Source organism: Photobacterium kagoshimensis (assembly GCF_050337045.1).
GTDB lineage: Bacteria > Pseudomonadota > Gammaproteobacteria > Enterobacterales > Vibrionaceae > Photobacterium > Photobacterium kagoshimensis.
The window spans coordinates 1-57,671 of the sequence record NZ_JAKJSO010000018.1 but is presented as its reverse complement, the minus strand read 5'-3'; the positions used below and the strand labels follow the sequence as shown (position 1 = coordinate 57,671).

General features: G+C 42.6%; 51 protein-coding genes and 1 riboswitch (1 of these 52 running past the window's edge). Of the genes, 15 read left to right on the top strand and 36 right to left on the bottom strand.

Annotated elements, in window-relative coordinates:
- The 17 genes from L4C35_RS17115 to L4C35_RS17035 form a co-directional block, all read right to left on the bottom strand.
- Positions 1-556, bottom strand: the 5' portion of a protein-coding gene (locus L4C35_RS17115) for an FMN-dependent NADH-azoreductase (protein WP_428464028.1). Its footprint begins 35 nt before the window's first position; 556 of the gene's 591 nt are visible here — the first part of the coding sequence; it begins with the start codon at positions 554-556; the stop codon falls past the left edge of the window.
- Positions 553-942, bottom strand: a complete 390-nt coding sequence (locus L4C35_RS17110; RefSeq protein ID WP_428464027.1) for a MarR family winged helix-turn-helix transcriptional regulator — start codon at positions 940-942, stop codon at positions 553-555. Before L4C35_RS17110 ends, L4C35_RS17115 begins: the two co-directional genes overlap by 4 nt.
- 248 nt (positions 943-1,190) lie before the next feature.
- A complete protein-coding gene (locus tag L4C35_RS17105; RefSeq protein WP_428464026.1) occupies positions 1,191-1,796 on the bottom strand; it encodes a CDP-alcohol phosphatidyltransferase family protein in 606 nt (201 codons plus the stop codon).
- Complete coding sequence (locus L4C35_RS17100) at positions 1,789-2,454, bottom strand: ATP-binding cassette domain-containing protein (protein ID WP_428464025.1); 666 nt, start codon at positions 2,452-2,454, stop codon at positions 1,789-1,791. The genes L4C35_RS17105 and L4C35_RS17100 overlap by 8 nt, the downstream gene beginning before the upstream one ends.
- Positions 2,420-4,132 (bottom strand): ABC transporter permease, encoded by a 1,713-nt coding sequence (locus L4C35_RS17095; protein WP_428464104.1) that lies wholly within the window; start codon positions 4,130-4,132, stop codon positions 2,420-2,422. The genes L4C35_RS17100 and L4C35_RS17095 overlap by 35 nt, the downstream gene beginning before the upstream one ends.
- Positions 4,133-4,234: 102 nt before the next feature.
- A complete protein-coding gene (locus L4C35_RS17090; protein ID WP_428464024.1) occupies positions 4,235-5,452 on the bottom strand; it encodes an ABC transporter substrate-binding protein in 1,218 nt (405 codons plus the stop codon).
- The gene (gene lpdA / locus L4C35_RS17085; RefSeq protein ID WP_428464023.1) at positions 5,452-7,677 is read right to left on the bottom strand and encodes a dihydrolipoyl dehydrogenase; all 2,226 of its coding nucleotides are present in this window, start codon (positions 7,675-7,677) and stop codon (positions 5,452-5,454) included. Before lpdA ends, L4C35_RS17090 begins: the two co-directional genes overlap by 1 nt.
- 10 nt (positions 7,678-7,687) lie before the next feature.
- Positions 7,688-8,314, bottom strand: coding sequence for a carboxymuconolactone decarboxylase family protein (locus L4C35_RS17080; RefSeq protein WP_428464022.1), 627 nt, complete (start codon positions 8,312-8,314; stop codon positions 7,688-7,690).
- Between the two features lie 142 nt (positions 8,315-8,456).
- Complete coding sequence (locus L4C35_RS17075; protein WP_428464021.1) at positions 8,457-8,849, bottom strand: hypothetical protein; 393 nt, start codon at positions 8,847-8,849, stop codon at positions 8,457-8,459.
- 322 nt (positions 8,850-9,171) lie between these two features.
- Positions 9,172-9,762 carry a TfoX/Sxy family DNA transformation protein gene (locus L4C35_RS17070; protein ID WP_428464020.1) on the bottom strand — a complete coding sequence of 197 codons (591 nt, stop codon included), beginning with the start codon at positions 9,760-9,762 and terminating at the stop codon, positions 9,172-9,174.
- Between the two features lie 125 nt (positions 9,763-9,887).
- A riboswitch (cyclic di-GMP riboswitch) is annotated at positions 9,888-9,992 on the bottom strand.
- A gap of 278 nt (positions 9,993-10,270) precedes the next feature.
- On the bottom strand, positions 10,271-11,275 hold the full coding sequence (gene purR, locus L4C35_RS17065; RefSeq protein WP_428464019.1) for an HTH-type transcriptional repressor PurR: 1,005 nt from the start codon (positions 11,273-11,275) through the stop codon (positions 10,271-10,273).
- Between the two features lie 326 nt (positions 11,276-11,601).
- Positions 11,602-12,405: a heme ABC transporter ATP-binding protein gene (locus L4C35_RS17060; RefSeq protein ID WP_428464103.1), complete on the bottom strand. Its 804-nt coding sequence runs from the start codon at positions 12,403-12,405 to the stop codon at positions 11,602-11,604.
- Complete coding sequence (locus L4C35_RS17055; protein ID WP_428464018.1) at positions 12,405-13,442, bottom strand: FecCD family ABC transporter permease; 1,038 nt, start codon at positions 13,440-13,442, stop codon at positions 12,405-12,407. Before L4C35_RS17055 ends, L4C35_RS17060 begins: the two co-directional genes overlap by 1 nt.
- A gap of 27 nt (positions 13,443-13,469) precedes the next feature.
- Positions 13,470-14,315, bottom strand: coding sequence for a heme/hemin ABC transporter substrate-binding protein (locus L4C35_RS17050; RefSeq protein WP_428464017.1), 846 nt, complete (start codon positions 14,313-14,315; stop codon positions 13,470-13,472).
- Complete coding sequence (locus L4C35_RS17045; protein ID WP_428464016.1) at positions 14,312-14,734, bottom strand: ExbD/TolR family protein; 423 nt, start codon at positions 14,732-14,734, stop codon at positions 14,312-14,314. Before L4C35_RS17045 ends, L4C35_RS17050 begins: the two co-directional genes overlap by 4 nt.
- Positions 14,731-15,462 carry a MotA/TolQ/ExbB proton channel family protein gene (locus L4C35_RS17040; protein ID WP_428464015.1) on the bottom strand — a complete coding sequence of 244 codons (732 nt, stop codon included), beginning with the start codon at positions 15,460-15,462 and terminating at the stop codon, positions 14,731-14,733. The genes L4C35_RS17045 and L4C35_RS17040 overlap by 4 nt, the downstream gene beginning before the upstream one ends.
- Before the next feature lie 3 nt (positions 15,463-15,465).
- Positions 15,466-16,218 (bottom strand): energy transducer TonB, encoded by a 753-nt coding sequence (locus tag L4C35_RS17035; protein ID WP_428464014.1) that lies wholly within the window; start codon positions 16,216-16,218, stop codon positions 15,466-15,468.
- A gap of 455 nt (positions 16,219-16,673) precedes the next feature.
- Between L4C35_RS17035 and hutW the strand changes: the two genes are divergently transcribed.
- From hutW to hutZ, 3 genes are all read left to right on the top strand, one after another.
- Positions 16,674-18,053: a heme anaerobic degradation radical SAM methyltransferase ChuW/HutW gene (hutW, locus tag L4C35_RS17030; protein ID WP_428464013.1), complete on the top strand. Its 1,380-nt coding sequence runs from the start codon at positions 16,674-16,676 to the stop codon at positions 18,051-18,053.
- 145 nt (positions 18,054-18,198) lie between these two features.
- A complete protein-coding gene (gene hutX, locus L4C35_RS17025; protein ID WP_428464012.1) occupies positions 18,199-18,717 on the top strand; it encodes a heme utilization cystosolic carrier protein HutX in 519 nt (172 codons plus the stop codon).
- A gap of 126 nt (positions 18,718-18,843) precedes the next feature.
- On the top strand, positions 18,844-19,401 hold the full coding sequence (gene hutZ, locus L4C35_RS17020) for a heme utilization protein HutZ (RefSeq protein WP_428464011.1): 558 nt from the start codon (positions 18,844-18,846) through the stop codon (positions 19,399-19,401).
- A gap of 87 nt (positions 19,402-19,488) precedes the next feature.
- Here the strand turns inward: hutZ and L4C35_RS17015 are convergent, their stop codons facing one another.
- Together L4C35_RS17015 and L4C35_RS17010 are read right to left on the bottom strand one after the other, a co-directional pair.
- A complete protein-coding gene (locus L4C35_RS17015) occupies positions 19,489-22,716 on the bottom strand; it encodes an efflux RND transporter permease subunit (RefSeq protein ID WP_428464010.1) in 3,228 nt (1,075 codons plus the stop codon).
- Positions 22,716-23,864 carry an efflux RND transporter periplasmic adaptor subunit gene (locus L4C35_RS17010; RefSeq protein ID WP_428464009.1) on the bottom strand — a complete coding sequence of 383 codons (1,149 nt, stop codon included), beginning with the start codon at positions 23,862-23,864 and terminating at the stop codon, positions 22,716-22,718. Before L4C35_RS17010 ends, L4C35_RS17015 begins: the two co-directional genes overlap by 1 nt.
- A 173-nt stretch (positions 23,865-24,037) precedes the next feature.
- Between L4C35_RS17010 and L4C35_RS17005 the strand changes: the two genes are divergently transcribed.
- Positions 24,038-24,436 carry a hypothetical protein gene (locus tag L4C35_RS17005; RefSeq protein WP_428464008.1) on the top strand — a complete coding sequence of 133 codons (399 nt, stop codon included), beginning with the start codon at positions 24,038-24,040 and terminating at the stop codon, positions 24,434-24,436.
- Between the two features lie 152 nt (positions 24,437-24,588).
- Here L4C35_RS17005 and L4C35_RS17000 read toward each other — a convergent pair whose 3' ends face one another.
- The 4 genes from L4C35_RS17000 to torC all read right to left on the bottom strand — a co-directional run bounded on the left by L4C35_RS17000 (position 24,589) and on the right by torC (position 30,172).
- Positions 24,589-25,134: a hypothetical protein gene (locus tag L4C35_RS17000; RefSeq protein WP_428464007.1), complete on the bottom strand. Its 546-nt coding sequence runs from the start codon at positions 25,132-25,134 to the stop codon at positions 24,589-24,591.
- A gap of 421 nt (positions 25,135-25,555) precedes the next feature.
- On the bottom strand, positions 25,556-26,206 hold the full coding sequence (gene torD, locus L4C35_RS16995) for a molecular chaperone TorD (protein WP_428464006.1): 651 nt from the start codon (positions 26,204-26,206) through the stop codon (positions 25,556-25,558).
- A gap of 199 nt (positions 26,207-26,405) precedes the next feature.
- Positions 26,406-28,934 carry a trimethylamine-N-oxide reductase TorA gene (gene torA / locus L4C35_RS16990; protein WP_428464005.1) on the bottom strand — a complete coding sequence of 843 codons (2,529 nt, stop codon included), beginning with the start codon at positions 28,932-28,934 and terminating at the stop codon, positions 26,406-26,408.
- A 71-nt stretch (positions 28,935-29,005) separates the two neighbouring features.
- On the bottom strand, positions 29,006-30,172 hold the full coding sequence (gene torC, locus L4C35_RS16985; RefSeq protein WP_428464004.1) for a pentaheme c-type cytochrome TorC: 1,167 nt from the start codon (positions 30,170-30,172) through the stop codon (positions 29,006-29,008).
- A gap of 199 nt (positions 30,173-30,371) precedes the next feature.
- On the opposite strand from torC, the gene torR reads away from it, so the two are divergent.
- Positions 30,372-31,085, top strand: coding sequence for a two-component system response regulator TorR (torR, locus tag L4C35_RS16980; protein ID WP_048898526.1), 714 nt, complete (start codon positions 30,372-30,374; stop codon positions 31,083-31,085).
- A 458-nt stretch (positions 31,086-31,543) separates the two neighbouring features.
- Here torR and panP read toward each other — a convergent pair whose 3' ends face one another.
- From panP to L4C35_RS16950, 6 genes are all read right to left on the bottom strand, one after another.
- Entirely contained in the window at positions 31,544-33,196 is a 1,653-nt protein-coding gene (gene panP / locus L4C35_RS16975) for a pyridoxal-dependent aspartate 1-decarboxylase PanP (protein WP_428464003.1), read from the bottom strand.
- 120 nt (positions 33,197-33,316) lie between these two features.
- Positions 33,317-34,297, bottom strand: a complete 981-nt coding sequence (locus tag L4C35_RS16970; protein ID WP_428464002.1) for a DUF2860 domain-containing protein — start codon at positions 34,295-34,297, stop codon at positions 33,317-33,319.
- Positions 34,298-34,418: 121 nt separating this feature from the next.
- Positions 34,419-34,931, bottom strand: a complete 513-nt coding sequence (locus tag L4C35_RS16965; protein ID WP_428464001.1) for a hypothetical protein — start codon at positions 34,929-34,931, stop codon at positions 34,419-34,421.
- 215 nt (positions 34,932-35,146) lie between these two features.
- A complete protein-coding gene (locus L4C35_RS16960) occupies positions 35,147-35,248 on the bottom strand; it encodes a MetS family NSS transporter small subunit (protein WP_141226244.1) in 102 nt (33 codons plus the stop codon).
- 1 nt (position 35,249) lies between these two features.
- Positions 35,250-36,731 carry a sodium-dependent transporter gene (locus L4C35_RS16955; protein WP_428464000.1) on the bottom strand — a complete coding sequence of 494 codons (1,482 nt, stop codon included), beginning with the start codon at positions 36,729-36,731 and terminating at the stop codon, positions 35,250-35,252.
- A gap of 395 nt (positions 36,732-37,126) precedes the next feature.
- Positions 37,127-37,729, bottom strand: a complete 603-nt coding sequence (locus tag L4C35_RS16950) for a hypothetical protein (RefSeq protein ID WP_428463999.1) — start codon at positions 37,727-37,729, stop codon at positions 37,127-37,129.
- 146 nt (positions 37,730-37,875) lie between these two features.
- Here L4C35_RS16950 and cydH point away from each other — a divergent pair, with 146 nt between their 5' ends.
- Positions 37,876-37,965: a cytochrome bd-I oxidase subunit CydH gene (gene cydH / locus L4C35_RS16945; protein WP_428463998.1), complete on the top strand. Its 90-nt coding sequence runs from the start codon at positions 37,876-37,878 to the stop codon at positions 37,963-37,965.
- A 212-nt stretch (positions 37,966-38,177) separates the two neighbouring features.
- Positions 38,178-39,443: a patatin-like phospholipase family protein gene (locus L4C35_RS16940; RefSeq protein WP_428463997.1), complete on the top strand. Its 1,266-nt coding sequence runs from the start codon at positions 38,178-38,180 to the stop codon at positions 39,441-39,443.
- Positions 39,444-39,538: 95 nt separating this feature from the next.
- On the opposite strand, the gene L4C35_RS16935 is transcribed toward L4C35_RS16940, so the two are convergent.
- Positions 39,539-40,444 (bottom strand): manganese-dependent inorganic pyrophosphatase, encoded by a 906-nt coding sequence (locus L4C35_RS16935; protein WP_428463996.1) that lies wholly within the window; start codon positions 40,442-40,444, stop codon positions 39,539-39,541.
- 333 nt (positions 40,445-40,777) lie between these two features.
- On the opposite strand from L4C35_RS16935, the gene L4C35_RS16930 reads away from it, so the two are divergent.
- From L4C35_RS16930 to emrD, 4 genes are all read left to right on the top strand, one after another.
- Complete coding sequence (locus tag L4C35_RS16930) at positions 40,778-42,070, top strand: alpha/beta fold hydrolase (protein WP_428463995.1); 1,293 nt, start codon at positions 40,778-40,780, stop codon at positions 42,068-42,070.
- Between the two features lie 93 nt (positions 42,071-42,163).
- Positions 42,164-42,541, top strand: a complete 378-nt coding sequence (locus tag L4C35_RS16925; protein ID WP_428463994.1) for a hypothetical protein — start codon at positions 42,164-42,166, stop codon at positions 42,539-42,541.
- A 400-nt stretch (positions 42,542-42,941) separates the two neighbouring features.
- Positions 42,942-43,541, top strand: a complete 600-nt coding sequence (locus tag L4C35_RS16920; protein ID WP_428463993.1) for a GTP cyclohydrolase II — start codon at positions 42,942-42,944, stop codon at positions 43,539-43,541.
- Positions 43,542-44,136: 595 nt separating this feature from the next.
- The gene (emrD, locus tag L4C35_RS16915) at positions 44,137-45,321 is read left to right on the top strand and encodes a multidrug efflux MFS transporter EmrD (protein ID WP_428464102.1); all 1,185 of its coding nucleotides are present in this window, start codon (positions 44,137-44,139) and stop codon (positions 45,319-45,321) included.
- A 108-nt stretch (positions 45,322-45,429) separates the two neighbouring features.
- On the opposite strand, the gene L4C35_RS16910 is transcribed toward emrD, so the two are convergent.
- Positions 45,430-45,756 carry an HI1450 family dsDNA-mimic protein gene (locus tag L4C35_RS16910; RefSeq protein ID WP_428463992.1) on the bottom strand — a complete coding sequence of 109 codons (327 nt, stop codon included), beginning with the start codon at positions 45,754-45,756 and terminating at the stop codon, positions 45,430-45,432.
- 88 nt (positions 45,757-45,844) lie between these two features.
- A complete protein-coding gene (locus L4C35_RS16905) occupies positions 45,845-47,377 on the bottom strand; it encodes an EAL domain-containing protein (RefSeq protein ID WP_428463991.1) in 1,533 nt (510 codons plus the stop codon).
- A 296-nt stretch (positions 47,378-47,673) separates the two neighbouring features.
- Between L4C35_RS16905 and L4C35_RS16900 the strand changes: the two genes are divergently transcribed.
- Together L4C35_RS16900 and L4C35_RS16895 are read left to right on the top strand one after the other, a co-directional pair.
- On the top strand, positions 47,674-48,447 hold the full coding sequence (locus L4C35_RS16900) for a nucleotidyltransferase domain-containing protein (RefSeq protein WP_428463990.1): 774 nt from the start codon (positions 47,674-47,676) through the stop codon (positions 48,445-48,447).
- A 73-nt stretch (positions 48,448-48,520) separates the two neighbouring features.
- Entirely contained in the window at positions 48,521-50,905 is a 2,385-nt protein-coding gene (locus L4C35_RS16895; protein ID WP_428463989.1) for a DNA polymerase II, read from the top strand.
- Between the two features lie 91 nt (positions 50,906-50,996).
- On the opposite strand, the gene L4C35_RS16890 is transcribed toward L4C35_RS16895, so the two are convergent.
- The gene (locus L4C35_RS16890) at positions 50,997-51,308 is read right to left on the bottom strand and encodes a hypothetical protein (RefSeq protein WP_428463988.1); all 312 of its coding nucleotides are present in this window, start codon (positions 51,306-51,308) and stop codon (positions 50,997-50,999) included.
- Between the two features lie 207 nt (positions 51,309-51,515).
- Between L4C35_RS16890 and L4C35_RS16885 the strand changes: the two genes are divergently transcribed.
- Entirely contained in the window at positions 51,516-51,767 is a 252-nt protein-coding gene (locus L4C35_RS16885) for a DUF1289 domain-containing protein (protein WP_428463987.1), read from the top strand.
- A gap of 67 nt (positions 51,768-51,834) precedes the next feature.
- On the opposite strand, the gene rplY is transcribed toward L4C35_RS16885, so the two are convergent.
- Positions 51,835-52,113: a 50S ribosomal protein L25 gene (rplY, locus tag L4C35_RS16880; protein ID WP_428463986.1), complete on the bottom strand. Its 279-nt coding sequence runs from the start codon at positions 52,111-52,113 to the stop codon at positions 51,835-51,837.
- Between the two features lie 388 nt (positions 52,114-52,501).
- On the opposite strand from rplY, the gene L4C35_RS16875 reads away from it, so the two are divergent.
- Positions 52,502-54,706 (top strand): TonB-dependent hemoglobin/transferrin/lactoferrin family receptor, encoded by a 2,205-nt coding sequence (locus L4C35_RS16875; protein WP_428463985.1) that lies wholly within the window; start codon positions 52,502-52,504, stop codon positions 54,704-54,706.
- A 423-nt stretch (positions 54,707-55,129) separates the two neighbouring features.
- On the opposite strand, the gene L4C35_RS16870 is transcribed toward L4C35_RS16875, so the two are convergent.
- Both L4C35_RS16870 and L4C35_RS16865 read right to left on the bottom strand, forming a co-directional pair.
- On the bottom strand, positions 55,130-56,086 hold the full coding sequence (locus tag L4C35_RS16870; protein ID WP_428463984.1) for an SEL1-like repeat protein: 957 nt from the start codon (positions 56,084-56,086) through the stop codon (positions 55,130-55,132).
- A gap of 335 nt (positions 56,087-56,421) precedes the next feature.
- Positions 56,422-57,375: a tetratricopeptide repeat protein gene (locus L4C35_RS16865; RefSeq protein WP_428463983.1), complete on the bottom strand. Its 954-nt coding sequence runs from the start codon at positions 57,373-57,375 to the stop codon at positions 56,422-56,424.
- Positions 57,376-57,671 lie beyond the last annotated feature (296 nt).

Here is a 57,671-nt window from a genome sequence, read left to right as displayed (position 1 = left end):
TTTTCATTTCAAGTAGTTCAGATACGCTATGGCGGCGGTAACCGCCTACGCCGTTTACAACGTAAGCTTGGTAGTCATGAATACCGATCATATGGCAAATGCCACGCATGTACTGGTCATCAAAAGCAAAGTTAGCTTGTGGGCCTTGTGAGTAGTCACCGCCTCGTGCGCCAATATAAATCATTTTACCGCCACATAAACCTTCACTACGGCCCTGTTCGTTGTAGCTGAACATGATGTTAGGAATAATAATTGTGTCTAAGTAAGCCTTTAAGGTTGATGGGATCGTTAAGTTCCACATAGGCGCGACAACAATATATTTATCGTATGACTTAAATTTTTGTGCTTCTAGTGCACATTCACCTTGTGGGTTCATGTAGTTACGTAGGCGATCACTATCAAGGTGAGGCCAAGACGTTGCTGCTAAATCTAGTGTATCCACAGCATGGCTAGGGTGTCGTTTTTTATAGTGCTCAATGGCATGCATACCCAAAGATAATGAGATTGATTGCTCGACTGGCTTGGGGTTAGCTGTAATAAATAAAACACGTGTCATGAATTTTCTCCTGTTAAATTTTGCACAAACCTGAGCATTAAGCTGTGCATTTGTTGTTGTTCAGTCTCATCAAACCCTGCAAGTGCTTGACCGAGCACATCAAAAGCGATGTGTTTTGTTTGTTCTGCTAGCTGAATACCAAGCGCGGTGATTTGCACGCCATAGCTGCGACCGTCATTATTTATTGTCACTTTTTGAATGAGCTGTCGCTTTTCAAGTCCCTTGATTAAACTGGTGATAGAACCTCTATTTTTCATCAGTCTATTGGCCAGAACTAAAGGGGTAAGTGGTGATTCGTTCATCAGTGTCATCAAAAAAATCCACTGTTCGCGAGTAAGTTCGCACCCATTACGAGTAAACTGCTTTTCTAATTCATTGGTTAACATACGTGATGCTAAGCCAACCAAGCCTCCGATAGTGTCTGTAGGGTTCATGTAGTAACAATCTAATTTAAATTTAAACTATATTTGGCATGTTAAACCAAAACTTGCGTAGTGATCAAGTTTGTTGTCGTATCTTTTTACAAGCGGTGGCGGGAACAATTGGAGTCGAGGATACTAATTGGTGAAATAATAATGATGATTTGGTAAAGAGGGATGTATGAGTGTTGGCGCACTGAGTACGCCAAACTGTGTTATTTCAATGTTTGGTATCCAGCCCAAATCCGTGTCATTGTTGTTATCCAGCATAGCGTTCCAAAAATCCAAGCGATTAAAGCAAAATGCTGTGGTAGCAGACAAAACAAGATAAAGCAGCCAATGGTTTCAGTCCCTTCAGTTAAACCACCTATGTAATATAAAGATTTCTGTTTATAGACCGGGCTTTCAATATTGCGTTTACTGGCCATGATGGCAAAGGCGAGAAAGCTAGATCCTGTCCCTATAAATGAAAATATCAAGAAGGCGCCAGCTACTGCGTTGGCTTCAGGATTAGCGATAACAAAACCAAATGGCACCATCGAATAGAATAGAAAGTCGAGAGTGATATCGAGAAATCCGCCACAGTCGGTAATACCTTGACGGCGTGCAATTGCGCCATCTAAGCCATCAAACAGTCGATTAATAATAATAAAGCACAATGCCCATGAATATTGCTGCAAAGCTAAGGCTGGCAGTGCACATAAGCCGATAATAAAACCCGTAACTGTGATTTGATTTGCCGTTATTCCCAGCTTATCAGGTAACACTGACAGGGTTTTAAGTGGCCAACGAATAACCTTTATGGCGTATTGATCAAGCATGAGTGACTCCTTTTATCCAAGGCCAGTTTAATACTGCACCATTGGTTGGGATGTCAGCGTTATCATGGCTGACCATGACCGCGGGGATATTACTGTGCTTAATTTGATTGAAGACAAACGTGCGGAAGGTTTCTCGTAAAGCTTTATCCAACTTACTAAAGGGTTCATCAAGAAGCAGGGCGTGAGGCTCCGAGAGTAGCGTGCGCATCAGGCTGATTCGAGCACGTTGCCCACCTGAAATCTCTGAAGGCATTTTTTCAGCCAGTTCAGTTAATTCGATTTCAGCTAAAGTCGCATAGGCTCTCGCTTTGCGTACAGAGTGTTTAATTGCCCTTGGTAGGCCAAAAGCGAGATTTTCCCAAATGTTAAGGTGTGGAAATAATAAATCATCCTGAAAAAGAATGCCGATACGACGTTCGTTTGGTTCTAACGCAAGAATACTGTTGTCGTGTAATGTCACTTCACCAGTTAACGAGAAGGCGGGAGATAAGTGACCTGCAATTGCGCTGAGCAGGGTTGATTTGCCGCAGCCACTTGGCCCCATGATTGTCAGGATCTCGCCATCAGCAACATTGAAATTCAATGCCTTAACTAATACCGATGATTCAGCGGTTGCTGAAGTGTTACTTATAGTTAGGTTTACCACAGATAAACTCATCCGTGCTTGTACTCCGTTGCTTGTTTACGCGTGGTCGAATACCACTATGGTTACTAGCAAAAAGGGCTAGCGAAAAGAAGATGAAAGGTAATAGCCCCTGTAAAATACCGTATATCGCGCTCACACGACGATCTTGTCCACTAGCCAAGGCAACGGCTTCCGTTGTGATGGTTGAGACTCGCCCTGCGCCCAGCATTTGTGTTGGTAGGTACTGAGTAAGGCTAACACTGAGGCCAATAGCCACGGCAATCCAGATACTTGGCTGTAATAATACGCGCTTTACTTTCCACCAAGCTTGCCAGTGCGTTAAGCCCAGGCTACGTGCTGATTGATAAAGGCGAGCATCAAAACTGCGCCATGGGCCATCAAGCGCTAAATAGAGGTAGGGGAAAACAAAAAGTACGTGGCTCCAGCATACCCATAACCAGTAATGTTGCCCTGCAATAAAATGCGTGGCGACTTGTAGGCCAAAAAGCAATGACAATTGGGGGATCACCATCGGGATGGCAATAAGCCAAAAGGGGATACTGCGCTGGTATTTATCTCGATATTCTAAACAGCCTATGGTCAGTACTAGCGCGATCCCCGTGCTGATTAGTGCAAGCACTAAACTGGTAGATGTTAACTCCCACAGCGATGGTAATTCCTGTTGCCAGAAACGCGTGTTCAAGCGACTAGGAAAAATATCAGGAAAGCGCCAACGCTGTGCAAAAGACCAAATGATAAGAATCGGAATAATGCAAAGTGGCAGAATCCCTAACGGAACATAACTTGTTGCGCCCCATAGTTGGCGTGGTTTTGCGCCTTGGGTTTGCCAATTACGCCAGTAGCTGAGTATCAGCCATTCGAATAGTCGTGCTGTTGCTAAGGCCATAAAGGCAATCAATAATAGACACAATGTGCCTGCGGCTGCTCGTGGTAATAAGCTGATATCGGGTTCGTTAAACCATTGCCACACTAATACTGAGAACGTTGGTGGGCGTGTTGGTCCGATAATCAGTGCTACATCTACGACAGATAACCCAAACGCTAATACCGCATAAAAGGGCAGGCGCATTTTAGGTAGCCACTGCGGCAGAATGACTTTTAACCATACATCAGCACGGTTATAACCCAGTCCCGAAGCGGAAGCATAAAGGCGATCCACATGCAGCTGTTTTAAGATAGAAACACTCATTAATACCAAAAATGGCGTTTCTTTGATGGTAAGTGCAGTAATAAGACCAAAACCGTAGGGATCTTGAATCAAAGAGGGCGCATCGTGGCTGGAAAAGCCCAAGCTTTCGATAGCACGATAGATCCAACCCGTCGGTGAAAATAGGAAAGCAAAGCCAATTGCAAAAGCAACGTGCGGCATAGCTAGCATAGGTGACAGCATACGTTCGATTTTTTGCCAGCGAGGTTTATGCCAATTAGCTTGAAGAATCAAGAAAGTCAGTGTTAATGCGATAATACTGCTGGTGACTCCTGTAAAAAGAGATAGCAGTATAGATTGTGAAACGCCAGGCCATAAAAGAGCTTGATGGAAACCATCGAGGTTAACTGTGCTTAACCTTGGTATTTGCTGGGTTGCAACGGATGGAAGCCAAGAGAAGGCGGGGAGTAAAATACCTGCCATACCTGGGATCAGGGGTAAAATGCACAGTAGAATGGCACTTAAAAACAATATGTGGATCAACATCTAGTCTAACTGCCCATTTCTTGTGGTGCTGCGCTTATGGAAAAAGGCCTTAACCATAAGCGCGGTAGTGTGTTGAGTATAAGGAACCGTCGAAAAAGCCTAATGGCCGTAACGTTTTTGCCACTCGTGCTCTAATGCGATTTGCCAACTTGGGTGTGGCTCTGAAATTGGCTGAAATAGCGCGAAACCACGTTCCCCCGTAGGTAAAGCTTCTTCTTTTAGCACCGATGGATCGCCCCAAATACGAGTATCTGCTTTGCGCATTTGTGCTTCAGGGCTGAGTAAGAAGTTAATCGCCACTTTTGCACCTGCTTTCGCCGATGCATTCCATGGAATGGCCAAGAAATGGATATTAGAGAGTGCCCCTTGATCGAATGAGTAAGCCTGCGCAGTGTCAGGAAGTTTACCGTTTTCTATAGCGGCATTAGCGGCATTTGGGTTAAAGGTTATCGCCATCAATAATTGACGATCATCTAACAGCTGAATAGTCTGCGGGCTACCTGATGGGAACTGCTTACCTTGTTTCCAAGCGACAGGGTGAAGCTGATCTAAATATGCCCATAAAGGTGCTGTTGTGTTTTGGAATCGATCCACTTGTTTAACCGCATCTATCGGTGCAGATAAGCGCTCAGGTTGGTCGGTTAACGCAATCAATGCGGCTTTGAGAAAGCTAGAACCATGGAATTCTGGCGGTTGAGGGTAACTAATTTGACCCGGATACGCTTTTGCTAAGCTCAATAACTCAGAAAAATTCTTAGGTGGGTTATTGAGCTGTTTTGTGTCATGAATAAACACGAGCTGTCCAACCCCCCATGGCGCTTCAAGCCCTTCAGTTGGCTCGGTGAAATCTACATCAACAGGCAGACGTTTATCGACGTATTCCCAACTAGGCAGTGAAGAAACAAAAGGGCCATATAGCAGTTCACTCTGTTTCATTGAACGGAAGTTTTCACCATTGATCCACACTAGATCAACGCTACCATTTTGATTTTTGTCAGCTGTTTTTTCTGCCAGTAAACGCTGTGTCGTTTCTGCTATGTCGGCTACCTTTACATGCTTTAGGGTGACGTTGTAACGAGACTGCAATTCACGAGAAGCCCAGCGTAGGTATTGATTGATTTCTTGGCTACCACCCCAGGCATTAAAGTAGACTGTTTCGCCTTTAGCTTGCTCAAGCACTTGTTGCCAATCTTGATTGCTTGAAATTGAATTTGTCTCGGCGTAAGCCGCATTTGCTCCCACCGCCATGGTTAGCGCTGCAAGTAGTGTAGTCGCGCCTGAATACAGGCGCTTGAAAGTAGATGGTGAGCGGTGCATTACATATCCTTATTTTCTTTTAGCGGCTCGGCTGCTTGGTTTACAGCTGCCTGCTCTGCGACAGGTTGCTTTTTACCTTGGCGCATCCATGCATGGTATTTTTCAACCCATGTTAACAGCATTTTAGGGGCATTCGCCTGCTTCCATTGGCCAGCTGCGTATTTTGTGGCTTCGCTCATGGTTGGGTAGGGGTGAACTGTGCCTAAGATCTTGTTTAACCCTAAGTTATGACGCATTGCCAAGGTGAATTCGGCTAACATTTCACCAGCATTACTTCCAACGATAGTTGCCCCTAAGATGGTGTCTTTGCCTTTAGGGGTAATGACTTTGACAAAGCCGTAATCTTCCCCATCGGTAATTGCTCTGTCTAAATCATCAATACCGTAAGTGATGACTTGGTATTGAATACCTTGTGCTTTGGCTTCTTTTTCATTGATGCCAACCCGAGCGACTTCGGGTGAGGTATAGGTTGCTGCGGGAAGCACGGAGTAATCCGCTCTGAATTTTTTGAATTGACCAAATAAACCATTAACGGCGGCATACCACGCCTGATGTGCGGCTGCGTGTGTAAGCTGAAACGGGCCCGCAACATCACCAACGGCAAAAATATTGCGGTATTTGGTTTGCAGGTAGTCGTTTACTTCGACTGTACCGCGTTCACTCGTTGTGATGCCGAGTTCTTCTAAGCCAAAACCTTGCACGTTAGCTACTCGCCCTAGCGCAAGCATGACATAGTCAAAGTCTGTAGTAACAGTTTGTCCTTGATACTCAAGATAAGCACGTTGGATGCGAGAGCCGTCATCTTGCTCAATAGATTCAAAGCGTAAGGCTTTGTGGTTAAGTTTAATGTTTACACCATCACTTTGCAGTTTACTGTGCACTAATGCTGCGGCATCGGCGTCTTCACGGATCAGAAGTTGGTCTACCATTTCCACTAAGGTAACCTGACTGCCTAGGCGTTGGAAGCTCTGAGCAAGTTCACAGCCAATCGGGCCGCCACCGAGCACAAGGAGTTTCTTGGGCTGTTGTTTTAGCTGCCAAATAGTGTCTGAGGTCAGATAGTTCACATCTTGCAAACCTGGAATATTGGGGACAAGCGGACGAGCACCTGTGGCAATCACGATATTACGGGTGGTAATACGTTCGCCATTTACTTCAACTTCCCACGGCGACAAAATACGTGCTTCACCCGATATACAGTTCACACCTAACGACGAATAACGTTCAACTGAATCATGTGGCTCAATTTTGTCAATAACGGTATGTACTCGCGACATGACTTGCTCAAAATCGACGCTTACATCGCCAGTGCTAATACCAAACTCTTTTGCCCGAGTAATTTCAGACATGGCGTGTGCCGAACGGATAACGGCCTTAGAGGGGACACAGCCTGTATTTAAGCAATCCCCCCCCATCTTATGGCGTTCGATTAATGTCACTTTCGCTTTTACTGCAGCTGCAATATAGGCACTGACTAAGCCACCGGCGCCCGCACCAATGACGACCATGTTTTGGTCAAATTTTTCAGGTGGTGTCCAGTCAGCATACACGCGGCGCTGCTCGATAATACCCATAACAAATTTCGCGACCAGAGGGAAAATCCCCAATAGCGCGAGAGAAACAAGTACAGGGGCTGAGATGATGCCGCTGAGTGATTCTATTTCACCAAGTTGCGTACCTGCATTGATATAGACGGCAGTACCTGCCAGCATTCCCACTTGGCTTACCAAGTAAAATAGCTTGGTTGATAGCGGCGTTAAGCCCATTAATAGGTTCACCAAAAAGAAGGGGAACACAGGGATTAATCGCAGTGTGAATAAGTAAAAAGGACCATCTTTTTTGATGCCTGCGTTTATCGGTGCAAGGCGGTGACCAAATTTAGTTTGTACCCAGTCGCGAAGAATATAACGGCTGAATAAAAAGGCGAGTGTCGCGCCAATAGTACTGGCGAATGACACTAAAAGTAGACTCCACCAGAAACCAAATAATGCCGCGCCAAGTAAAGTCATAATTGCCGCGCCAGGTAAAGAAAGCGCCGTTACAACTATATAAATAGCAAAGTACACTACACTCGCAAAGAAGGGGCGTGCAGCTATCGTATCTTGCAGTGCTATTTGTTGTGCTTTAGCTTGATCCAATGTGAAGTACTGTCCTAAATCGAACAGGAACCAACTTCCAATAAGCGCGACAATGACGGCAATGAGCAGTAGTTTCTTTCTATCCATGAGACAACTCCTACGATTTACTCTGTGGTGACTCTTGCTGCTGGCTGGATGAAGCACCTTGTTCATCGACAGTAGCGCTATTGTTAAGCGCGGATGCGGTCGGCACAGAGCAAAAGCCTTGTGCTGGTACATCAAGCGCGGTATTAAATTTGGCTGATAGGTTTTGAAATGCGATCAGGGCGGTAAGCTCGACGAGGGCATCTTCGTCAAACCACTGCTGCAGTTCAGATAGCATGGTCTCAGTTACTTTCTGCCCTGTGATAGTCATGGCTTCAACATAATGCAGCACGGCAATTTCTTCTTTAGTAAATAAAGTGCTGTTTTGTTGCCATTGCGAAAGCGCTTTGATCTTTTCAACAGAATCGCAACGCTCTGCTAGGCGCATTCCATTGGCATCGACGCAAAATTCACAATCATTAAGTTGTGAAACGCGAACACAAATAAGAGAGCGAGTAACAGGTGATAGTGGTGAATGGCGACGGTCAAGGTAGCCAAAAAAAACAGCAACTAACCAGAAGAGTGGAGGTCTGCGTCCCCAGAGTAAAGAAGGGTTGAGTTCTGCGCCAAAATTACGCTTTTGTAGCCAAAGTAATGGGCGAACAAAGATTGAGTATTTATTTTTTTTTGCCAGGCGCACAGCGTCGTTTCCTTATGAACACATGATATAGCACCAATGCTATACCAAGGTAATAAAGGAGACCCAACGAAGGGCGCAAATATTTCAATTAATTAAAGAAAAATTGAAAACAACGCTCGGTTGCTTGTAATTTAAACAGTTTTTAATTTATGGCAACTTCGACAGCGCGACTGCGTTCTTGCTGTACAACGCGGTTGTCGGGTATTTCTGAAAACGCAATATAAGCAGATGCCAGAATAGGTAAACTGGCGAGTAGCAGCGTCTTGCCTATATGGTAATTGCGGTACCAATATTTACGCGCTCGAATTTTAAGTAATACTCCCCAGATGATCAGGATGATATTAAAGCCACCAACCAGAGTAAATATGTCGATGAGCGCATTAAAAGGAGCCAGTTGCTGTGAGACTAGTAGCATTGCGAAAGCGGGAGGGAGTAGGCTGATAATAACAAGGGCACGGAGTAGTGTAGGCCATTTGTTAAATTTATCTTTGAATATGTGGTCTGTTTGCCCAGGAAAAGGCTTTGAACAGAGCATACGAGCCTCTCTTTTTAGCAATCATTAAGACTGCGTATCGTTATGGTATAGGTGAACTGGTGACATATTATTGGCGTCACACTAAGTGCGATAGTGACCATAAGTAGTTAAAAACAAAAAAATGGCGGTGGAAAGCCCACTGACAGTGGTTATTTTACTTATTTAAGGCGGGATTAAAAGTTAACTGATGCTTTTGTGAACAGTATTTGTGAGAAGAGTCAATCTTTGACGTAATCCTGACATTCGGTAGGCTAGGGCTACAAAAAACGAGGCCTGAGCCTCGTTCTTATTGTGGTGACTGTGTTGTGTTTGCCCCGACTCCCTAAGGTAGCAAGCCTAGCAGTTCACCACGTCTCGTTTCACTGATCACAGACCAGTGTGTGCCACTGATTGCGCCTTCTAAAGCCCAAAGCAACTCGATGTTGAGATTATTATCATGTGTATCGAGCAATGCTTTATAAGCATCAATAGCGCCGACTTCAATCAGTTTATCGACAGTATCAATACCCACTTTTTTCAGCATACGTTCATTAGCGAGTCTTAAGTTTGGCAAATCTTTAATGCGAGATGGCCCAACTTTACTTTTTGTTTCTTTGTCGTTCTTCGCACCTTCTAGTGAGCCTTGTGCGTACTCGATAATCATCTCTGGGGTATCCCACCAGAGGTCAGGAATAGCAAAATGTTTAGTCACTACGGGAAATCCGCGTTTCTCATAAACATAAGGTGATAGATTAGCTTCTTTAAACACTTCAATGTTTTTTGCATTCGCGCGAAGGTGTAATTTATTTTTTACTACCAGTGCAAACATTGTTTCGCCTGCGAAAATGCCAAAACCGCCAAACATTGAGCGGGATTTAACACTGCCAAAACTATCGAATAATTTTAGAGTGTCTTTAAGTATTGGTTTATCCATGCGACTTCTCGGTGAAATAAATCTTGGGAGTCACCTAACATATAAGCGAGGAGTTTAGGTTAGCAAAGCACACTTAATGTATGTCAAAAGCATGTCAAACCCTAAAGCAGGTTTGCAGTAAATCCATCGGTAACCCCGCTACCTTGAATGTGTTAATTTTTATTAAATAACACTTTGTTAGGCCGGAAGCTTTGCGTCCTACTTTTTCAAGTAGTTTGCCCTGTTCGTGACGTAATAAGCATATCGTAAATAGCAGAAAAGCGTTTACTCTATGCTGGGGAAAATGTGATGTTGCTTCAATTATTACTGCTTTATGAAGAGAGAATATTCAGGGATTAAATAAATCATTGGGTAAATGAAGCAAACTTATTTCAAATCTAAAAGTAATTTTATTGTTACATATTAAATATTTATGTAAAAAAGGAGGGTTTAGCGTGGCGGGAATGAATAAAAAAAGCCGACGATATGGGGTCGTCGGCTATTCAATGTTTATGCGTAAAGCGAATAGTTAGTTAAGCTTATGAACCGATTTACGTACAACTAATTCAGGTGACATTTCAAAAACACGGTTTTCGTGCTTTTTATCTTTCACGCGTTCCATCAAGATTTCAATCGCTGTTTTACCTAAACGGCGTTTAGGCTGGTGGATTGTCGTTAACGGTGGCGAGAAGAAAGGTGCTAGCTCGATGTTATCGTAACCAATGATAGATATATCTTCAGGAACACGAACGCCATTCTGAACGAAAGTACTGATCATCGCCATGGCCATAATGTCGTTAAAACAGAAAATAGCCGTTGGACGTTCTTTCATCGCAATGAATTGCTCAGCGGCTTTCACGGCCGTTTCACACTCGAAGTCACCTTCGATAATCCAATCTTCATTAACGGTTAGGTTTGCTTCGTCCATCGCTTTTTGGAAGCCTTTTAAGCGCTCACGACAGGTTGATTTTTCATTGTGACCTGATAAACAGCCAATTTTAGTGTGGCCGTTTTCAATAAAGTGCTTGATTGCGATATAGCCACCAATGGCTGCGTTGTCTTGAATTTTATCCGTGTGTGGACTTTCAGGACCCCAATCCATCACAACCATAGGTAGGTCATTTTGACGTTCTAATAGGTCTAATAGACGTTGATCAAGGTCCGAACACATCACCATTAGGCCATCAACGCGTTTTTCGGCGAGCATGCGCAGGTAATCGCGTTGCTTAGATAGGTTACCTTCAGTGTTACACAGGATAAGTGTGTAGCCTTCTTTGTAGCAGTATTCTTCTACGCCATGTACAACCTCAGCAAAAAAGGGGTTGGTTGACTTGGTGACCAACATACCAATTGTGCGGGTAGTGTTACATTTTAGGCTGCGAGCAACAGCGCTTGGTGCATAGTTAAGTTCATCAACGGCTGCTAACACTTTTTTTTGTGTTGCTTCTGCTACGAAGCGTGTTTTATTAATCACGTGCGAGACTGTTGTTGTTGAAACTCCAGCCATACGTGCAACATCTTTAATCGTTGCCATAGTTATTCTTCTAATAATTGCAATAAAGAGGATCTTTTTAAGCTATACATAGCGCCAACTCTTTCATTTCGAGTGCTGTATGTCGCTAGAGACCTTGTATAAACGTTAAAAGCCGCTTCTCAGATGAGCGGCTTTTATGGATTTGGTAGCGTTACATTGTTAATCGCTTGCGTTCACATTTTACTGAGTGTAGCGCACAGTGCAACGTTTCTGTCTATCAAGATGGCAATACTTGATAAACATCAACAATAATAATGTAAATTGCGTAAAATTTGATGCATCAGTATGCATTTATTTGTGCATTGTAAGGATTACATAACGAGCGACTATAGAATAACTGGGTGTTGAAGTGTAGGGTGCTTGGTCATCGTGACAGGCCAGCCATAGATTCGCTCAATATTCTGAGAATCTAATGCATGCCAAGCATCGCCATCAGCCTGTATCTTTCCATTTTTTACAATAACTAAGCGGTCTGCATATTGTGCAGCAAGGTTTAGATCATGCAATACGACGATAACAGCTGCTCCTGCTTTAGCCATATGTTGTGCGAGTTGTAATGTTTTATGTTGATGCGCTAAATCAAGTGCTGATGTTGGTTCATCGAGCATCAAAATAGCATTTTCTTTCGCTTCGCTAAGCTGAGTAAGCACGCGGGCAAAATGAACCCGTTGTTTTTCGCCACCAGACAAAGAAGGGTACAGCCGATTTGAAAGGGCTGTCACTTCGGTTTTTTGCATCATAGTAGCAGCTGTTTTAGTCGCATCAGCACGCGTTAGATCAAGTGGTAATGCACCAAGCTCCGCAACTTCTTGAGCAGTAAACGCAAAGCTTAAACTACTATGCTGGGGCAAAACGGCTAAATACTTGGCAAGATCTTTTGCTGACCATTGATGGTGGGTTTTGCCATGAATCAGAATCTCACCGCCTGCCTCTAACTCGCCGCACAGCACTTTAAGTAGGGTACTTTTCCCTGCACCATTAGGACCAAGTAGTGCAGTGACTTCGCCATGTCGAATTTCTATATCGAACTCATCAAGCAAGATTTTACCGCCTAGCTCTAAATTTAATCCTTTCGCTGTGATTGCGATTTTATCTTGAGATTGAAATTTAGAACATGAAAAGCCTGCCATCATGATAGGCGTCCTTTTTGTTTAATCAGTAATATTATGAAGAAGGGCGCACCCAATAGAGCGGTAATAATTCCCACGGGTAGTTCTGCGGGAGCTGCAATAACACGTGCGATCATGTCGGCGACCAGTAAAATTAAAGCTCCCAATAGTGCTGAAAGTGGCAGCAGTGTTTTATGGTTAGGGCCTGCAAGCATACGGCCTAAGTGTGGAATGATTAGGCCGACAAATCCAATAACACCAGTGAGGGATACGCAGACACCAACGCCAGCCGCGCACAGTAAAATTAAGCTACGTTTGAGGGCTTGTACATTTACACCCATGTGTTTGGCTTCAGCTTCACCCAGCAAAAAAGCATTAAGTGCATTTGCTTGACGGTCAAAGATCCACATTAGAATGCCTAAGGTCGTAAATGCCAACGTAATCCCTGGCCATGTTGCACCCGCTAATGATCCCATGGTCCATAATGATAAGTCACGCAAGGCCTGATCATCGGCAAAATAGTTCATTAGACCTAAAGCCGCGCCTGATAAGGCTCCGATAGCTACACCGGCTAGCAGCATGATGGTCACGGATGTGCCATTTTTGTCTGTGCCAAGTGTATAAACCAGCCAAGTACTTACTGCGCCCCCAAGAAATGCCATGATAGGCACAGTGCCTAATGTTAATAGGATCGGGAAAGATGATGCTAAAGAGCCAAAAAGAACAATAGCCAGTGCAGCACCTAAACTTGCCCCACCTGATACGCCAATAATGCCAGGATCAGCCAGTGGATTTCGAAACAGCCCCTGCATAACGGCGCCACATAAAGCGAGAATGGCACCAATCGCAATACATAATAAGGTACGTGGCAGCCTTATTTGTTGGATCACAATCTGGATATGTGCGGGCAATTCACTTTGCCAAGGCGTAAAGGCTTTTAAGCTTTGACTGAGAGTTATAGCCATAGGGCCAACAATCACGGATGTTGCCACCGCAAGGAAGAGCAAGCTCAACCCAATAGGGAAAACAACTTTTAATGGAAGTCTTTGGATTTGCATAACGGACACGTAACGAATACTCGACGATTAAGGGTAGAAAACACGGTTTAAGCGTTCAGCTTCGCTCAGGCTTTTAAGCCCTAAGCCACCAATTAAAGCGGTGCCATCAATGACAACGACGGCTTTATTGATGCCTGCGGGGGTTGCTGTAAGCAGTGGTAGCTCCTCAAACAAACCATCAGCTTGACCAATTGAGTTATAAGTACGGCTACTTAGCATGATGAGATCGGGTTGCATTTCAAGCATGGATTCAGCCGAAATCGGTTTATAAGACTCCACTTGTTCTGCCGCTGGATTAATGCCGCCAGCAAGGCGAATCACGGTATCCGCGGTGGTATTTCGTCCACCTACGGTTGCAGGGCGGCCTTCATGAATCGATAGGAATAATACTTTTACCGGCTTTTTACTGGCGGTATTTGAACGTTTGTTATTTTTTTCTATATTAGCAACTTGCTGTTTTACCCTTTCTTTTAGCTGATTTGCTTTGGTTTGCTTACCTGTGATTTCACCAATGCTATCTATGCGTTTTAGAAGAGCATTCACTGTTTCGCCTGAATTAAGGATGTTGACCTCTACGCCAGCTTGCTTCATCAGATCTAGGGTGGTTTGGGGTCCCATTTCTTCAGAACCCAGTAACCGTGTTGGGGTTAATGCAATTAAGCTCTCTGCTGAAAGTGCGCGATGGTAGCCAAGGGTTGGCGTGTTTTTACTGACTAAGCTTCGGCTAGTGGCATCGACTGCGACAATGCTTTGCTCTGCACCGATAGCATTTAAAAGCTCAGTAATGGCTGAACCCGCACTGATAATACGCTCATTCGCCAAGCTTGATGTGGCGGTTAAAAGCAAAGTTGTAGCTAAGACTAAGCGTTTCATTGTGCTTCCTCTTCCATTAGTAATTGTGTTGCTTTGATTTCATGTTGTTGCAATAGTGCCAAAAGCTTGAGCATGTGTTCGACTGATGCGCCTTTATCTGCACCAATAACAACGGGTTTTTTAGGGTTAGCTTTTACTTCTTTTAATAAGTTGACGCTAAAGCTTTGCCAGTTATTTGCTTCTTTACCTTGTAGAGCCCAGTAGGGATCTTTTGCCAATAAGTTGATCGTAATGGGATCGGCATGAGTTTCTTGTAACACTTCGGTACTTGTTTGCGGCAATTCCACATCCAGTGATTGCAGTTTCACACTGGCTGTCAGTAATAAAAACACCATCACAATGAAGATGATATCGAGTAAAGGCGTAAGATCAGGTTTGAGTTCGTCACTGTCCCATGAGGTGTTTGATGCTCGGATCATGGTTGCACCTTAGATCCATTCATCACTGCTGCGGTTTGGGTTACAGCAGAGCTTTCGGTGATTGAAGCGCTTTCAGTTGCAGCTGAATCATCTGAGGTATGGAAGTTAATGCCTTCAATCCACAGGTTACAATGATTGAGTGAGTGCTCTAATTTAGAGGTAATGCTGTCAGCCCAAACGCCTAGAAGTTGTGATCCAGTAATAGCGGGTAGGGCAATAATCAAGCCTGCGGCTGTAGTGCGCATGGCAAGGCCGAGCCCGTCGGCAAGATCGTTAGGTGTGACAGAACCTGTAGATGCTGCAATACCCTTAAACATATCAATCAGACCAAGCACTGTGCCTAATAAGCCAAGTAATGGGCTGATAACCCCAATCAGTGCCAGTAAGCGCAGCCCTGAACGCAACTGTTTACGTTTTTGCTGTAGCCAAATACTGGCTGCATCTTCTCGCAATGTTTTGTCGAAATGACGATGGGCAATTAGCATTGCCACACCTTTATAAAGCAGAGGTCTTTTTTGCTTTAAATCGGTTGCGAGTTGATCAAGCTGTGGTTGGTTATGACGGTCTTGTCTAGCCAAGATCGCATTGATTTTAGAATGGCCAACGCCTGTACAGAGTAAGACTTGAATGAAACGCTCCAGCAAAATCATTAAAGTGATAGCTGAGCATAAAAAAAGCGGCCATGCCATTAGGCCAAATTGTTCTTGAAAGCTTGTGATGGTGTTCATGTCTTAATCCAACTTGAAACGAACAGGAATTTGTACACGATGCGCAATAGCTTGCCCATCGACGGTATATGAAGAAAACTGCCAGCGTTTTATGGCTGATAGAGCGGCATCGTCGAGGACATTTGTACCCGATGACTTCACTAATGTTTGTTTAACTTGTTTGCCTGAACTATCAATCCATACTTCAACTAAGACTTGGCCTTGAAGCCCGCGTCTTTTTGCAATTTTCGGGTAGCTAACAGGGCTAGGGCGTGTACTGAAGCTTGGCTTATTTATCAGTTGTGGAGGGCTATTTACCCCTGCAGCCTCTTGTGCTTTTACTTCAGGTTTAGGCTGTGAATCCGCTTTACTAACCATTTCTTCTTTAGGTTTGGTTGTTTTTTCTGCAGGTTTCACCGTGTCCTTTTTTACGACAGATGGTTTTTTCTTGGGTGTTGCCTTTTTAACAATATCTTTTGTCACCGGTTGCTTAACGGCTTGCTCTTCTGTCACTTTGGGCTTTTTGACCAAACGTTTTTGTTCGGTTTTCACTTCTTTTTTCGGTTTGGCTTTTACCGCTTTGGTTGGAGCTGGAACTTCAGCAATTATTTGCGGTTTTGGTGCTTGTTGGGGAACAGACACTAAATTTAATGAAACGCGGGTAGATTCAGTACCCACAGGCATTGCCATAACCATGGTGTTGGGAATCGCTGAGAAGACTAGGCTATGAAAAAGAACAGATGCCGTACCTGCAAGTAAATATCGTTTTGTATTCACGGTTTCATCTACCACGCTGAGAAAGATTGCCCTGCCAAACCAAGTAAATAACAGAATTGTCAAAAGTGGCTTTTAGCAAGATTTGAAATCATTATCCACGAAAGACGAATAATATCAATTATCATTTGCAATATTATTTAACTCTGAATATGATGCTTTCAGAAACACGGCAGACCACAAGGCAATTACTTGCTTATATAAATAAAAACAATGGTATAGCTGCAATTTGATGCTGTTATTAGCAGTAATGAATAAGGCTTATCAATTGGGTGGCTGCACTAAGAAAGTATCGTCAAAACGTGCTCATAAGCATCAATTAAGGTTTTGCTTTTAATCTCGACGAAAGTTAATTCTCGATATTTGATGATGGGCTAGCCGTCGCTAGCATTGTGTTGTTCAGTGATTGCTCTCGCTGATCGTTGCAAAAGAGGCTGGATGTTTGCCAGCAAAAAGCTATGAAACCAATAAAAGAAACTGTCTCCCTAGATGTATCTGAGTTACTGATCCCTGAAGTGACAGGTATCTCAACCCCAGATCCATTACGCTATGCTTTTCAACAAAAAAAATCAGCACATGCGGGAGGTCAATCTACGGTCGTAGATAAAAGTCAGCATCAAAGTGTGTCTCAGCAAGTATTGAGGCAAGTACCTGAACAGCTAGGTAAGCGTTGTTTATATGTTCATATTCCTTTTTGTCGCGTGCGTTGTACTTACTGTAACTTCTTCCAGTATGCGTCTAGTCAGCAACTAATAGATGACTATTTCGCAGCACTGATGGTAGAGCTAAAAGTGAAAGCAGCAATGCCGTGGACGCAGGCGGCACCATTCCATGCTGTTTATATTGGTGGTGGTACGCCAACAGATTTAACCGCCGCACAGATTAAAACCTTGGGTGAGATGATCCGTCGTCATTTTCCATTAACGACAGATTGTGAGCTCACCTTAGAAGGGCGTATCAATCGGTTTAGTGATGAGTTGTTTGATTCTGCATTAGAAGGCGGATTCAACCGATTTTCGTTTGGTGTGCAGAGCTTTAATAGCCAAGTTCGTCGTAAAGCGAAGCGATTAGATGATCGTGAAGATGTGTTAGAACGTATCCAAGCATTAAGTGCATCAGACGCGGCACCTATTGTTATTGACCTGCTATATGGCTTGCCATATCAAGATGTAGACGTATGGCAACAAGACTTGGCTGACTTCTTAGAAAGTGGAGCGCATGGCGTCGATCTTTACCAGCTGATTGAGATGGGGGGAACCCCAATGAAAGGCATGATAGAGCAAGGCAAACTTCCACATCCTGCGGAAACAGCTACGAAAGCCACCATGTTTGAACAAGGCTGTGCGTTTATGGATAAACACCATTTACGTCGCCTCAGTGTTAACCATTGGGCACGGGATAACCGTGAGCGTAGCGTTTATAACAGCTTGGCAAAAACCTCGGCTGAAGTCCTACCGTTAGGGGCGGGTGCTGGTGGTAATGTTGGCGGCTATGGGTTTATGCAGCACCGCACTCTTGACGCGTACATTGGAGCAATTAAAGCTGGTGAAACACCCGTTGCGATGATGACTCAAACACCAGCCAATGCTGTTATCAATTCGATCATCAAGGCTAGCTTTGATCGTGGTGTACTTTCCCGAACGCAGTTACAAAGCGCGGCGCAATACGATGTATTTGAAGCTTGTTTACCCTTATTTACAGCATGGCAAACAAATGGATTAGTTATTCTTGAAGATGACTATCTATCGTTAACGCTGGCAGGGCAGTTTTGGGCGGTCACATTAGCTCAAGGTATGATGAAAATTGCTCAACAAACGACTTATCAGCAAGCCGCATAGTTTTATGGAGGCTTGTTCGAACAGTTCTGACTTGCTTTAGATCAGAATCAAACACGACAAGCTGTAATAACAACCTGTAATGGCAAGAGCTAAGTACGGTTTGTCCTTGGTCGATGAATTCAACAAATATAATAGAGAGAACGCTGTGTACGCATCTTCAACATTTGAAAACGTGAAGTCTCAAGTTAGTGAAATTCTAAACGCGGATCCAAAATTACATGCAGGTGCGATTGCTCAGCAATTGAACCTTACTGAAGGCGAAGTGGTTTTTGCCTTCCCTGAGGAATTGGTTGTACGCCTTGCAGGTGAAAATGCTAAAGCGATTTTAGAAGAGTTACCATCGTGGGGCCCAGTAACGAGCATTGTCCATTCCATGGGATCTATTTTTGAAGTAAAAGCCCCTTTCCCTAAAGGTAAAGAAGCGCGTGGTTACTATAACTTAATGGGTAAAGAAGGCGAAATGCATGGTCACCTTCGCTTAGATTTAGTGACCAATATTGCATTGGTTAACAAAGAATTTATGGGGCAAGAAAGTTACTTCATTGGATTCTTTGCTGAGCAAGGCGAATGTGTATTCAAAGTGTATTTAGGCCGAGATAAAAAGCGTCAGCTGTTCCCTGAGCAGATTGAGAAATTTGAACAATTAAAACAAAAGTACGTCTAAAACCAGAGCACGAATAAAGACTAAGATAATCAATCCGACAGCACCTTCCAATAAGAACGAAAGTCAGCCGTTCTGTTAGCTCATAAGGGAGCTGTTAGGAAATATAATAATGATTAGGAGAATAGGATGAATCAGGTAAAACAAGCGCGTTTACAAAATCGTTTAGGCCCAGAAATTAAAGCATTTCGCGAGGCGTGCCAAACAGTACAACTTGCTACGGTAGATGCGAACGGCAAACCAAATGTTAGCTATGCGCCATTTGCACTCTTGGACGATGGTTATTACGTATTGATTAGCCAAATTGCGCGCCACGCACGTAACTTACTTGAAAATCCACAAGTGTCGTTAATGATGATTGAAGATGAAGCGACGTCTAAAACATTATACGCACGTAAGCGTTTAACGTTCGAAGCGGATGTCTCTGTTGTTGAGCGTCAAAGCGAGGTTTGGCTCGAAGCGGTATCGAGTTTGAAGGCGCGATTTGGCGACATTGTTGATGGTTTAAGCGGTTTGGAAGATTTTACTATGTTCCGCCTTGCACCGACGCAAGGCTTATTTGTGAAAGGTTTTGGTCAAGCGTTCCAAGTTTCAAGTGATGATTTGGTTGATTTTGTTCACCTGACAGAAGGTCACCGTCGTATTAAAGATGGCAGTGAAGTGGAAACACCGACCGAAGCGTTATAAAGCTCAGCCTCTCATCCTAAAAGACAAGATCTTATAAAGAGAAGCCAGCATATTGAATGCTGGCTTTTTTCATGAACGAAATCATTTTTACGTTAGCTCTGTATCGAGTTGTTTCCGAGGTGGACTTTCCAATCCGTTTATTTGGTTAATCATACTGCTGGTGGCATGATTTTGGTGTACGGGAACGCTGTTATTGTATGGGTAAGAGGTGTCTGTACGATGCGAAGAGGAAGGTTTATTTTTCTCTCGACCCAGCATCAATAGACAAGGTGTAAGGATAAGCGTTAATAACGTTGCAAAGGCTAAGCCGCCCGCAATAGCGGTTGCTAACTGAGACCACCATTGAGTGCTCGGGGCACCAAATTCGACTTTACGGTTTATTAGGTCGATATTCATTTCGAGCACCATAGGCATCAAGCCAAGGATCGTCGTTATTGTTGTCAGTAATACTGGCCGTAAACGTTGCGCGCCAGTGTGCATGATAGCGTTAACTTTATCGTATCCTTTCTTACGCAGTTGGTTGTAAGTATCGATCAGTACAATATTGTTATTTACCACAATACCTGCCAGCGCAATCACGCCAATACCAGACATGATAATGCCAAATGGACGTTGGAAGATCAGTAAGCCAAGGAATACACCAGCAGTCGAGAACAACACCGCACTTAAAATTAATAAGGCTTGGTAAAAGCTGTTAAATTGAGTGACTAAGATTAACCCCATAACAGCAAGTGCGACCAAGAAAGCCGACTGTAAGAACTTAGAGGAGTTATCTTGTTCTTCATTTTGTCCGCGAAGTGCAACTTGCACACTTTTTCCTAGCGGTAACCCAGCTAATGCGGCTTCAACTTTGGGGAGTTCAAGGCTGAGGTTATAGCCTGTTGCCATATCCGCTTTGACTTCCAGTACGCGCTTGCCGCCTATGTGATGGATGCTGTTTTGTTTGGGAGAGGGTTTCACTTTTGCAAAGTTAGTCATTGGGATCAAGCCATACTGGGTTTTGACTCTCAGTTCATCAAAACGGCCAATGTCTCGCTCGGTTTTAGGATAGCGAACCAAAATATCGACTTCGTCATCGGTATCATCGGGCAGGTATTCCCCTATTTTTAAGCCGTTTGTCACGAACTGAACGGTATTACCAACCAGTGTTGCATCTGCGCCAAAACGGGCTGCATCATCGCGGTTGATTTTGATTTCCCAATCAATCCCTGGTTTGTTACCTGTATCGGAAATATTGGTAAATGCAGGTTGAGATTCTAACCATTGACGGACGGCAGTAACGGCTGGCGTCATTTCCTCGTTATCACGGGCAGTAATTTCGATGATCAGATCGTGTTCGTTAGGTGGACCCGCTTCAGGGAATTTAAATTCTAATTCGACTCCTGCCAGATCCTTGGTTTTATTGCGTAGGTTGGCAATGATCTCGGTGATCGGTGGCCGATATTGCCAATCAAGTGGATTAAATTGAATGCGGCCAATTTCGTCATCACCGCCTGTTTTAGTGTAAATGCTGCTGATGCCTTCCGTATTCATGACTCTAGCTTCAATGGTTTTCATCAGTGCATCTTTCTCATAGATCGAAAGATCGCCATGTGATCGTGCTTTCAAGCTGAAGTGGGGTGGGTCAACCTCTGGGAAGAATACCGCGCCTAAACCGGCCACACTGTAGCTATAGCCAATAACACCCGCTAGCACAAATGCAGACAGGAGTATTTTAAGAGGGTGCTTAATGGCAATAGCAAGGCTGTTTAAATACAGCTTGGTGAGGCCAACGGCTTGCGAAAAATCGCCATTTTCAACCGCAATTTTACGTTGCTGGACCGCCTTACTCGTGTATTGAGGGCGACCAATTACACTGCCAAGTACTGGTACAAAAATTAACGCCATGACGAGTGATGCCGTTAATGTCGCAATTAACGTCAGTGGCAGATAACGCATGAACTCGCCGGTGGTATCTGGCCAAAACAGTAGTGGACCGAAGGCGGCTAACGTTGTGGCGGTTGATGCCGTGATCGGCCACGCCATACGCCTTGCCGCTTCGCGATAAGCTTGTTTACGTGGGATGTTTTCTTGCATCCGCCGTTCAGCATACTCTGTTACCACGATAGCGCCATCAACCAGCATGCCAACAGCCATGATTAATGAGAACAATACGATGATATTGACGGTTAATCCGCTGATAGCAAGAACCAATAGACCAGTAAGAAATGAACCTGGAATTGAAATACCGACAAGCAGGGCTGTACGCGAACCGAGTATGGCGATAATAACTACTACAACTAAGATAATCGCAGATAAGATATTGTTTTGAAGATCGTTCAGCATCATCTGAACATCTTTAGAGCCATCGAGGGTGTATTCCACCAATAAATTATCAGGCCACTCGGGTAATTTTTGCGCTTCGGCAACAACCGCTTTAACCACTTCAACGGTTTCTATAATGTTTTCACCCGCGCGTTTTTTTATATCTAAAACAATGGCAGGTTGACCATTGAGCCGAGCAAAACTGCTGGCATCTCGAAAGGCACGGCGGACAGTTGCTATATCACCAAAGGTGACGACTTTGCTGCCATCGACTTTGATCGGTAATTCGAGAATGTCTTTGAGTGAATCAAAGACCGATGGTACTTTGACTGAGAATCGACCATAGCCGCTATCAATAAAACCTGCAGCTACCACGCGGTTATTGCGAGAGACTAGGTTAAAGACATCGTTTTGATCCAAGCCGTAGCTTTCCATTAATAAAGGTTCAACGAGGATCTCGACCACGTCTTCACGATCACCGGCGATCTCTACTTCTAATACTTGGCGGTAGCTTTCGAGTTTATCTTGGAGTTGACGGGCTATTTGAATGGTGGTGCGTTCAGGCACTGTACCGTATAACACCATAGAGAGTACGGGCTCTTCACCTGCAAGCGTTATTTCATTAACGGTTGGTTCATCGCTGTCATCGGGTAGTTTCACTTTGGCAATATCAACTGCTTCACGCACATCCGTGAGCGCACCTTCTAAATCAGAACCCGCATTAAATTCGAGTACGACCGATGCGTGGCCTTCGGAGGCTGTGGCTGTCATCTCTTTTACACCTTCGATAGATTGCAGTTCTTTCTCTAACGGGCGTACCAGTAAGCGCTCAGAATCTTCAGGGCTTATCCCTTGGTGTGAAACAGACACATAGATAATAGGAATCGTAATATCTGGGTTTGATTCTTTGGGAATAGCGCGATACATCGCCGCCCCTGCAAGCAGAATCAGTATTAATAATGTTATTACGGTGCGTGATCGACTAAGCGCAGCTTCTATTATTCCAAACATTATTCACCACCTGCCTGCTTAGCTTGATTTATGGTGGTTGGAACTCCCTGATCAGGAGCTGCGTCAATAGGAATCACGGTATCACCATTGCGAACAAAGCCTTGTCCAACGGTGATGACATTCACTTGTTCACCTAAGCCACCAAGCCAGACGCCGTCAGGTTCGACTTTAACTATTGCAATGGGCGCGAAAGCGACTTTGTTGTCTGCAACTAATGTTTTGATCCCTAGGTTGCCTATTTCATCCAATGCCAACATGGATGGCGTGACTTTGATTGCCGATTGGCTATCAAGGATTAAATCGACTTCAGCACTAATACCCGCAGCAAGGCTAGAGTTCGGGTTAGCGACCTCTAATTCAATAGGGAAAGTATTGGTAGTCTCTGCGGCGATACTGGCTTTATAGCGCAGTTTCGCATCGAGCGTTAATCCAGTAGATAAAGTGATAATCGCCTGCTGACCATGGTGGATACTTTGGATATGACGCTCACTCACATCTGCGATGATCACGAGTGGGTTTAAGTCAACAACATTAGCAATAGGGTCACCAATACCGAGATAATCACCTTGCTCGACATGTAAAATGTTAACGATGCCATCAAAAGGCGCCGTCACAGTGGTATTGCTGAGTGCGAGTTCTAGATTTTTAACGGTAGCTTTGGCTTCTACTAAGCCTGCCTGTGCTCTGCTCAGTGCGACCTCACCTTGTAGGCCACGTTCACGCAATGATTTAGCAGCGTTGAATTCTTTACTCCGAACAGACAATAAGGCGAGGGCGCGCTGAAGTTGTAGCTCTCGGTCGGCTTTATTGAGTTGGACTAAAGCTTGCCCTTTTTTGACAAACTGACCTTTGCGAATCAGAAGTTGTTCGACATTCCCCGAAACTTCAGCGCCGAGTGTCGCCTTTCTGTCTGGTGCTGTTCGTCCATATAAAGAGACCGTACGAGTAACGGGCTGTGCTGTAACCTTGCTAACAACAACTTTGGCAAGTGGTGCCGTCTGTTGGCTATTACTATGTGATAATGCATTAGCTGGTGGTTCATTCTGAGTCGTTATTATGCCACTGATTAACCACACACCTATTATGACTAAAATCAGAATAGAGATTATCCACGGATTACGTGCAAGGTATTGTTTTGTTGAAGCCATTCGTCACTATCCTTGTGATCTAGAAAGGGTATCTACACCTTCATCGTAACAGGTAACGGTAAATGTGTCTGTGCTTGAATTAAATCCTTGGGATATAGCTTATAAATTCTTGAAATCCACAAAAAAAGTGTGATAATTATGGGATTCATTGCTGCTCAATTTGGACTAATAGCATGACAACAGATACGAAAAGACAAGGCGTTTGGTTTGCTTATATTGCAACTTTTCTAACGCCATTTACCCTTATGATTTCGGGTATTATCGCCATTATTTATTCTGCATATCAGATGAATAAAGGTACAGATGATGTTACCTATAGTCACTACTACACTATCATCAAAACATTCTTCTTATTCTTTACATTCTTTGTAGTATTAGGTGTGACTGCAGCTACAACCAGCGGCATGGTTGCAGGCGCGGAATATTGGGTACATAGCGATATTTTAGACATGATTCGTCATGCCATTCCTTACATTGGTGCGGGTATTTCATTGGCCGCTATCTGTTTCTGGTTTATTAAAATCAGTAAAGGTATGCAGCGCTTAAAAGCAAACCAAGCGGTAGAGATTTAATTTATCTGTCGTAATTGTGTCTAATCAGCCTGATGACTAGACAATAAAGCCCACATCGATTTTTCCTCGGTGTGGGCTTTTTTTGTATTTTCAGCTAGCGCGAACAGTTACTTCGTTAGGTTGACATAACAAATACGCGAAAGGGGAATGCCTTACTGCATTTGTTTGATGAGTTGGTCTAAGCTACCAAATAACGCTTTAGTTTTTGGGTCGTGTTTGGTCATGGCGGTGTACGTTGCTTTGCGTAGGTCTTCTTCCTGATCCATTAATGCTGCATCGCTCATAATCGTTTCGCGTTGCTTAGCTAAGACAGTTTTGGCATGGTTAAACTCTTTTATTAGCTTTGCTTGCTGTTCTTGTGTGGTTTCAGCTGAGCGTAATTCATCTTGAATCTCTTTCGCTTTCGCCATAAAACTGTCTGGGTCATATCCCACTTTTTCTGCTTTGGCTTCGAATGCTTTTTCAAAGTCTAGTTGTTGCTGGCGCAAGTCAGGGTTAGCTTGCAGAGTTTCTTGCTTAATGGCGGCTAATTCTTGTTGGATAACCCCCACTTTATTCGCTATGCGTTGTTGCTCGCTATAGGAATCTGCTGCGACTGGACTTGCGGTTGCGTGTAAGCTTATAGCTGATGCGGCGATAAGCAATGCAGCGCTGATTGATTTTACGAAACGAGCAGTAAAGGTACGAGAGTCAGTCATTGTATTACCTATTATTGTTGTTTGAATAAGTTTACAGCCAGAACGCAATTATTAACGGTGAGTTATCTCTCATTTATAATATGGAGCGTCCTTTGCTTTCGCTTTGAATAATGGTGTTTAGGTAAAATGACGGATTCTGCTGTTACGTTTGTCAGTGTTCTGTAAGTTTGACTGACTGCTAACTGAACGGTAATGAAAGGCAGATCGTGAAGCGAGGAAGAGTTAATTGCTAAGCGTATTAAGGTGTGAGGTTTTAAATTTGAGGCTTAAGGCAAAAAAGCTGGCAATCCAATTGCCAGCAAAGGAGATAGTGTCGCGACGTAGCCTTGATAATTAGCATCAGCGATTACTACGATCAGTGATCCAACTATCAGTGATTGGTGAAATCACTTAGTTAGTCGCGAGGACTTATTATTCGAGGTTATTCTTCGCCTTGCAGAAATGCCACATCTAGCTGGCAAAACGCAAGTAGCAGGTTAACCGCTGCGGCATAGAAGCCAAATTTGTCACGAGTGTTACACTCTTTTGCAAATTGCGGTAACCAAGTCATTAGGTGTTCGTTCATGAAGCTAAGCTGAGCTTGCATTGCTTCTTCACGTTTTTCTTCATCATCTTGCTGGTTTGCAAGAATGATTAAGTTGCCAAGAAAATCTAATTCAATCGCAATATGATCAGCTGGTTCATTGAACTCTTTACGCTGTGCAATCTCGTATTGGCTAAATAGCGCATTCATTTCTTGTGCTGGCTTATCGTTCAAAAGACCAGATTCACCAATGTACATAGACGCATAAGGTAGCGCGCCAGATTTTGGTGTGCTTAGGAATAAGCCACAGAAATCAGCGGCAAGCTCTAGTTGGGCACCTTCACGGCCTTGTACGCGTGTAATCGCTTCACGGAAGGCTTCAACAGGTGCTTTGAGTTCTTCTGTCATACCTAGACCAGACAAGAAGGTGTACATCTCGCCACCGTAGTATTGATCTAGATCTTCGTTCGTTAATTCGCGTGCCAGTAGTGAAGACATCCACCAGTAAATTTCAGCACGTTGTTCGTTGAAGGCAATCAGTTCTTGCATGGTTACTCCAAGACGGTTTTAAACAAGCTCATTAGGGTAGGGCTTATTTAGGAAAACATATTCACATACAGTGTGTATCACTAAGGCTTCAGATAACACTTTGTATGTGAATAGGTTTTAGCTAGAAAAATAAAGGTAGCTCATTCAAGCTACCTTCATCAAGTCTGTGTGGCTCATAAAGAGCCACACGTCACCTGTATTATGCTTTCATAGCAGGGAATAGAGGATCGATATCTGTTACTTCTGATGGGCCGTGGAAGCCTGTTACAGCAGGAACAACACCAGTGTACTTCTCGATATTTACAATCGCTGAGTGCGCTGACGTTGCCTGTGCAAGTTTAGAAGAACCAATATCTTGCGTCAGTACGTTTGGATCTCCGTATGTACAGATAGTACCTGGTTTGCCACCTTCTAGTGGACTGTACCATGCACCTTCTTCGATACGACAAACACCTTGAGAGTAATCGTCTGTAACAACGGCACCAGCAAGCACTTGGCCACGGTCGTTGAATACGCGTACTACATCACCAGATTTAATACCACGTGCCGCTGCATCTATCGTGTTGATGTAGATAGGCTCGCGATCCGCTACTGCGTAAGTCGCGCGTAGTTCTGTTGAAGAACATAGCTGCGAGTGCAGACGGTGGTTAGGGTGACAGCTCTGTAAGTGCAGTGGGAATGCGTCAGAACGAGGACCGCCGTGGCTACGCTCTTTCTTCTCAAACCACATTGGGTGACCTTGACAGTCGTCGTAGCCCATATCTGCGATAGTCTTACAGTAGATCTCAATCAGACCTGAAGCAGTACCTAGAGGCTCTAGATCTGGTTCTTTACGGAATGTTTCGTGACGTACCCACTCGTTACCAGCAGGGAAATCGATGAAACCTTCACCTTCCCAGAACTTCTTGAAGTTAGGCATACGAACACCTAGGCCACGGCCTTGTAGACGTGCACCGTTGTAGATCTCTTCAATCCATTCCATTTGTGTCTTACCGCCTGTGAATGCTTCTTCACGGCCGTAACGACGACATAGCTCACGGAACATTTCGAAGTCATCTTTCGCTTCAAACATTGGCTCAACCACTTTAGGAAGTGCGATGATACCTGCGTTTGAGTGGTTACCGTATTGCTCAATGTCATCACGCTCATGCGTGGTAGTTGCTGGCAGTACGATATCAGCGAAACGACAAGTTGCAGTCCACTGGTGATCGATAGAAACAACAGTTTCCAGCTTACGCCACGCTTTGATCATCTTGTTACGATCTTGGTGGTGGTGGAACGGGTTGTTACCACAGAAGATAGCCATCTTCATTTCAGGGAACTTAATGTCGTGACCGTTCCACTGGATGGTTTTACCTGGGTTGTCGATACAGTCTACGAAACGTGCAACAGGGATGTACGTTGAGTAACCGTTGAAAGAACCATTGTGAATTGGGTCAACGCCAGTTACACCGCTGAAACCTGACATTAGTGGACCGTTAGACGTGATAGAACCCGCGTCATTGTAGTGCCAACCGAAGCCGAAGCCACCGCCAGGTAGACCAATTTGACCAAGCATAGCGGCAACAACAACCAGCATCCACGCGTATTGCTCGCCGTGTTGCATACGTTGTAGACACCAGCCACCGATGATTTGAGTACGACCAGACGCCATTTGGCGTGCAAGCGCACGGATATCATCAGCTTTAATGCCACAGATCTTTTCAGCCCACTCAGGTGTTTTCTCAACACCGTCAGACTCACCCATTAGGTAAGGTGTGAACTTCTTGAAGCCTGTTGTGTAGTCTGCAATGAACTCTTTGTTGTATAGGTTTTCAGTATACAGAGTATGCGCAATCGCAAGCATCAACGGAAGGTCAGTTTGTGGGTGAACAGGAACTTGATCACCACCAACGTACTTCATTGTTTCAGAGCGTACTGGATCAACGTGAATAACTTTAATTTCTTTGTTTTTCACTTTCTCAGCAAGTTGCTGGTAGTACTCGTATGGGCTGTGATCTGGAACCAACCAACCTACTTGTAGGTTTTTAATTGGGTCAGAACCCCAGATAACGATAGTGTCTGAGTGCTCAAGTACTAGCGGCCATGATGTTTGTTGTTCGTATACTTCCATTGCACCAGCAACGTAAGGAAGAATAACTTGTGCAGCACCTGTCGAGTAGTCACCCATCTTACCTAGGTAAGTACCGTGTAGACCAACAGCGCGGCTCATCATTGTACCTGCAGAGTGTAGTTTACCTACAGACTGCCAACCTGTGTGGCCAGCGTAAAGTGCGCTAGGGCCGAAGTTGTTCTGAACGCGTTCCATTTCGTGGTAGAAGAAATCAAGCGCTTGAGACCATGGCACACGAACAAAACGGTTGTCACCGCGTTGAGTCGTGTCAGATTTGTAGCCATGTTTTAGCCAATCGATACGTACCATTGGGTACTTAACACGTGCTGGGTTGTAAACCACTTCACGTACACCATCGATCATGTGAGTAGGGTGGTTGTCCTTTTCGAAAGGAGTAGTACTTACCCAAACACCGTCAACAACTTTAGCGCGGAATGCACCCCAGTGTGAGCCAGACAGTACGTCGCCAGTAAATTTAGCTTGTGATTCAGTTGCTGCCATTGCATTGCGTGGCGCAAGTAGGCTTGTACCCACTACAGAAGCTGCACTTGCTGCTACCATTCCAGAAAGGAAACGGCGGCGTGAAATGCCTTTGTTTAGAATTTGAGTCGCCATAATTGGAGAATCCTTTAATTATTTTAAATTCTGTGGATGGGGCGGAAGGGATACCTTCCGCCTATCGGGAATTAGTGTGCGCCAGCGCCGCCAGTATCTTTACCGTGGTTCTGAAGATACTTAAGTAGGGTACGTTCTTCAGTTTTGCTTAGACGGTAGTATGCGCTCATTGCATTCAGGCCAGAAATCCAACCGTTAGCAGTGAAGTGAGCTGGGTCTGGAGCAGCGTGACATGCATTACAAGTCGATGCGTACATGCCTTCAGCGTAGTTCCAGATTGGCTGAATGTTGTCGATAAGATCAGCGCTTGTTACCCATGCTTGAACAGAAACGTGTTGCCATACGATATCAGTCGCAGAGTCAGTTTTCTCTTCAATGATTTGCTCAGTCGCTTTAACGTCGCCACGGATAGTTGCTTTGAATACACGTTTACCCATGTACTCAGTCATTACACGGCCTTTACCCGCTTTTTCTAACCAACCGTCGATTTGAACTTTAACCATGTCGTCTTTACGTTCAAGAACAGTTACTTCAGATGCAGGAAGAAGTTTACCTTCTGCTTTGCTTGAAGCATCAGCAACAGCGTATAGGTCTTTTTCGCCAAGAGAATATAGTTTCTCAGCAGTAGCACCTTGGCTGTTAGCGGTAGCTTGTAGCACTTCGAAGTCTTTTTGGAAGCCGCCTGCCATGTTAGGCAGTTCGTGTGCAATACCTTTGTGACATTCGATACAGTTCATGTTTTCAGCCGCAGCTTTCTTCATTTCCATCGCAGCTTTAGCAGATTGCTTGCTATGGTCCATATCGTCGTATGAGTGACAGCTCTTACATGTTTTAGATTGTTGGCTACTCATACGTGCCCAAACAGCTTGCGCCATTTCTAAGCGGTTCTCTTCAAATTTTTCAGGCGTATCAATTTTGCCTGTAATGAAGTGGTGGTAGAGATCTTTTGCTGCTTCCAGTTTACGGAATACTTTACCAGGGAAATCTTTTGGCTGGTGACAATCAGTACAAACTGCTTGAACACCAGAGGCATTTTTGAAGTGAACAGATTCTTTGTACTCTTCGTAGTTTTGCTCCATGGTGTGGCACGAAGTACAGAATTCGATAGTCGAAGTAACCTCGAAGCCTTTGTGTACCACGAAGGTGCCCGCAAGGGTGATACCGATACCGATCAAAACCAGTGCAAGAATAGAAAGCTTGCTGCTAGGTTTGATCAACTTTTGCCAAAGTTTTTTCATAGTGGATGATTCCATTAAAGAATGATGTCACTGTAAGTAGCAGTGACGTATAAATTTTTATGGTTTAATCTTAAAACCACGATGTGAATAAGGATAAGGGTAGGGATTAACAGTTAAGGCAGATTTATGACAAATTGTTAATAACCGACTGTTGTGCTACCGTATTAAAAACAGCCAAATAATTAGAAAAGAGATAGAAATGAGTCATCACGTACTTGTTGTAGAAGACGAGATTGTGACCCGAACGAAGCTTGTGGGTTACTTTGAAAATGAAGGTTACAAGGTGAGCCAAGCTGAGAGTGGCGCGCAAATGCGTGACATTATGGCTAGCGAAAAAATCGACCTTGTAATGCTTGATATTAACTTACCGGGTGAAGACGGATTAATGTTAACGCGAGAGCTACGTAGTCGCTCAGAAGTCGGCATTATTCTAGTTACAGGTCGTACAGATAGCATTGATAGAATCGTTGGTTTAGAGATGGGTGCTGACGATTATGTAACTAAGCCTTTTGAGCTGAGAGAGCTACTTGTTCGCGTGAAAAACCTGCTGTGGCGCATCTCTCTGGTCGAAAAGGCACGAGATGAAGCGGTTGTTGAATTGCAAGAAGATAGCATTATTCGTTTTGGCGAGTGGCAGTTCGACATCAATAAACGAGCACTAACTCATAACGGCGTGCCTGTTAAATTAACGAAAGCAGAATATGAATTATTAGTTGCTTTCTCATCGCATCCCAACGTTGTGTTAAGCCGAGATCGTATCTTGAATATGCTTAGCCATCGGGTTGAAGCACCGAACGATCGTACTATCGATGTCTTGATTCGCCGTATGCGTTCTAAGATGGAAGCAGACCCGAAAAACCCACAGATCTTTGTTACAGTACACGGCGAAGGTTACATGTTTGCGGGTGATTAACTGTTGTTTATTTCAGCATGCAAGCTATTGATTTGCTGTTGCTGAAAATGACATAACTTGTCACATTTGAGCCGTTATACAGTGTATAGCGGCTTTTTTGTACGCGCTTATCAACACTTTTATTGATAACGATCAATTTATATTACGTGTTATTAACGCGTCTGAAGTGTGATATAGATCTTATTTGTATGTTGTTGATACAGAAATTGTTTATTTTTACATCGTGATGAGAGCTGGATCTCATTTGGTTGTGATAAGTTTTGATGAAAATGATAGCGGTAATTTATTACTCATAGTCATTTAATGAGAAACTGTGAAGGAAAAACGCTGAAAAAATAAGCAAACGATTCAGTGGGTAAATAATTTTTTAAATTTTTTTTAGGTTTGTTCGTATATAAAAGCAGCAAACACCTATCAGTCAGCCTGATAGATGTTTGTGAAATGCGAGAAACGCGGGTCTATTGGTGGCGTTTGAGGATTTGCTGAGTGAGTGAATGGATAGCAGGTAAGCTAAATTCACTCTCTTTGGCCAGCTCGCTTTGCTCTTTAAGTACAGCATGAAGTATCTCATTGCTGGTCAGAGGGTTGGCGAGAACAACGCGAAAAACAGTGGTGATTTTACGTTGCCATTGTTTAGGGTGAATCCGTGTACGAGATACAAATGATTTGCCTGATTCTCGTTGTCGTTTTTGAATGAATTTGGTGAGATCATTCAGTGCCTCTAATAACGTATTGCGCTCATCATCTGTAGCTAATAGTAGCGCACGCTGGGTGGCTTCTGGGACATAACGATAGGTGAGTAAGCATAGTTCAGGCTCTGTCACTAATTCAAAATCAGCCTGCTGTTTAATCAGATCAGCAAAGTATCGTGCTTTGTCGATACTTCCATTGATCAACAATTCGTAGCCTGGGCGACTGATAATATTTAGGCTAGCAAATAACAGCATAGCCATACCACTACGTGAACCTTCAAGCGTATGACTACCTAAATCTTTTGCCCCTTTTCGTAAAATATATTCAGCATGATGCTCGATGGCTGTCATTGACGCAGGGTTTTTGAAAATAACCATGCCAGCGCCCATAGGGACATAGAGCTGCTTATGTGCATCGATAGTGACAGAGTCAGCACGCTCAATTCCTTTGAGTAAATGTCGATATTTATTCGACATTAAGGTCGCGCCACCCCATGCTGCATCAACATGGAAATGGCATTGGTGTTCTTGCGCAATTGTTGCCAGTTCATCGAGTGGATCAATGTTGCCAGTTTCGGTTGTACCCGCCACGCCGATTATCGCAATGGGTTTAATCCGCTTTGCTTTAAGATTAATCAGTGTTTGTTTCAAGTCATCAGTACAAATCCGATTGTTTTCATCGGTCTTGATTGGAATAACACATTCTCGACCTATACCTAGTACATCAGCCGCTTTTTTTAACGAGTAATGACCACGTTCTGAAACTAAAATGGCTAAATCTTCATAGCCATAATGCTTCATGGCGCGAAATAGCCCTTCTTGCGCAACGCCACGAAATTCACCATCTGCTTTAAGTACGTTATTACGCGCAACCCAAAGGGCCGTGATGTTTGCAATCGTGCCCCCAGAGCAGAAAGAGCCCAGCGAGTGATTAGCACTGTGCATCCATTGCGCATAAAAATCGTCGGCCTGATCATAAATTAAATTATGCATCATCCCGAGAACTTGGCGCTCTAATGGCGTAAAGGCTTTAGATGTTTCAATCTTCACTAGGTTTTGGTTCAGACCAATCATGATCTTTGATAGCGGCATTAAAAAATAGGGCAACGCCGATGTCATGTGGCCAATAAAACTTGGGGCAGAAGTATGCACCGATTGCGCCACTAACTTATCTAACAAAAATTGGGTGTGATCGGAAACAAAACTCGGTGTTTCAGGAATATCAGCACACGAGAAATCCTTCTCTATTTCGGCCAAGGGCTTTTCTACTGCCGCAATGTGGTGGCGTAGAAATTCATTGAGATTCTGAGATATATCCAGCTCAATGGCACCTAGTGTAGAATCAGGTGCTTCAGGCACTGTAAAAATGCGATGCATCGACGCTAACGATGCGTCTGCTTGTCGGTTATCCACTACCATATGCTTTCTAACTAAAAATATTTCCTTACTTATAACATATTAGCCACAATCTCCCACAAAACTTATTTTCCATAAATAGGATGTTAGGGGGCTATTGTGGCTAAATTGTTGGTTATTTGGTCAAAATTTATAATTTAAACCTACTGTTGCCAACAGACTGTCTTCATCGTAGAAGGTTATATTAGATTGTGATTGGTTATAGCCAACGAGTGAAATCGCCGACCAACTTTGCCAACCAAATGGTTGACGATATTCATAGGCTAAGAAAGCCCCCCAACGGTTATCTTTTTGTTCTTTGTTAAACACAGGGTTCGCAGTATCAAATGTGGCGTGATCATAGCTAACGGTGAATGCAAAGCTAGATGAACGGAATAATTGTATAAGGCTGGCTTCACCACCATAAATGGTGTTGGCCATTGCTTCACCTTCGCTATCAATGCGAGTGTAGTTTACTGCGCCGCGTAGCATCATACCTCGACCAATGAATTGGCTGTAGGAGCCTTGAGCAAATAAAATGTTAGCATCGCGATCGAGTAGTGCTTGATCTTGCTTGCTGAAGTTAGCAAAACCGCTTTTTTCATGATCATAACTTTGGTGGCCTACCGCAAGCTCACCAGAAAAATTCGAGCCCATAATTTTTTCTGCGGTTAGACGCAGTGCACGTGTTTTGACTTTGGTTTCTTCTCGTTCTTCATTCAGGATAAAAGGATCGGCCCATGTCTTTTGCTTTAATAAGCCAGGGACGAAGCTAAAACTGAATGTGCCTGTATCTTCAAATTTTTGGCGGTATCCCAGTTCTAAATGAAAACGGCCAAGGGCGATATCAGACCGGCGAGTACCAAAGAAAATTTGCTGATCAGTCGTTTTGAAGGTGTAACTAAGCGTACCGATTGGTGCAATCAGAAAACTATCTTGCGTTGTCGCTTTTTGGTTAGGTGAAGAGAGTGTCTTATTATCGGTAATGAACTGAGAGGTTGAGCGTGTATAGCCAGTGATGACCGATATTTCACCGCCAAAACCTGGTTCCCAGTCCGTATTAGGCCTGCCAGCATAACTCGATGCTGATATCACGGCTAGGCAGAGAAGTGAGTATCCTTTCATACATCATCCTTGTTATCACAGTAATAAAGGCTTCATGCCTAAATGTGTTTGTATTCTTACTTTGGCGAAGAATACAAACACAGTATGATAATTATACGGTGAGAGAGGCTTTTTTGATCAATTATTTACATTCGATAGTTTCAATCTTAGTGATTTTTTCGTTGTAAGCATTTAATGGCTTTTCAATGTCACCAGGATGAGAAAGTAGGTCTGCGAATGCGCTGCGTAACTCGTAGTTTTTAGGATGTGGTTTACTTTGGCGATCATCGAATGCTTGTTTAGCAAATTTACTTAATTCATCGTCTTGTTGAGAGATGGCTTTTACATCTTGCTGAGAGAGCTTTAACCATGACTCGACAGATTGTGACAAGTCTAGACGTGACTGATCATTTTTCAAGAACCAATCAAATGCCTGGCGGTTCAGCTCAAAGTGGTGTTTGCGCCCCTCTAAAAACCACTGTCCAACTTCTTTCAAGTTCTCGTCTTTTTTGACAGATAGTGCGACTAAGCTTTCGTACCATGAAAGGGAGGCATCAATATACTGATGGTATTTATTACTAACGCAGCTATCGCTAGCGGCCATAGCACTTGTTGGTAATAGGGCGAAAGTGAGTAGTAGAGCAGGTAACTTCATTGCCAATCCTTGAGAATGTCATCGTTATTATCGACCAAACATGCGCTGCAAATAGATGTGTTTGGCATTGATTGAATTGTAATAGCTTGATTGACGGAAAGAAAAGGATTCTTTACTAAAATGATACAGGATTGGCATTCCTTAGTGTTAATCGTCGATACAAATAAAAAGAGGCTCAAAAGTGAGCCTCTTTATTGTTTCTAGATGAAGTTAGATTATTGGCGATTTTTCTTCATCGCGACTGAGATGCAGTAAGCTGCACCTCCCCATGTGATCCCTAGGCCAAATAGCATCATAATGATTGCACCTGTAGTCATATTAAGCCTCCTTTTGGATTACGGGTTTAGATGTCACGTTAATAATAACGGCTAGGATAAACATGGCTGCTACCAGCCCCCAACCCAACATTAATAGGTCAGAGGTTGCGTAGCCACCGTAGCCATCAGTAAAGGTATTCACTAGGTTAGTTGCCAGAATAATCGCAAGCATTGCAGGGCTTAGGAAACGAAGACAAATTTCGAACCACTTGCCAATACTGAATTCAGACATTTTGTTCACGTAGTCTCGTACGTCTGAAATTTTAAAGAGCCATGCGATAACAATCAGTTCAATTAAACAGCTTGTTAGTAGTGCAACGTTGTTAATAAAGTAGTCAACCAAATCAAGGAGTAATAGACCGCCATTAGTTGCAAAGGCAAGGGATACTACGAAACCTGTCCCGCAAACTACCGATGCGGCTTTTTTACGGCTCCAGTTGAGTTTGTCGATAATGGCTGATGTCACCGCTTCAATGATGGAAATATGCGAACTTAGGCCTGCAACAACCAATGCAAAGAAGAACAGTGGCCCCAGAATATAAGGTGCTGGTAGCAAGTTTATTGCAGCTGGAATGGTCACAAAGGCTAAACCAACACCAGCGGAGACAACTTCCGTAAGGGGTTTTGCTTGCTCTTGGGCCATATAACCAAGGACACCAAAGATCAGTACACCCGCTGTGATAGAGAAACCACAGTTAATTAATACTGTCATGAAAGCATTATTGTTGATGTCTGATTTTTCAGGTAAGTAGCTAGAGTAAGCAATCATAATTGCAAAGCCGACACTTAGGGTAAAGAAGATTTGACCATAAGCCGCAGACCATACTTTAGCATCTAAAATTTTACTGAAATCAGGTTGGAACAAGTAGTTTAGGCCATCCATTGCACCAGGCAGGAATAGCACTCGTGCAATTAACCCAACAACCATCAAAAATAGCAGTGGCATCATAATTTTAGATGCGCGCTCAATACCGCCTTTTACACCTGTGTAGATAGCGGCAAACGTGATCCCCCAAGCAAGTATCATAGGAATCGCAATGTGCATTTGAAGGCTACCCAAGCTACTTGGTGAATTATCACCAAGTTGTAGGTATTCGCTAAAGAAGAAGGCGTTAGTATCAGCGCCCCAGCTCTGGGTAAATGAATAGCCTAGGTAGGAAATCGCCCAGCCAATAATTGCGACATAATAAACAGCAATGATCGCTGCAATAAAGACTTGGAACCAACCTAGCCACTCGAGTTTTCCCCCCAGTTTTGCAAAAGCACGTGGCGCTGCACCTCGGAGTTTATGCCCTAGGCTAAACTCCATGATCATGAAAGGGATACCGGCAGAAAGCATGGCAAAAAGGTAAGGGATAAAAAATGCGCCACCGCCGTTTTCGTATGCCATGTATGGGAAACGCCAGATGTTACCCAATCCGATGGCTGAGCCAACCGCAGCAAGAATGAATCCAGCGCGTGAGCCCCATTGTTCTCGTTTCATAAACAACTCCTTTGTACTGCTATTCACTAGTCATTAAAGAAAAACTAGAGAAAAATGCTGAGAATTTCCTTTTTTGAACACGGCTTCTGGATTGTTAAACCGTGTTGATATACCGAGAGTAACGAGAGACAAAATGTAAAGCAATAGAGTGTAACTTTGTTAACCACTTTGCGTGTTGGTGTTAACTGTTGTTGTAGGGTGGTCGAGCGGACGTGATTGTGTGGCGAGAGAAAACTATGCAGTGTTTATAACTACTCCCAATAGTATTGATAGTGATATATTTTATTTTTGAAATGAGTTTTATTGGCTGCAAAATCACCAGAAACCAGTATGAGACTGTCTTTTCTATTGTAAAGGGTGATATTTTCAGCCAAATGAAAAATTATTCATGTAAATTAGAAGGAAAATTGCACGCCGAGGTTAGTTTGAAACTGACTAAATAGCTCGGAGTCTATAGCAACTTTGCAGGTTTCATCGCCTGTAGGTAAGGTGCAGGCTACTGTCGTGTTACTTTTTACAAAGTTTGCAAGCCATCGACCTTCTAAAATAACTTTTGCATTTTTACTCAGTGCGTATTCAAGCCCGCCAAATAAGCCACCAGAGAAGAAAACATCTTTTTCAGACCAAGAGGCATTAACAAAAGTCCCCCCTAGACTTGCACCGAAATAACTTTCTAGCTGTTGAGTGGGTTGAAACCGTAGTGAACTCTGAAAGTGGAGGTAGGTAAATTGAGTGTTGCCACTAATATTTTTTGTATCCGTATTTTGATGGCTCAGAAACATACCAACTCGACCAGGTTCGAGATCGGTTTCAATGGCGAGATTGTAATTTGCAGCATTGTTAACTGAGACTTTTTCCCCTGATTCATTATTCATAGAGCCAGAGTAGCTATAGCCGACAGTTGGTGTGACGTAGATGTTGTCTGTCTGTGCGGCGGTAGAAAAGGGGAGACAAACAACTAAGCTTGAAAATAAGATCTTATATGAGTTTAACTGCATTGATATACCCTTGGTTTAGTATTGATATGTAGTCATATTGTGACATCCATCTGCACTTCTCGCATATAATTCACCCTCAAACTTGATCTGCGCCTAAACTAGAGTTACAAAGTTGTTAAAACATTATGTTGTATAGGGGATTAGATATGGATACCGACCTAAAATTAGCGCTTGTTGCCGTAGCTGCTGCACTTGGCATGATCATGACGTTCTCTTTTATCTCTGTAACGGCTTAACAAATATAGCGTAAATTAATACCGCTATAGTGAATTAGTGTTGCGATTCGTTGTCATTGCGTGTGTTTACTTGATGACGAACCAAAGATAAAAGCCCCAGTTTACTCTGCGTAATAATAAACGAGACATTGATAGTGTCTCGTTCCATCTTTGTTCAATAATAAGTGATATATTGAAGACTTAGCCTCTGATAGCACTGTGTGTATTTGGATATGACAAATCGCTTATCATTTAGTTTGAAACAATCAGATTTACAAGTTGTAAATCAAATATCTAGCCAACTTGCGGGTATCAATCATAAGAAGATTGCCTTAGTCGTGCAAGGCGGCGGGCAGCGCGGTATTTTTACAGCGGGGGTTTTTGATTCGTTCTTAGAAGCAGGTTTTGACCCTTTTGACCTGTACATCGGGACATCGGCTGGCGCGCTTAACCTCTCGTCTTATATCAGTCGTCAGCCACGATTTGGCTATAACTTTATTGTTAATTACACCACTCAAGATGATTTCTTTAACCTTTATAAGTACCTTAGCAAACAAAAGCCAATGGACTTAGATTGGGCGCTAAAGTGTGTTTCACCTTCTGGCGATATTCCATTAGATTTTATGCGTGCTCGTGATGTATTGAAACATCGAGATGCATTGGCCTCAACCACGCGTAAAGACACATTGGAAGATATCTATTTACCTATGTTTGGTGACGATTGGCATGATGTATTGCGTGCATCTTGTGCGATACCTGTTCTTTATAATCAACCAGTCAATATTAACGACCTAGAATGGGTTGATGGTGGGGTTAGTGCTGCAGTACCAGTGCAAGAAGCATGGCGTCGTGGCGCGGACTTGGTGATTGTTATTCGTACCGAGCCTGTTGAGGAGCAAGATGAATGGGATGATATGTTCGATGATTGGCGAGACAAGATTGAACAGTCAATTCCAGGCTATATTGAAAAACTTAATCGTAATCCGTCGATAGGGAAATTGCGCGCTGCTCATTCGGATCTGTCTCAGCGTTTTCAGCAATGGAAATTGAGTCTTGATGATGAAGAAAGTGTGCAGCAAGATGCTGATTTTTCAGATGAACTAGCGGCTAACTCTCATTTACCAGCAAAAGTGAAATTGTTTTTGCAAAACCACAAAGACAAACGCTTGACCAAAACCAACAATGGTAGCTGGAAATGGTTGGCGCACAATAATATCGAACGTTTTCTTAAGTTAACCGGGAAAGGTAAGAACGCAGATGTGATAGAAATGCTGACACAGTATTATCAAAGTTATCGCGATCAGTGTGACTTTTTAGCAAATGTGCCAGATGGTTTAAAAGTGATTCAAATTGCGCCAGAGAAGGGTTTAAAAAGCCGAGCGCTATTAAGTGACAAAGATGATTTAGAAGTCGATTACCGTGAAGGAAAGGTAGTAGGAAGGGAGTTTGTGGGTCATTTTGCAGAGCTGATCCAAACCTCGAATAAGCATAGTGATTAAGTGCCCTAATAGACTCTTTATATAAACTGGCCTAACTTGAACAAAAAAGGAGCACAATGTGCTCCTTTTTTAATGTTATTACAATAGCTTGCTGATTAAGCAAGTACTGTTTGTAGCCAAGGCCAGCCTTGTTTCTTACGGCTTAGCGTGTTTTCCATCATAAGCATGCCATCTTTAGCGTGAGTATCTAAAGTTGCATTCCACTCACCTTTGTAAAGTAGGCGAGTTGTGCTTGTTGTGATGTCTGTAAGCATAAGTGCAGCCATTGCTAGACCTTCTTCGTCACAACGACGCTGTAGATCAGCGTTTAGCTCATCGATCATTGCATCAACTTGCTCTAGTGTTGCTAGCTCGATTTGGCCAACAACAACGTTGCGATCTTTGAATGGGTATGCTTTAAGATCTTTTTCTACAAGCTCAGCAGCAGAAAGACCTTGAATGTCTGTTTTTGCGATTAGAAGTTCTTTGATGAATAGGTCAAGATCTTCAACGCCCGCTAGTGGTGCTAGCTCGGCTACTGCATCTTTATCTTTTTGAGTACAAGTTGGAGAAGCAAAGCCTACTGTGTCACTCAGAATTGCTGACATCATTAGCGTTGCAAGTTCACGAGTGATTTCAGTTTCTTCCATCTTGAATAGGTTGAACATGATGGTGCAAGTACAACCAACAGGCCAGATCCATGCTTCAAGCGGGTTAACTGTCATCACGTCACCTAGACGGTGGTGATCAACAATACCTACGATTTCAGCATCAGCGATATCGTCTGGTGCTTGTGCTAGGTCAGAGTAATCTACTAACCATACTTTCTCGCCAGCAACGCCAGTACACATTTCTGGTTGATCAACACCAGCAGTTTTTAGGATGTGCTGAGTTTCACGGTTTAGTTCGCCTTGACGAACGGCTTTCGCTTCTAGGCCGCGAGCTTTAAGTAGTTCAGCACCAACAAGTGCAGAACAAATGCTATCACTGTCAGGGTTCTTGTGACCAACAACTTGAATCATGATGTTTCCTTTACTGCGTCTGTTACAGCGTCAGTGCTGTAAGACTGAATGGGGCATACTCGGTATATTGAGTATTCGCGATGGCGTAATTTTAGAGATTTTCACAAAAATAACAATTGCGAGCGGCAAATTTCGTTTCAGTTGATTAAAAGCCCGCCTTTTTTTTTCGTTAATTTAAGGGGTTAGCACAGCGGCATACGGTTTTTATGCACTGTGTTAAAGTGTTTTCGCGTCTGTATTACGCTTGATATATGATGAGTGCACCCAAGGGTAATACGAACCATGTTATTAGAATAAAACCACTATAAGGTTTTCATTTTAACGGAGGAACACGTGCAAACAACGTTTATCGATGGTGATCTTGTTTATCGCCCGCATTCATTTCAAGTACCGCTCAACTACGACTATCCCTCTGATAAGATGATTACTGTCTTTGCGCGAGAAGTCGTCGCTAAGCGCCAGCAAGCCAGCGATTTACCTTGGTTAGTCTATTTACAAGGAGGCCCAGGTTTTCCATCGCCACGTCCAGATAGCAATAGCGGTTGGTTAAAACGTGCGTTACAAGCGTACCGAGTGTTATTACTTGATCAGCGTGGGACAGGACAAAGCACTGTTATTTCTCATCAAACATTGGCTGGTCAATCAACTGATCAGCAGGTGGCGTATTTATCGCAGTTTAGAGCCGATAACATCGTACGTGACGCTGAGTTTATCCGTGAGTCACTTAATGTGAAGCAGTGGTCGATATTAGGACAAAGTTTTGGTGGTTTTTGTGCTCTGCATTATTTGTCGTATTATCCACAGAGTCTTACTCGCGCTTTTATTACGGGCGGACTTGCTTCGTTAACCCGCCATGCAGATGACGTGTATCGTGCTACCTACCAGCGTGTTCTCGACAAAAACGCGCAATTTTTTACCCGCTTTCCTTCTGCTCAGCAACGTTGTAATGAAATTGCTGATTATCTTGTTGATAATCAAGTGTTGTTGCCTAATGGTCAGCGCTTTACTGTTGAACAATTTCAGTTGATCGGTATTAATTTAGGCAGGAGCGGTGCTGAACTTCCTATGTACTACTTGCTTGAAGAAGCCTTTGTTGAAGTGGATGGGCAGCGTGAGCTTAGCTATGCCTTTTTGAACAATATGCTGATGGAGCAGGCATACCAAACTAACCCTATTTATGCGATTTTGCATGAATCAATTTATTGTCAGCACGCGGCATCCAATTGGTCTGCCCACCGTGTTCGTGATGAATACCCTCAGTGCCACTATAAGAAAGGACAAGATTTCTGCTTTACAGGCGAAATGGTTTACCCGTGGATGTTCGATCAGCTGGAATGTTTAAAGCCATTGAAGGCAGCAGCAGAGCAGCTGGCTGAAAAAGCTGACTGGTCAACGCTCTACAGTATTGAACAGTTAAGTAAAAATACCGTTCCTGTTGCGGCAGCTGTGTATTTAGCAGATATGTATGTTGAATATGCGTACAGTAAAGAAACGCTCACGACATTAAAAAATGCTAAAGCATGGGAAACCAATGAGTACGAGCATAACGGTTTGAAAGCTGATGGTGAGCGTATCTTAGATCGCCTCATTCAACTTGCTGATGAACTTGATGATCATCAAGGCTAGTGGTTTCAGCCTGACCTTTTATTAAAAAGTGCTCGTTATGAAAGGTAATAACATGTATATATATTGCATGTTATTACCTGTTCGAGTTAATCCATGGCTTCTTCTGATATAGACAAACGTCCCCTAAAGCATTCTGTCGTAGGGTTATTACTGCATATCCCCATTGTATTGAGTTTATGGTTGCTGGCTGCGCATAGCCTGAGATTTGGACATATTGTCATTTTTGGGCTTCTGCTCCTATCGCCATTGCTCTTGGTGGTACGACAGCGCATTGTTCTTCGTGCTTGCCAAGTTTTCCTTTTTAGTGGGGCGTTATTTTGGGTCTATACAACTTATGGCATGCTAGTAACAAGGCTTGCTATGGGAGATGATTGGTTACGCTTGTTGTTGATAATGAGCGGCGTTATCTTTTTTACTTTAATTGCGTCTTGTTTGTGTATGCACTCCAAAGTAGAGCGAGCTTATCGCTAGGATTATAATTAACCGCATAAATTAAAGGGTTGTAATTGTTATAGTATAACAATAGGCTACAACTTCAGTTAGATGAGGCCACAGCGTGCAGTTTAGTGCTTGGCTTGGTTCTTATATAACGTAATGGCGTATGTAATCTAGCCAGTTGGCTGTTTTCAATCGGTAGTTACAGGGTGATCCTTAGGACAAGTCTGTTTTCACTGGTTGATTTTAGCTATTATCAATCTAAGCGTTAGTCGAAATATCAATTTGACCTCTCTTGTCTTTCTCTCTCGTAATGATAGAAAAGAGGGTAAATTTTTCGATCCAGAGTATGTGCCTTTGGCTTCTAGCCAAAGGAGTAGATAATTGTATGACCCGTTTTTCTCGGGCCATAAAAGAAAAAGTATTTAGGAATAAGATGGTAAATGTAAGGGCGAGAGTGCCTTTTAAAGTTGGTCTTAAGAGCAATATTCCTGCTGATTTGCTTTCATTTAATGGCCTGGAGTCGGGTAAAGAGCATGTTGCGGTTATTTTCCGTGATGCGGACAAGCAAGATGTTGCACCACTCGTTCGTATGCATTCTGAATGTTTAACGGGTGACGTTTTTCATTCATCACGCTGTGATTGTGGCGAGCAGTTGGATGAGACCATCAATAAGATGGGTGAGCAAGGCGGTGTAATTTTATACCTTCGCCAAGAAGGCCGTGGGATTGGTCTTTACAATAAAATTGATGCTTATGAACTGCAAAGCCAAGGCATGAATACTTACGAAGCGAATAATCATCTTGGGTTTGGCGATGACTTACGCGATTTTACTGAAGCGGCATTGATGCTTAAAGCATTAGGTTTAAGTACGATCCGCCTTGTGACCAATAATCCGAAGAAGATCCGTGAGCTGGAAGAGAATGGTATTATCATTGCTGAGGTTGTTGGTACTAAAGCACACGTGAAAGACGGTAATGAAAGTTACCTAAAAACTAAAGCCGCTCACGGTAAACACCGTTTTAACTTCGATTGATCTTCAATCAGCGGTAGCTTATAGATAAAAGTACGTATCTAGTGCTTTCTCGCTCGCAATAAACGCCTCAATATATATTGGGGCGTTTTTCTTTCTGCTTTTCTTTCATCTACATCTTCGTTTGTCATCGTTATTTCACTATCTACATTGGCTTATCGCTATCATTTTTCTTTAATTGATAACTACTCAGTAAGCAGATGTGCGCATATTGTTTCATCATGTGAAAAGCAAAATACGCTCAAGGTTATTAATTAAATTTATTGATTGTTGTGAGTTACGATTTTTGTCGCAAGCTGGCAGTGTGCAAGCACTAAATTGCCCATTACTTTTTCTAATCCAAATCATAATAAAGAATCGTGCTGACTAACCCGCTAATAGCTTGCCAGATTTTCTGTTCGGCTTTACTATCTGCGCATCTTAAAGCAGATATAGAAACTAAATAATATCGTATAGGTAGACTATATTGTTACTTTGCGAGTTATGGTTGGAGTAAAGTTCTGCGATAGGGCAATTTTTCTCAATGAAAAACTCGTTTTTAGTATATTGTTCTGTTGTGAGGGATTTGGTTGTGACTCAGCAATCACCAAATATAAATATGGTACGTTTGTTATTTTTAGTAATCATCTTGGCTGCAGTTGGTCAAATGACACAAACGATGTACGTACCTGCAATTCCAGCTATGTCAGAGTTCTTTGCCGTTGAATCGTCGTATTTACAAGCGGTAATGGCTGCATATTTAATTCCGTACGGTCTATCTCAGTTCATCTACGGCCCGTTATCAGATCGTATTGGCCGTCGTCCTGTGATCATCATTGGTATGGTGATTTTCCTACTCGGTACGGTTTTGGCCATTTGGGCGCCAAGTTATGAGATCTTCTTGTTGGCGAGCTTTGTTCAGGGGATGGGTACTGGCTGCGGTGGGGCAATGTGCCGTACAGTGACACGTGATTGCTACAATGGCACTGATCTTCATCGTGCAAACAGTTTAGTGAGCATGGGGATTATTTTCTCACCTTTGCTAGCACCTGTTTTAGGTGGCTTCTTATCTAGTCACTTCGACTGGACTGCGAGTTACTACTTCTTGCTGCTGTTTGGTGCGTTAGTAACGGTCGCTATGATGCTGTACTTTACAGAAACATTACCAAAACAAAACCGTCGTCATGAAAAGGTGTGGGTAAGTTACCGTCATGTGCTCAGTAACCGCCAGTTTCAAGGTTATGTGCTGTGCTTGATTGCAACGTTTGCTGGTATCGCTGTGTTTGAAGCTGCTGCAGGCGTATTACTCGGTAGTGTGCTTAAGTTGGAGCCAACCATGGTGAGCTTTTTGTTTGTATTGCCATTACCTGGTTACTTAGGTGGTTCATGGATTTCAGCTAACTTAGTGAAAAAAATGGGCAATACGCGAGTGCTTTACTTGGGTGTAACTGCGATTGTACTTGGCGCAGTAACCATTTTAGTGCCTGGTTTAGCGGGTACGGTAACGGTGAGCTCTTTGATCGGCGGTGCCTTCTTGTACTTCATCGGTGCGGGTGTACTTTTCCCTGCAGCGACAACGGCAGCAATCGAACCGTTTCCTCATCATGCAGGCACAGCAGGCGCAGTACTCGGTGGTTTACAAAACTTAGGTGCAGGTTTAGCAACATTAGCTGCATCATTAATGCCAGCTGAAAATCAATTGAGCTTAGGTCTTGTGATGTCAGTAATGGCTGTTCTGGTATTTATTAGCCTAGGCTGGGTGCGCAAGAATCAACATCACGATACATCGGTATTGGTTGGTTAGGTGCATTAAACTTAATGAATATGAAAAAGGCAGGTTAATCAACCTGCCTTTTTTCTATCTGTGCATTGTAGAAATATGTATTTTCCACAATGTATTACGACACTTTAATTAGTCGCGTTTCCATAATACGTGACAGAATTTATTTTCTGGATCACGGCTTACAAGAAGACGAGCGAAGACATCATCAAGTACATCGTTTTCTTCATTGACAAGACCGATGCGTACTTCTGCGTATACCTCACCATCAACAGCAAAACCTACGTGTTCTGGCCAATCCGCACCTGTTTCAACAAGCTCTGCCGCGCCACGATCTTCAAATTGTGCAGTAAATAGAATAACGTCTGCTGGCTCTAAGTTCTCTTGTGCCATTTCAAGGAAGATATCGTATGCTGCATCGATAACATCATCGAATGAGATCAGGTTTTGGTTTTCCATATTTTCTTTATAACTCTTACTATTCATCAGTTAGCGTCAGTATATCTCGATACTGAGTTAATTTGCAGTGCTCATCCCCCTACGAGGCTTACTTTATCTCGCCGTCTTGGATGAGGGTTTGTTTAAATTGCTGTATGTAGTGCTTCATACTCATGGGCTTAGCAAATAAATAACCTTGGCAACATTCAATCCCAAGTAAACGAACACGCTCAGCTTGCTCTTTAGTTTCAACGCCTTCTGCAACCAATACACAATTAAAGCGTTTAGCTAGCTCGCAAATACTGTCAAGAATCGAATGTGCAATTGTTTCATTACTGGAAGCGGCAACAAAAGCACGATCAATTTTCAAAATTTCAAAGCTGAGTTGTTGTAAGCGTGACAAGCCTGAATATCCGCTGCCAAAGTCATCAAGCGCCCATTTAACCCCTTCTTTTCGTAATCGTGTCATGCCACTCTGTAGCTGCGCTAGTTGATCGTCAGTGAAGGTTTCACGTTCTGTAAATTCTAGGACTAATCCGCTCTGCAAAGAGGGAAAATGGCGGATGATATTAATCAGTTTACGAACATAATAGGGGTTAGCTATCATCGAGGCTGTCACATTCAGTGACAAGTAATGTGATTGAGAAAGCTTCCCTATAGTGGCTTTATTTCGGCCAGCCTCTGCTAATAATTTTAGTGTTATGTCGTTAATCAAACCTGTGTTTTCAGCAATAGTAATAAACTCTGCGGGTGAGGTAATACCGTTGATTGGATGCTGCCAGCGAAGTAGAATTTCAGCACCCAGCCATTGGTTGGTTTGGCAGCAGATTATGGGTTGCAGGTAGCCTGTAAACTCGTTGTTTGTAATACCATGCTGGATCTCAGATTCAAGGGTGCGACGTGTTCGTTTATACGAATACAATAGCGCTAACAACAGTGCTGTTAATAGCGAAATGATCATTAGGGCTAAGAGCAGTTGATCTCTAAATGCTTTTAGCATTAAAGCCGCATCGTAGCCAGTTACGATAGAAAAGGGATAGTGTTTTGATGTTATTTCTAGGTGATTGATAAGCTCAGAGTTGGTTATTTCAGTGTCACCTGCAATGAATTTTCTGTCATGAATGAGCTGCGCTTTCATATTGTTTCGAATACCGAAATCACTGACCCAAAAATCAATATACTTCAGGTGTAGTGAAATTCTGATCCACATATCCTGATAGGGCACAAGGTAAAATAGGGCTGGCATATTTCTACGTTGATCATTGGCAATGTAAGTTATTCGCCCTGTCTTCAATTGTAAACTCTGAGGGAGTTCGTCTGATATATTTAAGTTATGCTGACGAGTTCTATCGGAGCAAATGATTGTATTGCCCTTTATATAGCTAATTTCTTTGATCGAGATAGAGTCGAAAATAATGTCTTCCAATAGCTGCTTGTTTTTGCTGTTGCATAGATCGTCGATGGTATCTATGACGGTCAGTTTTTTTTCAATGCCTGAAAACAAGTTGTCGATGTGCATTACTGCGCGCTGGGCCGCATCGTCCATTTTTTGGTCGGTTTGAATTGCTACCCAAGCAAAGTCGATTAGTACTGCCACAACAAAGAATAATGCAGCTAATTGGAGATTTCTTGAGGTGAACATACGCAGGCAGACACATAAGCGATTAAAGGGTGTGCAATATAGAGTAAAGCACAAGTGTTGCACAGTTTTTTTGTCATTAATGCCAGATATTTTATTCGTTTTTGATTTGAATTAATTTTTAGTAGCGAATTACCTTTTCCGAAAGGTAAATATGGATTAAATAAGCGTATTTGTATGGAGTGGTTGTTTTTTGAGCATAAAAATAAGCATTCGGGCTGACATGTCAAATTACAGCGAAATCGTATATTATTTCGTTTATAAGTAAGGTGAAGATAACAGTAAAACAGGGTGCGATTGTGGCAAAAAGACTTCCAGTCTTGAGTCGAGAAAATGGGTTTCAACAAGAATACATGCCTATTTTGCTTGATGCGGTGAAGCAGTTTAGAGCGGGGTTGAATGCCACGTTTCATAGTATCTATTTAAATGGCAGTGTAGCAAGGCGCGATGCTGTTTGGGGAAAGTCTGATGTTAACTTTACGCTTGTTGTAAAAAAGAAACTTCAAAGTAGTGAAGAATCAGCACTAAGTGCGATTACTTGGCGTTTGTCTCAGCATTACCCTCACGTGACAAAAGTGACGATTAAAGTTGTCGTACTTGAAGATGTTCTTGGTTTAGCTGGGATTTTCGAGTGGGGTGTATGGCTGAAGCATTGTTCTGTTTGCTTGAATGGTGACGATCTTGCTAGTCGCTTTGGCCACTTTGAAATTAGCTGGGATATTGCTCGAACATTAAACGGGGATATTAAAGCACAACTCGCCGATTATCGTCATAAAATCATGAAAACCAAAGTAACAGAGAATTATCTCGATTACTGTGAATATATTGGTAAAAAGATGATTTGGAGTGCGTATTGTTTAGTCTTGCATCGAAAACAACAGTGGGAATTGGATATCAATAAAGCGGCTGATGTCTTTTTAGACTTATTCCCAGAGCACCTGATGGACATTGAACGTTCATTTATTCTTGCGAGCCGTACTCAAGTTCCTAAAAAAGCCGCTATATTTTTGATGGATCAGTTTGGTGGTTGGATAGGTGATGAATATGACAAGATTAATCGCCGTATTGGCTAGTATATTACTGGCTATTTACCAAGTCGCTACACGTTAAATTTTCACCCATTTTAATCGTTATATTGAGGCTTCATTGCATTCACATTCCACAGGGTTTGTATTAACCCGTCAAAGTCGAGACTCCCAGGGTCAAACAGAAATCATTCTTTGGGTGAAAACGGATGAGAGCCCAGTACGCCTTGTGATACGTGGAGACAAACCAGTATGTTTCATTCCAGTTACTCAGCAAATACAAGCACAGCAGCTTTTACGTCAGGCTCAAATTAGAACCAGTTGGCGTGATGTAACATTATCGTCATTTAGCCATCAAGCCATGGTCGCATGCTACTGTGAGACTGTACGGGATAGCCACCAAATTCCTCTCATGCTTGCTGCTCAAAACATCGCTTGTTACGAAGCGGATGTGCGACTAGCGGATCGTTTTTTGATGGAACGATTTATTCGAGGTGGTATCGTCTTTACTGGTGAGCCAAGCCAAAAAGGTGATTATGTTGAGTATCGACAAGTAAAAGCGAAAGCGGGTGAATATCAGCCTGAGCTTTCTATGGTTTCACTGGATATTGAATGTTCTGAAAAAGGCATTCTTTACTCAGTCGGTTTACACAGTGAACATGATAGCCGTGTGATCATGGTGGGTGACCCACAGCAGATAGACAATGTTGAACAACATGATTGGATTCAGTGGGTCGATGATGAAAAAGCGTTATTACTTGCGCTGGAGGTGTGGTTTCAGCAATTTGATCCCGATATTGTGATTGGCTGGAGCGTGATCGACTTTGATTTCCGCCTTCTATTAAAGCGTGCTGAATGGCATAACTTGTCACTGCGTATAGGACGAGGTAAGCAAACACCGCATTGGCGACAGTCGAGCAAAAATAGCCAGCAGGGGTTTATATCGATTCCTGGTCGCGTGGTACTCGATGGTATCGATACGCTTAAAACAGCGACCTACAATTTTCGATCCTGGTCACTTGAATCTGTTTCTCAAGAGTTGCTGGGTGAAGGTAAATCGATTCACAATGTGCATGATCGTATGGCTGAAATTAATCATATGTTTCAGCATGATAAACTTTCATTAGCGCGTTATAACCTACAAGACTGTAAGCTGGTAACGCGTATTTTTGAGCACACTCATTTACTTGATTTTGTTATTGAACGATCACGATTAACGGGTGTGGAGCTTGATCGGGTTGGTGGCTCGGTTGCGGCTTTTACTAACTTGTATTTGCCACAGCTTCATCGCGCAGGTTACGTTGCCCCAAACCTAGAGAGTGAGAACTGGATAGCAAGCCCTGGTGGGTATGTGATGGACTCTAAACCTGGCTTGTATGATTCAGTCTTAGTGCTGGATTTCAAATCGCTCTACCCGTCGATCATTCGTTCGTTTCGAATTGATCCTATGGGGTTGGTGGAAGGTTTATTGCTTGAAGAGGGGAAAGCTGACAATCAAGCAATTGCAGGGTTTCGTGGTGGCCAGTTTCACCGCGAAAAACATTTCCTACCTAAGATGATTGAAGAGTTATGGACCGCACGTGATAAGGCAAAACGTGATGGCGAAAAAGCCTTTTCGCAAGCTATAAAAATTATCATGAATTCCTTTTATGGTGTGCTGGGGTCATCTGGTTGTCGTTTCTTTGATCACCGTTTAGCCTCATCAATTACCATGCGCGGTCATGAAATCATGAAAACAACGCGTGAGCTTATTGAAGCACAAGGGTATGAAGTGATTTATGGCGATACAGACTCAACATTTGTTTCTTTGAAGCAAGCCCATAGTGCCGAGGATGCCGATAAGATAGGGCATTCGCTGGTGGAGCATATCAATACTTGGTGGACAGCGCATCTAGCACAACAATATGGTTTACTATCTGCACTTGAGATTGAATACGAAACGCATTATCACAAGTTCTTGATGCCAACGATCAGAGGGCAAGAAACAGGCAGTAAAAAACGTTACGCAGGGCTTATTGAACGTGATGGTAAGCAAGCGATTATATTTAAAGGTTTAGAAACCGTAAGAACAGACTGGACGCTACTTGCGCAAGAGTTTCAGCAGGTTTTGTACCATAAAGTTTTCCATAACGAAGATGTCGAGGAGTACATTCGCGACTACGTCGAACGGACGAACAGCGGTGAGTTTGATAGCAAGTTGACGTATCGAAAACGGCTTCGTCGAAAGCTGGAAGAGTATCAAAAAAATGTACCACCACATGTGCGTGCAGCTCGACAAGCTGACAGCATTAATGAAAAACTGGGCCGGCCGTTACAATATCAACATGGCGGTTGGATTGAGTATGTGATCACGTTAAACGGTCCAGAACCCAAGGAAGCACTGCAGACAGCGATTGATTATCAACATTATGTAGATAAGCAGCTAAAACCCGTCGCGGATGGTATTTTGCCTTTTATTGGCACGAGCTTTGAAGAGTTAATCGCCCCACAGATGGGGTTGTTTTAATGAAGGCTATTTGTTGGCAATGAAGAATGTTTGTGAAGTGAGTAGCTCAACCACTTGTTGAGCTACATGCGCTTTAACGTGATATTAAGGCTTAGTCAAAGAAAGCGATAGAGACGATATCACTTTTGTTAGCGTGAATAGGATCAAACTTGATTGCACCTCGGTTAGGGGTACAAACTTTCAAAACGTCACCACAATCGAAAATAGCTAAAACCGTTTCGTCATTTCGAAAAATAGTCGGTAGTGGCTTGCCAACTTCACACTGACAAGTGTCACCTTCATGTTTCCATTCAATTTTATGGATGCGCTTTTCCTGAGATGGCGCAGAAACATGATTGCCGATAGAAGTGAATACTGATTCTGCTTGAGAGCGGGTTTCAGCTGATGGTACAAAAAAATCCATGGTTCCCTCCTGTAAATAGCCATATAGCTATGCATCTATATTGTATAGTTCTTCAGCCAAAACTATAACAAATTGTGAACATCATCAAGTAAACAGGCAAAATTAGTCTTAATATTATTATACATAATACTAACTTGAAGGCTGCTAACTGCTTAATTATTTACTATATTCAATAAAATAGCGTAGCAATTACAGGGGAAAGTGGCTGTGGAACAACTAGAGTTCTTCACTATTCCAAGCCCATGCATTGGTATCTGCCAAGTTAATGAACGGGGGTATTGTAGGGGCTGTATGCGAAACAGAGACGAGCGTTTTAATTGGCAATCTATGAATGCTACAGAGCAGAGGAATACGTTACGTTTGTGCCGTCAGCGTTATATGCGCGTATTAAAAGCGAAGAAGAAACAGCAGGCACAGTTAGATGAAAAAGATGAGAACCCGCAACAAGGATTATTTTAAATTTGATCTATCAGACATAAAAAAAGCGCCATAAAGGCGCTTTTAAAATAACAATGAACACGCAAAATTAGATGCGTTTGAAGTCCATGTGCTCAACTTTTGGCTTGAACGCGTGACGTTGGATGTCTTGCGGCTTAACCTTAACTTCTTGACCGTCGATTACTAGAGTGATCTCTTCGTAAAACTCAGGCTTATCCATTTGGTTGATCACATCGCTGTGTAGAAGTTCGATTGATACAGGTGCAGCTTCACCACCGTAAACGATAGCTGGGAATTTACCTGCGTGACGTAGACGGCGGCTCGCACCTTTACCTAGGTCAGTACGTACTACTGCTTCAAATTTCATTATAAATACTCTTAAGTTAAATTCACTGAGCAATGCGACCTTGCTCAATGTCGTTAAAAAACGAGCGCGAATAGTAACGTTACCCTCAAGATAACGCAAGGTAATTCCCACTTTATTATATTTTATCAAGCATATAACAAGTCTGTAGTGGGGAAGTCATTATAATTTGATGAATTTATCAACAGAAGGCAGCCGTCTGCTCTTGGCCACAGGTACTGTCACCTGTACTAAAAGTAAAAAATAGCATTCACAACTGGTTGTTAATTCGAAGAAAACACTGAAAGTGAGATCTTGATCATATTGCTAATGATAGTAATTATCGTTTGTATTTGTAATAATTCTCGGTAATGAAACACAAATTGATAATACTATTAATTAAGCAGGGTATATGAAATACAAACTTTCGCTCGTGGCGAGCTCTATTCTATTAGCTGTATCACCGATCCTTCATGCTGAAGAAGCAGTATCAGTATTTGATGAGGTTGTTGTATCGGGCACTCGTTCGGAGCAAAGCGTAAAGAACGTACCTGCGAGTGTTGCGAAAGTAACCTCTGAAGACATTGAACAAAATATGGCTACAGATGTACAGCAAGCGCTAAAATTTGAGCCTGGTGTCAGCGCTCAAGGTCAAGGGCGCTTTGGTGTTGAAGACTTTAATATTCGTGGCATGTCTGGTAGCCGAGTGAAAGTATTGGTTGATGGTGTCGAGCAAATGGCATCATACAACCCTGGTGCAGATGCAATGCGTAAGAACAGTAATACGTTTGAGGTCGATACGCTAACTGCAATTGAAGTTAACAAAGGTCCATCATCAAGCTTGTATGGTAGTGATGCGTTAGGCGGTACTGTTTTAATGCGTACTAAGAGCCCTGAAGATCTGCTAGCTGATGGCGACGACAGCCATATCGGCCTTAAAACAGGTTACGCAAGCGCAAATACAGAATACAAAGCAACAGTTGAAGCAGCTAACCGTACTGGCGACCTAGAAACAATGCTGATTTACACTTACCGCGATGGTAATGAAGTACAAACTCATGGTAGTGGCGCAGATATCAACGGTGAGGAGCGTGGTGCAGCCGATCCGTTTAGTAAGAAATCTCATAACGTGCTCGCCAAAGCATTTTATCAACTTAATGATGCGCATCGTATTGGTTTGACAGGTGAGTATTATACACGCACCGCAAAAGGGCAGACATTGTCGAAAGAAGATACGGCAATGAATATGTCAGCTGATGGTTCAATGAAGTTGCATTACTCTGACGTGCGTACTGAAGATACTGATCAGCGTGGTCGAATTGGTTTTGAACATGAATGGCAAGCGAACAATGTTGCTTTTGATCAGCTTAAATGGTCACTGAACTACCAACAAAGTAAAGCTGAGCATAATAACTATGATCGTACAAAGTTCATCATGAACAAGCCTCCAATGCCGCCTGTTGAAATGGATCGTGGTAAGCGTAACCGCTTCCGTTCAGGTGAAGACAGCAATATTCAGTTTGATGGTCAGTTCGACAAAGAGCTAGCGTTCGATAACAGCCGCCATGAGCTAACATACGGCCTATCTTACAGTGATAGTAAGTTTAAGCTTGATTATTATGATTACTGGTACGATAAAAACGAAACTAAGCAGGGAACACCTGAGGTTCCAGAAGCAAAAACTGAGAAACGTGCTCTGTTTGTGCAAGATCAGATGTTCTTCATGGAAGATGCGCTAGTCGTTACAGCTGGTGCGCGTTACGACATGAGTAAAATTACGCCTGATTCTGACTCTGGTTTTAAAGCAAATGACAACGATGCGCTAACTTCTCGCTTAGGTGCTGTATACCACTGGAATCAACAAGTAAGTACGTTTGCTCAGTTTAGCCAAGGTTTCCGTGTGCCTACGATGCAAGAGCTTTACTATGTTCGAGACGGTGGCACATATAAAGTTGTTTCAAATCCAGATCTGAAACCAGAAGAGAGTCAAAGCTACGAAATGGGTCTGCGTGCAAGCGCATCAGCTGGTAGCCTAGAGCTTGTTGCTTTCTACAATGATTACAAAAACTTCATTACTCAAGCGGATAAAGAAGTTGTTAACGGTGTAGAAATTTATACGAACAAAAACATCGCAAAAGCGAAGATTTATGGTGCAGAACTTAAAGCAAACATCTGGCTAGATGAAGCATTTAATGCACCAGTAGGTACTTACTCTAAATTCTCTTTAGCTTACCAAGACGGCGAGGGTGAAGATCCTACTGCTGGAACTACATCATCACTTAACGATGTAGCACCACTAACCAGCGTTGTAGGCCTAGGTTACGATACACCAAGTGACAACTGGGGTGGTTTGATGAGCGTAACCATGGTTGCTAGCAAAAAAGGCAGCGATTGGGATACAAAAGATAACCTTGATGCATCAGGATACAGCGTTGTTGACCTAACTACTTACTACCGTCCAATGAAAGACATGACGCTACGTGCAGGTCTATTCAATGCGTTAGATAAGAAATATTGGAACTACCAAGATGTTGCTGGGCGAACAGATACAAAAGGCATCGATCGTCGCACCCAACCAGGCCGTAACTGGGGTATTAACTTAGACTACGCTTTCTAAGTAAATTTGAGTTATTTATAATGATAAAATTAAACCGCACGAAAGTGCGGTTTTTTATTGGGGTTATATTTAATGGGTAAGGCTCTAGTAGTTGTATTACAATCTGGTTAATTCTGTAATAACTGCGAAGCTATTGCTCGATCAACAGTATACTCATATTGGTCAACGCCCATTTGTTCATATACATCATGCTCATCTATAAATAGTTGTTATAATGATTTCGTTGGTCCTGATTTTAATAACTCCGTTTTAATTCCCAGTGAATGCAAAGGTTAGCGTACCTGATGCATTAATAGCATAAGTTAATTTCGATAAAAATCGTGTTAACCCTTCTGGGGTTATTATGGTAAAAAGTTAAAGTGGTTTTGATTTATAGATAATAAATAGGCTGCCGTATATGCAGCCTGTTTTTTGTTGCTGTTTTTATAATATCATGTCGAATGATGATTCATCAAGGAACATGTTTGGCTTTATGTTTTCTGTAAATTTATCAGCTCTCGCTTTAATGTTATCTATGTTGTAATCAATTTTATGACTATCAGTTTTAATATTTATTTCATCGCTAATTATATATTCAATGTTTGATTTAAGCGTAAATTCATCACTTTTATTATTGTTGAGGTTTTCCTCAATAAACATATAGTAAATAGCTTTGGTTTTATCCTTAGCAACACCTTTAGTACCATCTGTATATGCAAAGGATAATACAGCTGCAGCTTGAGAATAACCTAAGTTAATAGCTTTTAAACACCACGCTAATCTATCTTCTAAATTTAACATGTTAGTATAATAAAATAGAGTTGCCATAGCAGGTGCATAACCTCTATTTGCTGCTACTAATAAGTGTTTAAACTGTTCTCTTTCTGAGCTTAATAAGCCTACTGTATCAGTTAAAGTATAACCACCTAAAGGTATTGCTTTTTCAAATAGCTCATTGTACCTATAGTCGTTATAGAATGGAATTAGTTGCCATAAAGGTGACTCTCTTAGTAATAACATACTCATGGCTTTACCACTTCCATTCGCGGCTTGTTGCTTCCATGTTGTTATGGCCTTATTTTTCCATTTTTCGTCACAAGGCCATCTTAAATAACTGCATGGACTGCCATCTCTAGGTACAAGCATATCCATGGCCCAAGGGTTCCCCTTCTTCGCTGCTTCTAGGTATGTATAACCAGCTTCAAACTTTTCACCGGTTCTATACTGTGATGCACCAAGCCAATATGTTGCTTCGATATCGCCAGCGTTTGATAGAGACTCAAAAATAGGCATTGCTTGCTTATATTCTCTCTGATTGAATAGTTCAATGCCTTTTTCTAAATTATTAGCGAATGATAGGGGAGACAACAAGAATAAAATAATGGCTGTAAAAGTTTTCATAAGTAAGCGAAATTAATAATAATTAATGTTAAGGATAGTGTTATATTTTTTGTTGCCATTAATATAACATTAGTCTGTGAGTTACATGATAGCTTGAGGTTGTTTTGCGGCAGGGTGGGATCACACTTAGTTGATGAGTTGAACTTTTAAGTGATTTCGATTTACGCAACAAAGCCTGCAAAGATTATCGCACCTGATGCATTAATAGCATTAGGTAATTAATCTTAATACCGTGTTAACCCTTCTGGGGTTATTATGGCAAAAAGTTAAAGTGGGTTGAATTTATTGCTAATAAATAGACTGCATTATATGCAGTCTGTTTATTTGTTGCTGTTTTAAATGCGCATCTCGAATGATGATTCGTCAAGAAACATATTTGGCTTTATGTTTTCTGTGAATTTATCAGCTCTCGATTTAATGTTATCTATGTTGTAATCTACTTTATGACTATCCGTTTGAACATTTATTTCATCGCTAATTATATATTCAACGTTTGATTTAAGCGTAAATTCATCATGGTTGTTGTTGAGGTTTTCTTTAATGAGCATATAATATATAGCCTTGGCTTTATCTTTAATAACACCTTGTGAACCATTACTGTATGCGATAGATAATGCACCAGCTGCACGTGAATAACCTAAGTTTAGTGCTTTTAAACACCATTCTAACCTCTCATCTAAGCTTAATACGTTCTTATAATAAAACAAGCTTGTCATAGCTGGTGCATATCCATGATTAGCTGCTGTTAATAAGTGTTTATATCTTGTTTCTTTAGAACTTAACAAGCTTATTGTTCTTGTCAATGTGTATCCACCTAAAGGTATTGCTTTTTCAAATAGCTTATTGTATCTATACTGATTATAGAATGGAATTATTTGCCATAAAGGTGACTCTCTTAGTAATAACATACTCATGGCTTTACCGCTTCCATTCTCTGCTTGTTGTTTCCATACTGTTATGGCCTTATTTTTCCATTTTTCGTCACAAGGCCAGCTTAAATAGCTACATGGACTGCTATCTCTAGGCACAAGTCTATCCATTGCCCAAGGGTTCCCTTTCTCCGCTGCTTTTAAGTATGTATGACCAGCTTCAAACTTTTCACCGGTTCTATACTGTGATGCGCCAAGCCAATATGTTGCTTCGATATCGCCAGCGTTAGATAGAGACTCAAAAATAGGTATTGCTTGCTTGTATTCTCTCTGATTGAATAGTTCAATGCCTTTTTCTAAATTATTAGCGAATGATAGGGGAGACAACAAGAATAAAATAATGGCTGTAAAAGTTTTCATAAGTAAGTGAAATTAATAATTAAAGTTAAGGATGGTGTTATATTCTTTGTTGCCATTAATATAACATTAGTCTGTGAGTTACATGATAGCTTAAGGTTGTTTTGCGAGCTTGTTATCAATGTTTAGCTGCAGGCGGGATCACACTTAGTTGATGAGTTGAACTTTTAAGTAAATTTGAGTTATTTATAATGATAAAATTAAACCGCACGAAAGTGCGGTTTTTTATTGGGATTATATTTAATGGGTAAGGCTCTAGTAGTTGCATTACAATCTGGTTAATTCAATCTGGTTAATTC

Excerpts from the sequence above, each read along its gene's own strand:
- purR (WP_428464019.1), bottom strand. The coding sequence starts at position 11,275 with ATGGCAACGATTAAAGATGTTGCACGTATGGCTGGAGTTTCAACAACA.
- L4C35_RS16865 (WP_428463983.1), bottom strand. The coding sequence starts at position 57,375 with ATGAAAACTTTTACAGCCATTATTTTATTCTTGTTGTCTCCCCTATCA.
- L4C35_RS17040 (WP_428464015.1), bottom strand. The coding sequence starts at position 15,462 with ATGAACACCATCACAAGCTTTCAAGAACAATTTGGCCTAATGGCATGG.
- lpdA (WP_428464023.1), bottom strand. The coding sequence starts at position 7,677 with ATGGATAGAAAGAAACTACTGCTCATTGCCGTCATTGTCGCGCTTATT.
- L4C35_RS16870 (WP_428463984.1), bottom strand. The coding sequence starts at position 56,086 with ATGAAAACTTTTACAGCCATTATTTTATTCTTGTTGTCTCCCCTATCA.
- torR (WP_048898526.1), top strand. The coding sequence starts at position 30,372 with ATGAGTCATCACGTACTTGTTGTAGAAGACGAGATTGTGACCCGAACG.
- L4C35_RS16925 (WP_428463994.1), top strand. The coding sequence starts at position 42,164 with ATGGCTTCTTCTGATATAGACAAACGTCCCCTAAAGCATTCTGTCGTA.
- rplY (WP_428463986.1), bottom strand. The coding sequence starts at position 52,113 with ATGAAATTTGAAGCAGTAGTACGTACTGACCTAGGTAAAGGTGCGAGC.
- L4C35_RS17070 (WP_428464020.1), bottom strand. The coding sequence starts at position 9,762 with ATGGATAAACCAATACTTAAAGACACTCTAAAATTATTCGATAGTTTT.
- L4C35_RS16960 (WP_141226244.1), bottom strand. The coding sequence starts at position 35,248 with ATGACTACAGGTGCAATCATTATGATGCTATTTGGCCTAGGGATCACA.
- L4C35_RS17060 (WP_428464103.1), bottom strand. The coding sequence starts at position 12,405 with ATGGCAGGCTTTTCATGTTCTAAATTTCAATCTCAAGATAAAATCGCA.
- L4C35_RS16935 (WP_428463996.1), bottom strand. The coding sequence starts at position 40,444 with ATGATTCAAGTTGTTGGTCACAAGAACCCTGACAGTGATAGCATTTGT.
- L4C35_RS16970 (WP_428464002.1), bottom strand. The coding sequence starts at position 34,297 with ATGAAAGGATACTCACTTCTCTGCCTAGCCGTGATATCAGCATCGAGT.
- emrD (WP_428464102.1), top strand. The coding sequence starts at position 44,137 with ATGGTACGTTTGTTATTTTTAGTAATCATCTTGGCTGCAGTTGGTCAA.
- L4C35_RS16955 (WP_428464000.1), bottom strand. The coding sequence starts at position 36,731 with ATGAAACGAGAACAATGGGGCTCACGCGCTGGATTCATTCTTGCTGCG.
- L4C35_RS16910 (WP_428463992.1), bottom strand. The coding sequence starts at position 45,756 with ATGGAAAACCAAAACCTGATCTCATTCGATGATGTTATCGATGCAGCA.
- L4C35_RS16890 (WP_428463988.1), bottom strand. The coding sequence starts at position 51,308 with ATGGATTTTTTTGTACCATCAGCTGAAACCCGCTCTCAAGCAGAATCA.
- L4C35_RS17110 (WP_428464027.1), bottom strand. The coding sequence starts at position 942 with ATGTTAACCAATGAATTAGAAAAGCAGTTTACTCGTAATGGGTGCGAA.
- torD (WP_428464006.1), bottom strand. The coding sequence starts at position 26,206 with ATGCAAGAACTGATTGCCTTCAACGAACAACGTGCTGAAATTTACTGG.
- L4C35_RS16940 (WP_428463997.1), top strand. The coding sequence starts at position 38,178 with ATGACAAATCGCTTATCATTTAGTTTGAAACAATCAGATTTACAAGTT.
- torC (WP_428464004.1), bottom strand. The coding sequence starts at position 30,172 with ATGAAAAAACTTTGGCAAAAGTTGATCAAACCTAGCAGCAAGCTTTCT.
- L4C35_RS17050 (WP_428464017.1), bottom strand. The coding sequence starts at position 14,315 with ATGAAACGCTTAGTCTTAGCTACAACTTTGCTTTTAACCGCCACATCA.
- L4C35_RS17045 (WP_428464016.1), bottom strand. The coding sequence starts at position 14,734 with ATGATCCGAGCATCAAACACCTCATGGGACAGTGACGAACTCAAACCT.
- hutZ (WP_428464011.1), top strand. The coding sequence starts at position 18,844 with ATGAATCAGGTAAAACAAGCGCGTTTACAAAATCGTTTAGGCCCAGAA.
- L4C35_RS16950 (WP_428463999.1), bottom strand. The coding sequence starts at position 37,729 with ATGCAGTTAAACTCATATAAGATCTTATTTTCAAGCTTAGTTGTTTGT.
- panP (WP_428464003.1), bottom strand. The coding sequence starts at position 33,196 with ATGGTAGTGGATAACCGACAAGCAGACGCATCGTTAGCGTCGATGCAT.
- hutW (WP_428464013.1), top strand. The coding sequence starts at position 16,674 with ATGAAACCAATAAAAGAAACTGTCTCCCTAGATGTATCTGAGTTACTG.
- L4C35_RS17090 (WP_428464024.1), bottom strand. The coding sequence starts at position 5,452 with ATGCACCGCTCACCATCTACTTTCAAGCGCCTGTATTCAGGCGCGACT.
- L4C35_RS17055 (WP_428464018.1), bottom strand. The coding sequence starts at position 13,442 with ATGCAAATCCAAAGACTTCCATTAAAAGTTGTTTTCCCTATTGGGTTG.
- L4C35_RS17000 (WP_428464007.1), bottom strand. The coding sequence starts at position 25,134 with ATGACTGACTCTCGTACCTTTACTGCTCGTTTCGTAAAATCAATCAGC.
- L4C35_RS17005 (WP_428464008.1), top strand. The coding sequence starts at position 24,038 with ATGACAACAGATACGAAAAGACAAGGCGTTTGGTTTGCTTATATTGCA.
- L4C35_RS17075 (WP_428464021.1), bottom strand. The coding sequence starts at position 8,849 with ATGCTCTGTTCAAAGCCTTTTCCTGGGCAAACAGACCACATATTCAAA.
- L4C35_RS17015 (WP_428464010.1), bottom strand. The coding sequence starts at position 22,716 with ATGTTTGGAATAATAGAAGCTGCGCTTAGTCGATCACGCACCGTAATA.
- L4C35_RS17105 (WP_428464026.1), bottom strand. The coding sequence starts at position 1,796 with ATGCTTGATCAATACGCCATAAAGGTTATTCGTTGGCCACTTAAAACC.
- cydH (WP_428463998.1), top strand. The coding sequence starts at position 37,876 with ATGGATACCGACCTAAAATTAGCGCTTGTTGCCGTAGCTGCTGCACTT.
- L4C35_RS16965 (WP_428464001.1), bottom strand. The coding sequence starts at position 34,931 with ATGAAGTTACCTGCTCTACTACTCACTTTCGCCCTATTACCAACAAGT.
- torA (WP_428464005.1), bottom strand. The coding sequence starts at position 28,934 with ATGGCGACTCAAATTCTAAACAAAGGCATTTCACGCCGCCGTTTCCTT.
- L4C35_RS17100 (WP_428464025.1), bottom strand. The coding sequence starts at position 2,454 with ATGAGTTTATCTGTGGTAAACCTAACTATAAGTAACACTTCAGCAACC.
- L4C35_RS16920 (WP_428463993.1), top strand. The coding sequence starts at position 42,942 with ATGGTAAATGTAAGGGCGAGAGTGCCTTTTAAAGTTGGTCTTAAGAGC.
- L4C35_RS16875 (WP_428463985.1), top strand. The coding sequence starts at position 52,502 with ATGAAATACAAACTTTCGCTCGTGGCGAGCTCTATTCTATTAGCTGTA.
- L4C35_RS17010 (WP_428464009.1), bottom strand. The coding sequence starts at position 23,864 with ATGGCTTCAACAAAACAATACCTTGCACGTAATCCGTGGATAATCTCT.
- L4C35_RS16905 (WP_428463991.1), bottom strand. The coding sequence starts at position 47,377 with ATGTTCACCTCAAGAAATCTCCAATTAGCTGCATTATTCTTTGTTGTG.